49 protein-coding genes, 3 tRNA genes and 2 pseudogenes (1 of these 54 only partly in view) are annotated in these 57,671 nt (G+C 51.2%); 16 read left to right on the top strand and 38 right to left on the bottom strand.

Annotated elements, in window-relative coordinates; all coding sequences use genetic code 11:
• The 4 genes from KEM39_RS00915 to KEM39_RS00900 form a co-directional block, all read right to left on the bottom strand.
• A protein-coding gene (locus KEM39_RS00915; RefSeq protein ID WP_211709468.1) for an HI_0552 family protein crosses the window boundary here: on the bottom strand, window positions 1-522 show its 5' portion. The gene continues 99 nt to the left of window position 1, outside the view; 522 of the gene's 621 nt are visible here — the first part of the coding sequence; its start codon is at window positions 520-522; its stop codon lies beyond the left edge, outside the window.
• A gap of 33 nt (window positions 523-555) precedes the next feature.
• Window positions 556-1,065, bottom strand: coding sequence for a hemerythrin domain-containing protein (locus KEM39_RS00910; protein WP_002238144.1), 510 nt, complete (start codon window positions 1,063-1,065; stop codon window positions 556-558).
• 94 nt (window positions 1,066-1,159) lie between these two features.
• Entirely contained in the window at window positions 1,160-1,711 is a 552-nt protein-coding gene (gene azu, locus KEM39_RS00905; protein ID WP_002220564.1) for an azurin, read from the bottom strand.
• A gap of 280 nt (window positions 1,712-1,991) precedes the next feature.
• Window positions 1,992-2,414, bottom strand: coding sequence for a DciA family protein (locus tag KEM39_RS00900; RefSeq protein WP_211709467.1), 423 nt, complete (start codon window positions 2,412-2,414; stop codon window positions 1,992-1,994).
• Between the two features lie 131 nt (window positions 2,415-2,545).
• On the opposite strand from KEM39_RS00900, the gene secA reads away from it, so the two are divergent.
• From secA to rpoD, 3 genes are all read left to right on the top strand, one after another.
• Window positions 2,546-5,296, top strand: a complete 2,751-nt coding sequence (gene secA, locus KEM39_RS00895) for a preprotein translocase subunit SecA (RefSeq protein WP_118997283.1) — start codon at window positions 2,546-2,548, stop codon at window positions 5,294-5,296.
• 143 nt (window positions 5,297-5,439) lie between these two features.
• Window positions 5,440-7,212, top strand: coding sequence for a DNA primase (gene dnaG, locus KEM39_RS00890; protein WP_118997284.1), 1,773 nt, complete (start codon window positions 5,440-5,442; stop codon window positions 7,210-7,212).
• A 186-nt stretch (window positions 7,213-7,398) separates the two neighbouring features.
• A complete protein-coding gene (gene rpoD / locus KEM39_RS00885; protein WP_211709466.1) occupies window positions 7,399-9,327 on the top strand; it encodes an RNA polymerase sigma factor RpoD in 1,929 nt (642 codons plus the stop codon).
• A gap of 39 nt (window positions 9,328-9,366) precedes the next feature.
• Here the strand turns inward: rpoD and cas4 (KEM39_RS00880) are convergent, their stop codons facing one another.
• The 26 genes and pseudogenes from cas4 (KEM39_RS00880) to KEM39_RS00755 all read right to left on the bottom strand — a co-directional run bounded on the left by cas4 (KEM39_RS00880) (window position 9,367) and on the right by KEM39_RS00755 (window position 36,677).
• Complete coding sequence (gene cas4 / locus KEM39_RS00880; protein ID WP_211709465.1) at window positions 9,367-9,909, bottom strand: CRISPR-associated protein Cas4; 543 nt, start codon at window positions 9,907-9,909, stop codon at window positions 9,367-9,369.
• Window positions 9,825-10,181, bottom strand: a pseudogene (cas1, locus tag KEM39_RS00875) (CRISPR-associated endonuclease Cas1); the annotation flags it as partial. The gene cas4 (KEM39_RS00880) and the pseudogene cas1, both read right to left, overlap by 85 nt.
• A 107-nt stretch (window positions 10,182-10,288) precedes the next feature.
• Window positions 10,289-11,506 carry an HNH endonuclease gene (locus tag KEM39_RS00870; RefSeq protein ID WP_025457770.1) on the bottom strand — a complete coding sequence of 406 codons (1,218 nt, stop codon included), beginning with the start codon at window positions 11,504-11,506 and terminating at the stop codon, window positions 10,289-10,291.
• Window positions 11,507-11,528: 22 nt separating this feature from the next.
• The gene (gene cas4, locus KEM39_RS00865) at window positions 11,529-12,179 is read right to left on the bottom strand and encodes a CRISPR-associated protein Cas4 (RefSeq protein WP_118997287.1); all 651 of its coding nucleotides are present in this window, start codon (window positions 12,177-12,179) and stop codon (window positions 11,529-11,531) included.
• A gap of 16 nt (window positions 12,180-12,195) precedes the next feature.
• Window positions 12,196-13,062: a type I-C CRISPR-associated protein Cas7/Csd2 gene (gene cas7c, locus KEM39_RS00860; RefSeq protein ID WP_003777774.1), complete on the bottom strand. Its 867-nt coding sequence runs from the start codon at window positions 13,060-13,062 to the stop codon at window positions 12,196-12,198.
• Between the two features lie 11 nt (window positions 13,063-13,073).
• Window positions 13,074-14,861, bottom strand: coding sequence for a type I-C CRISPR-associated protein Cas8c/Csd1 (gene cas8c / locus KEM39_RS00855; protein WP_118997288.1), 1,788 nt, complete (start codon window positions 14,859-14,861; stop codon window positions 13,074-13,076).
• On the bottom strand, window positions 14,858-15,532 hold the full coding sequence (cas5c, locus tag KEM39_RS00850; RefSeq protein WP_118997289.1) for a type I-C CRISPR-associated protein Cas5c: 675 nt from the start codon (window positions 15,530-15,532) through the stop codon (window positions 14,858-14,860). The genes cas8c and cas5c overlap by 4 nt, the downstream gene beginning before the upstream one ends.
• A 66-nt stretch (window positions 15,533-15,598) precedes the next feature.
• Window positions 15,599-16,681, bottom strand: coding sequence for an ATP-binding protein (locus KEM39_RS00845; RefSeq protein ID WP_118997290.1), 1,083 nt, complete (start codon window positions 16,679-16,681; stop codon window positions 15,599-15,601).
• Entirely contained in the window at window positions 16,674-17,498 is an 825-nt protein-coding gene (locus KEM39_RS00840; protein ID WP_003680673.1) for a hypothetical protein, read from the bottom strand. Before KEM39_RS00840 ends, KEM39_RS00845 begins: the two co-directional genes overlap by 8 nt.
• Window positions 17,499-17,567: 69 nt before the next feature.
• The gene (gene cas3 / locus KEM39_RS00835; protein WP_118997291.1) at window positions 17,568-19,856 is read right to left on the bottom strand and encodes a CRISPR-associated helicase Cas3'; all 2,289 of its coding nucleotides are present in this window, start codon (window positions 19,854-19,856) and stop codon (window positions 17,568-17,570) included.
• Between the two features lie 303 nt (window positions 19,857-20,159).
• Window positions 20,160-21,794, bottom strand: coding sequence for a CTP synthase (locus tag KEM39_RS00830; RefSeq protein ID WP_118997292.1), 1,635 nt, complete (start codon window positions 21,792-21,794; stop codon window positions 20,160-20,162).
• Window positions 21,795-21,905: 111 nt separating this feature from the next.
• A complete protein-coding gene (locus KEM39_RS00825) occupies window positions 21,906-23,576 on the bottom strand; it encodes an AMP-binding protein (RefSeq protein WP_118997293.1) in 1,671 nt (556 codons plus the stop codon).
• A 70-nt stretch (window positions 23,577-23,646) separates the two neighbouring features.
• The gene (gene mnmA / locus KEM39_RS00820; RefSeq protein ID WP_118997324.1) at window positions 23,647-24,750 is read right to left on the bottom strand and encodes a tRNA 2-thiouridine(34) synthase MnmA; all 1,104 of its coding nucleotides are present in this window, start codon (window positions 24,748-24,750) and stop codon (window positions 23,647-23,649) included.
• Window positions 24,751-24,874: 124 nt separating this feature from the next.
• Window positions 24,875-25,348 (bottom strand): copper chaperone PCu(A)C, encoded by a 474-nt coding sequence (locus KEM39_RS00815; protein WP_003714216.1) that lies wholly within the window; start codon window positions 25,346-25,348, stop codon window positions 24,875-24,877.
• A 136-nt stretch (window positions 25,349-25,484) separates the two neighbouring features.
• Window positions 25,485-25,868 carry a diacylglycerol kinase gene (locus KEM39_RS00810; protein WP_096100352.1) on the bottom strand — a complete coding sequence of 128 codons (384 nt, stop codon included), beginning with the start codon at window positions 25,866-25,868 and terminating at the stop codon, window positions 25,485-25,487.
• Between the two features lie 158 nt (window positions 25,869-26,026).
• Entirely contained in the window at window positions 26,027-26,983 is a 957-nt protein-coding gene (gene gshB, locus KEM39_RS00805; RefSeq protein WP_192886305.1) for a glutathione synthase, read from the bottom strand.
• A 92-nt stretch (window positions 26,984-27,075) separates the two neighbouring features.
• Window positions 27,076-28,764, bottom strand: a complete 1,689-nt coding sequence (locus tag KEM39_RS00800; protein ID WP_192886306.1) for a glutamine--tRNA ligase/YqeY domain fusion protein — start codon at window positions 28,762-28,764, stop codon at window positions 27,076-27,078.
• A 111-nt stretch (window positions 28,765-28,875) separates the two neighbouring features.
• Window positions 28,876-29,649 carry a DeoR/GlpR family DNA-binding transcription regulator gene (locus KEM39_RS00795; RefSeq protein WP_211709464.1) on the bottom strand — a complete coding sequence of 258 codons (774 nt, stop codon included), beginning with the start codon at window positions 29,647-29,649 and terminating at the stop codon, window positions 28,876-28,878.
• Window positions 29,650-29,691: 42 nt separating this feature from the next.
• Complete coding sequence (locus KEM39_RS00790; protein WP_118997297.1) at window positions 29,692-30,594, bottom strand: lysine exporter LysO family protein; 903 nt, start codon at window positions 30,592-30,594, stop codon at window positions 29,692-29,694.
• A gap of 153 nt (window positions 30,595-30,747) precedes the next feature.
• Window positions 30,748-31,464: a GntR family transcriptional regulator gene (locus KEM39_RS00785; RefSeq protein ID WP_118997298.1), complete on the bottom strand. Its 717-nt coding sequence runs from the start codon at window positions 31,462-31,464 to the stop codon at window positions 30,748-30,750.
• 413 nt (window positions 31,465-31,877) lie between these two features.
• Window positions 31,878-32,300 (bottom strand): OsmC family protein, encoded by a 423-nt coding sequence (locus KEM39_RS00780; protein WP_025457757.1) that lies wholly within the window; start codon window positions 32,298-32,300, stop codon window positions 31,878-31,880.
• A gap of 117 nt (window positions 32,301-32,417) precedes the next feature.
• Window positions 32,418-33,089 (bottom strand): DUF3108 domain-containing protein, encoded by a 672-nt coding sequence (locus KEM39_RS00775; protein ID WP_042508492.1) that lies wholly within the window; start codon window positions 33,087-33,089, stop codon window positions 32,418-32,420.
• 15 nt (window positions 33,090-33,104) lie between these two features.
• Window positions 33,105-33,731, bottom strand: coding sequence for a phosphoribosylglycinamide formyltransferase (purN, locus tag KEM39_RS00770; RefSeq protein ID WP_025457755.1), 627 nt, complete (start codon window positions 33,729-33,731; stop codon window positions 33,105-33,107).
• 106 nt (window positions 33,732-33,837) lie between these two features.
• Window positions 33,838-34,660: pseudogene (locus KEM39_RS00765) on the bottom strand (FKBP-type peptidyl-prolyl cis-trans isomerase).
• Window positions 34,661-34,767: 107 nt separating this feature from the next.
• Window positions 34,768-35,208 carry a DNA polymerase III subunit chi gene (locus tag KEM39_RS00760; protein ID WP_025457754.1) on the bottom strand — a complete coding sequence of 147 codons (441 nt, stop codon included), beginning with the start codon at window positions 35,206-35,208 and terminating at the stop codon, window positions 34,768-34,770.
• Between the two features lie 62 nt (window positions 35,209-35,270).
• Window positions 35,271-36,677 (bottom strand): leucyl aminopeptidase, encoded by a 1,407-nt coding sequence (locus KEM39_RS00755; RefSeq protein ID WP_118997300.1) that lies wholly within the window; start codon window positions 36,675-36,677, stop codon window positions 35,271-35,273.
• A 169-nt stretch (window positions 36,678-36,846) separates the two neighbouring features.
• On the opposite strand from KEM39_RS00755, the gene lptF reads away from it, so the two are divergent.
• From lptF to argF, 4 genes are all read left to right on the top strand, one after another.
• Complete coding sequence (lptF, locus tag KEM39_RS00750) at window positions 36,847-37,962, top strand: LPS export ABC transporter permease LptF (RefSeq protein WP_118997301.1); 1,116 nt, start codon at window positions 36,847-36,849, stop codon at window positions 37,960-37,962.
• Entirely contained in the window at window positions 37,959-39,029 is a 1,071-nt protein-coding gene (gene lptG, locus KEM39_RS00745; protein ID WP_118997302.1) for an LPS export ABC transporter permease LptG, read from the top strand. The genes lptF and lptG overlap by 4 nt, the downstream gene beginning before the upstream one ends.
• Before the next feature lie 209 nt (window positions 39,030-39,238).
• A complete protein-coding gene (acnB, locus tag KEM39_RS00740) occupies window positions 39,239-41,824 on the top strand; it encodes a bifunctional aconitate hydratase 2/2-methylisocitrate dehydratase (RefSeq protein ID WP_118997303.1) in 2,586 nt (861 codons plus the stop codon).
• Between the two features lie 141 nt (window positions 41,825-41,965).
• A complete protein-coding gene (argF, locus tag KEM39_RS00735; protein WP_025457749.1) occupies window positions 41,966-42,961 on the top strand; it encodes an ornithine carbamoyltransferase in 996 nt (331 codons plus the stop codon).
• A 118-nt stretch (window positions 42,962-43,079) separates the two neighbouring features.
• Here argF and ilvC read toward each other — a convergent pair whose 3' ends face one another.
• The 5 genes from ilvC to KEM39_RS00710 all read right to left on the bottom strand — a co-directional run bounded on the left by ilvC (window position 43,080) and on the right by KEM39_RS00710 (window position 47,571).
• Window positions 43,080-44,093, bottom strand: coding sequence for a ketol-acid reductoisomerase (gene ilvC / locus KEM39_RS00730; protein ID WP_002226185.1), 1,014 nt, complete (start codon window positions 44,091-44,093; stop codon window positions 43,080-43,082).
• A gap of 79 nt (window positions 44,094-44,172) precedes the next feature.
• On the bottom strand, window positions 44,173-44,466 hold the full coding sequence (locus KEM39_RS00725) for a putative quinol monooxygenase (RefSeq protein WP_025457748.1): 294 nt from the start codon (window positions 44,464-44,466) through the stop codon (window positions 44,173-44,175).
• 66 nt (window positions 44,467-44,532) lie between these two features.
• Window positions 44,533-45,024, bottom strand: coding sequence for an acetolactate synthase small subunit (gene ilvN / locus KEM39_RS00720; RefSeq protein WP_002212817.1), 492 nt, complete (start codon window positions 45,022-45,024; stop codon window positions 44,533-44,535).
• A 10-nt stretch (window positions 45,025-45,034) separates the two neighbouring features.
• Window positions 45,035-46,762 carry a biosynthetic-type acetolactate synthase large subunit gene (ilvB, locus tag KEM39_RS00715; protein WP_118997304.1) on the bottom strand — a complete coding sequence of 576 codons (1,728 nt, stop codon included), beginning with the start codon at window positions 46,760-46,762 and terminating at the stop codon, window positions 45,035-45,037.
• A gap of 724 nt (window positions 46,763-47,486) precedes the next feature.
• Window positions 47,487-47,571: transfer RNA gene (locus KEM39_RS00710), tRNA-Leu, on the bottom strand.
• A 431-nt stretch (window positions 47,572-48,002) separates the two neighbouring features.
• On the opposite strand from KEM39_RS00710, the gene KEM39_RS00700 reads away from it, so the two are divergent.
• The 9 genes from KEM39_RS00700 to KEM39_RS00660 all read left to right on the top strand — a co-directional run bounded on the left by KEM39_RS00700 (window position 48,003) and on the right by KEM39_RS00660 (window position 56,120).
• Entirely contained in the window at window positions 48,003-48,665 is a 663-nt protein-coding gene (locus KEM39_RS00700) for an SCO family protein (RefSeq protein ID WP_118997305.1), read from the top strand.
• Window positions 48,666-48,743: 78 nt separating this feature from the next.
• Complete coding sequence (gene hisG / locus KEM39_RS00695; RefSeq protein ID WP_019742656.1) at window positions 48,744-49,397, top strand: ATP phosphoribosyltransferase; 654 nt, start codon at window positions 48,744-48,746, stop codon at window positions 49,395-49,397.
• A gap of 103 nt (window positions 49,398-49,500) precedes the next feature.
• Window positions 49,501-50,400 (top strand): LEM-3-like GIY-YIG domain-containing protein, encoded by a 900-nt coding sequence (locus tag KEM39_RS00690; RefSeq protein ID WP_118997306.1) that lies wholly within the window; start codon window positions 49,501-49,503, stop codon window positions 50,398-50,400.
• Window positions 50,397-51,686, top strand: coding sequence for a histidinol dehydrogenase (hisD, locus tag KEM39_RS00685; RefSeq protein ID WP_118997307.1), 1,290 nt, complete (start codon window positions 50,397-50,399; stop codon window positions 51,684-51,686). Before KEM39_RS00690 ends, hisD begins: the two co-directional genes overlap by 4 nt.
• A gap of 45 nt (window positions 51,687-51,731) precedes the next feature.
• Window positions 51,732-52,829, top strand: a complete 1,098-nt coding sequence (gene hisC, locus KEM39_RS00680) for a histidinol-phosphate transaminase (RefSeq protein WP_025457743.1) — start codon at window positions 51,732-51,734, stop codon at window positions 52,827-52,829.
• Entirely contained in the window at window positions 52,826-53,743 is a 918-nt protein-coding gene (gene hisB / locus KEM39_RS00675; RefSeq protein ID WP_170314408.1) for an imidazoleglycerol-phosphate dehydratase HisB, read from the top strand. Before hisC ends, hisB begins: the two co-directional genes overlap by 4 nt.
• A gap of 73 nt (window positions 53,744-53,816) precedes the next feature.
• The gene (locus tag KEM39_RS00670; RefSeq protein WP_025457741.1) at window positions 53,817-54,686 is read left to right on the top strand and encodes an NAD(P)-dependent oxidoreductase; all 870 of its coding nucleotides are present in this window, start codon (window positions 53,817-53,819) and stop codon (window positions 54,684-54,686) included.
• 154 nt (window positions 54,687-54,840) lie between these two features.
• A complete protein-coding gene (locus KEM39_RS00665) occupies window positions 54,841-55,242 on the top strand; it encodes a MarR family winged helix-turn-helix transcriptional regulator (RefSeq protein ID WP_240002730.1) in 402 nt (133 codons plus the stop codon).
• A gap of 11 nt (window positions 55,243-55,253) precedes the next feature.
• Complete coding sequence (locus KEM39_RS00660; protein WP_118997308.1) at window positions 55,254-56,120, top strand: ABC transporter six-transmembrane domain-containing protein; 867 nt, start codon at window positions 55,254-55,256, stop codon at window positions 56,118-56,120.
• A gap of 50 nt (window positions 56,121-56,170) precedes the next feature.
• Here the strand turns inward: KEM39_RS00660 and sohB are convergent, their stop codons facing one another.
• The 3 genes from sohB to KEM39_RS00645 all read right to left on the bottom strand — a co-directional run bounded on the left by sohB (window position 56,171) and on the right by KEM39_RS00645 (window position 57,592).
• Window positions 56,171-57,223: a protease SohB gene (sohB, locus tag KEM39_RS00655; protein WP_118997325.1), complete on the bottom strand. Its 1,053-nt coding sequence runs from the start codon at window positions 57,221-57,223 to the stop codon at window positions 56,171-56,173.
• Window positions 57,224-57,326: 103 nt separating this feature from the next.
• A tRNA-Leu gene (locus KEM39_RS00650) sits at window positions 57,327-57,416 on the bottom strand.
• 102 nt (window positions 57,417-57,518) lie between these two features.
• A tRNA-Cys gene (locus KEM39_RS00645) sits at window positions 57,519-57,592 on the bottom strand.
• Window positions 57,593-57,671: the final 79 nt, after the last annotated feature.

Raw genomic sequence — 57,671 nt, 5'->3', positions numbered from 1 at the left:
GTGTTTGCCGATGCAGAAAAAGTCTTCGTCGTTTTGCAACTTTCGGTCGAACTCGTTTTGTTGCGCGACGGTGCGGTAGTCGTCGTATTCGCTTTCCGCGCCGTGCCACATATCGAATGCGGCGTATTTTTCAGTGTCAAAATTATCCAGCCATCGGTTGTAATCGGGCAGAGTAATCGGCGACACGTCGGCTTTGTAGCAGTGCCAATCCAAGCTGACACTCAGACGGCGGCGGTTAAGTAGTATCGACAGGATGGCGGCAGAGTTTTTGTATTGGGCGTATTTGAAATAGGCAAAGAAATGGGCGCGAACCTGCCAGCCGTTACACCAGCGTTCGATGTGAGGCGGCGCAAACGGCGCACCCAATTCGGCGGCGACCTGCTGAATCAACTGCTGCCATATCTGCCAGTTTTCTTTATAGTCAGCCTTGATTTGCGGAATGCTTTCAGGCCGGTATTTTTTAAGCTGGGAAAATTGGAAAAACGGGATATTGAACAAATCGCAACTTTTCGGGGTCAGCATAATATATCCTTGAGACGATTGTTTCAGACGGCATTATCTGCGCCGGCGCGCCGCCATGATTTCGCCGATTTCGGTCAGTTTCTCTTTGGGGATGAACATCTTGCCCATGTCGAACAAGGGTTCTTCAATCGCCAAATGCACATCATATCCCGCCACAAAACGTTTGAACGCTTCCTCATCGGGGACATAAGCGTTGTCTGCTTCGAGTTTGGCAAATTCGGCGGAAACAGCCGCCCAGTTGTCGTGCAGCCCGATATGTTGGCGCAAAAGCTCGTCCACGCTTTCTTGGGCTTGCGGCGCATATTGCAGCAGCAGCGGGAAGAAGTTTTCTTCTTCGTCTTCATGGTGCAGCGGCGCGGCAACGTTGAAATACTGGGCGATTTGGCGGATGGTTTGCAAAACAATCTGATTGCAGCCGTTTTCGGCGATATAGTCCGACAGCATGGCGACTTGTCCGCAAAAACGGCGCACTTTGCCGTGGCAGGCATACAGCATTTCAATCGGTTCGGCAAAGGTAACGCTTTTGGTTTCAAACGGATTCATGTTTTCGTTCTCAACGGGCACTTTTCAAGCAGTCATTTTATAATAAAACAGCCTGCACAAAGCAGGCTGTTTGTCTTTTGAGACTTTAAGCGGATTAATCGACCAAAGTCACTTTACCGTTCATCAAAGCACCGTGACCCGGGAAGGTACAAGCGAATTTGTATTCGCCGTCAGCCAATTTGGCAGGATCTAGAGTCAGGGAAGACTCTTCGCCGCCGCCGATCAGTTTGGTGTGGGCAACAACGCGCGCATCGTCAGGTTTGACATAGTCGGTATCGGCAGCACCTACGCCGTCTTTAAATACGCCGTCCATGTCTTCAGCTTTGGCAATCACAAGGTTGTGACCCATGCTGGCTTTGGGTTGCGTACCGGTATGTTTCAGAGTGATGGTGAACTCTTTGCATGCTTTGCTGACTTGGATGTCTTTGGTGTTGAACTGCATATTGTCGTTGGATTCGACAGTTGCCGCACAGTTGCCGGCAGCAGGGGCTTCGGCAGCATCTGCAGGAGCAGCTTCGGCGGCAGGTGCTTCGGAAGCGGGTGCTTCAGCAGCAGGAGTTGCCTCGGCAGCAGGCGCGGCAGGTTCTTGAGAGCAGGCAGCCAAACCGATAACGGCAGCAGAAATCAGAGCCAGATAAGCTTTCATGGTAAATCTCCAATCGATAAAATAATATTCGGTTTTACGGAAATCAAAGTGCAACCGCCATTAACAAAACCTTGAAAAAGATTCCGCCGCGTTGCACAAACAGATGTTTCGGGGCGGCATTTTGCTACAAATTTCATTTAAAATCAAAGCCTGTTTGCAAGTTTACAATCGTTTACCCAAAAAAGGGCAATTTTACCCCGAACCTATTTCTTTAGTATTAGACTCATTATCCTTTACTTCTTAATATTAACGGATGTTTACACAAATTCCCGTATGTTTTTTATGCGCCATGCCTTCTGACCAAGTTTGCCAATGCCTCCGCCAATTCGGGATGCCGTTTTTCCAACTTTGCCGCCGCCGAATCGAAACTCTCCAGCGCAGCCTTACTCAAATGCAGGGTATTGGTTTTCGGCGGTTTTTCCGGTTTCGGGACCAGCCTGACCGAAACAGAGCGTATCGAAGCATCAAGCCCTGCCAGCTGCGGCAATACCGACGGTGCAATCATTTTCAAACGCGATGCCGCCATATTGTTTGCCGCCAAAAGAATCAGCCTGCCGTCTTCGATACATGCCGTCTGAAAGTGGGGATGCAGGTTGGCGGGCAGCAGCCCCTTTACCGCCGCATCCAACCGCCGCCACTGTCCCGCCTGTTTCAAAAGTCCGGAAAGCAGCGCGTCCCGCCTGCCCAACTGTTCCAAATTCATAAAACATACACCCAAAAAGATTGAAATACCGCAAACGCGCCTTTATTTCAGACGGCATTAGCACTTTGCACAAACGCTTGTGTTAAAATCGCGTTTTCGCCCCACTATTATATCAGGCGCAGGAATTATTCATGCTGACAAACATTGCCAAGAAAATCTTCGGCAGCCGCAACGACCGCTTGCTGAAACAATACCGTAAATCCGTTGCCAGAATCAACGCGCTCGAAGAACAGATGCAAGCCCTAAGCGATGCTGATCTGCAAGCCAAAACTGCCGAATTCAAACAACGCCTCGCCGACGGTCAGACTTTGGACGGCATTTTGCCCGAAGCCTTCGCCGTCTGCCGCGAAGCGTCTCGCCGCGTACTCGGTATGCGCCACTTCGACGTACAGCTTATCGGCGGTATGGTGCTGCACGACGGCAAAATCGCCGAAATGCGTACCGGCGAAGGCAAAACCCTGGTCGCCACCCTCGCCGTCTATCTCAACGCGCTGGCCGGCAAAGGCGTGCACGTCGTTACCGTCAACGACTACCTCGCCTCGCGCGACGCAGGCATTATGGAGCCGCTCTACAATTTCCTCGGCCTGACCGTCGGCGTGATTATTTCAGATATGCAGCCGTTCGACCGTCAAAACGCCTACGCTGCCGACATCACCTACGGTACGAACAACGAATTCGGCTTCGATTACCTGCGCGACAATATGGTAACCGACCAATACGACAAAGTGCAGCGCGAATTGAATTTTGCCGTTGTCGATGAAGTGGATTCCATCTTGATTGACGAAGCGCGCACTCCGCTGATTATCTCCGGTCAGGCAGACGACAACATCCAGTTGTACCAAATCATGAACACCGTCCCGCCCCACCTCGTCCGCCAAGAAACCGAAGAAGGCGAAGGCGACTACTGGGTAGATGAAAAGGCGCACCAGGTCATCCTGAGCGAAGCCGGCCACGAACACGCCGAGCAAATCCTGACCAAAATGGGATTGCTGGCAGAAAACGACTCGCTCTATTCCGCCGCCAACATCGCCCTGATGCACCACCTTATGGCGGCATTGCGCGCGCATTCCCTCTTCCACAAAGACCAACATTACGTCATCCAAGACGGCGAAATCGTCATCGTGGACGAATTTACAGGTCGTCTGATGTCCGGCCGCCGCTGGTCGGAGGGTCTGCATCAAGCCGTCGAAGCCAAAGAAGGCGTGGAAATCAAACGCGAAAACCAAACCCTCGCCTCCATCACCTTCCAAAACTATTTCCGCCTGTACACCAAGCTCTCCGGCATGACCGGCACAGCCGATACCGAAGCCTTCGAGTTCCAAAGCATCTACAACCTCGAAACCGTCATCATCCCGACCAACCGCCCCGTACAGCGCAAAGACTTCAACGACCAGATTTTCCGTTCCGCCGAAGAAAAATTCGAAGCCGTCGTCAAAGACATCGAGGAATGCCACAAACGCGGGCAGCCCGTTCTCGTCGGTACGACCAGCATCGAAAACTCCGAACTGGTCTCCCACCTTCTGCAAAAAGCCGGACTGCCGCACAACGTCCTCAACGCCAAAGAACACGAACGCGAGGCGCTGATTGTCGCCCAAGCCGGCAAAGTCGGCGCGATTACCGTTGCCACCAATATGGCGGGACGCGGTACGGACATCGTATTGGGCGGTAACCTGAAGCACCAAATCGAAGCCATCCGTGCCGACGAAACCTTGAGCGACGAAGAGAAACAGGCACAAATCGCCGCACTCGAAAACGGCTGGCAGGCAGAACACGACAAAGTGATGGAAGCAGGCGGTTTGCACATCATCGGCACAGAACGCCACGAAAGCCGCCGTATCGACAACCAGTTGCGCGGACGCTCCGGCCGTCAGGGCGACCCCGGCTCTAGCCGCTTCTACCTCTCGTTTGAAGACCCGCTGCTGCGCTTATTCGCGCTCGACCGTGCCGCCGCCATCCTCAACCGCCTTGCACCCGAACGCGGCGTCGCCATCGAACACAACCTGCTGACGCGCCAAATCGAAGGCGCGCAACGCAAAGTCGAAGGCAGAAACTTCGATATGCGCAAACAGGTTTTGGAATACGACGACGTTGCCAACGAACAGCGCAAAGTCATTTACAGCCAGCGCAACGAAATTCTGACCAGCAAAGACATCAGCGACCTGATGCAGGAAATCCGTTCTGATGTCGTCAGCAACCTCGTGGATACCTATATGCCGCCCGACAGCATGGAAGAACAATGGGACATCCCGACTTTAGAGAACCGCCTGGCTGCCGAATTCAGGCTTCAGGAAGACATCCAATCCTGGCTGAAGGCGGACAATGCGATTGACGGTCAAGACATCAAAGAACGCCTGATCGAACGCATCGAAAACGAATATGCCGCCAAAACCGAACTGGTCGGCAAGCAGGCAATGGCCGATTTCGAGCGCAACGTGATGTTGCAGGTCATCGACAACCAATGGCGCGAACATCTTGCCGCCATGGACTACCTGCGACAAGGCATACACCTGCGCAGCTATGCTCAAAAAAATCCGAAGCAGGAATATAAACGTGAAGCCTTTACCATGTTCCAAGACCTGTGGAACGGCATCAAATTCCATATCACCTCCCTGCTTACCTCGGTTCAAATCGAACAAAACCCTGTCGCGGCTGTTGAAGAGCAACCTGTCGGCAACATCCAGTCCATCCATTCCGAATCGCCCGATATGGAAGAACTTTTGGGTCAATCGCAAACCGATCTGGTTACCGAAGCCTTTAATCCCGATGGGACGGATTTCAGCCCCGAAGCCTTGGAAGCGCGGGGGCAAATCGTCCACCGCAACGACCCCTGCCCCTGCGGCAGCGGTTTGAAATACAAACAATGCCACGGCAAATTGGCTTAAGCGTTTGAACGCAAATGCCGTCTGAACATCCGGTTTCCAGCTTCAGACGGCATTTTGCCTGAATCGCCGTATCTGACCGACAATCCGAAAACTCCCGATTTGATACCATCCGAACTAAAAACAGGCATCCGCCCCGCCGAACTATGATTCCATCCGACTTCATTGACGAACTTCTAGCCAAAACCGATATTGTCGACATCATCGACGAACAGGTCCCGCTAAAAAAAGGCGGGGCGAACTATATGGCGTGTTGCCCGTTCCACAAGGAAAAAACACCGTCGTTTTCGGTCAGTCCGACCAAGCAGTTTTACCATTGTTTCAGTTGCGGGGCGCATGGTTCGGCGATTGGTTTTGTGATGGAACATCAGGGGCTGTCGTTTCCGGAGGCGGTACAGTTTCTTGCCGACCGCGTGGGCATGGTTGTGCCTAAAGTGCGTGGGCAGAACGATAATCCCGAAGTCCGTGCCGAGCGCAAGAAAAAACAGCAGACGCTGGAAGAAACGACGGCGGCGGCAGCGGATTTTTACGCGCAACAGCTAAAATTCAATCCGGCGGCGAAGGCTTATTTGGACAGGCGCGGCTTGAGCGCGGAAGTCATCGCGCATTATGGTTTGGGCTACGCGCCCGACGGCTGGCAGCCTTTGGCGCAAGTGTTCCAACCGTACCCGAATACCGCGTTGGTGGATACGGGTATGGTGATTGACAATGAGGGACGGCATTACGACCGCTTCCGCCATCGGATTATGTTCCCCATCCGCAATCCGCGCGGGCAGGTTATCGGTTTCGGCGGCAGGGTGCTGGACGACTCGAAGCCGAAATATTTAAATTCTCCCGATACGCCTTTGTTCGATAAGGGGAAAAACCTTTACGGACTGTATGAGGGGCGTGCCGCTGTCAAGGAAGCGGGGCGGATTCTGGTGGTCGAAGGCTATATGGACGTGGTCGCGCTGGCACAGTTCGGCGTGGGCTACGGTGTGGCGGCCTTGGGCACGGCAACAACAGCTGAACACGTCAAAATCCTAATGCGTCAGGCAGACAGTATTTATTTCTGTTTCGACGGCGACAGCGCGGGGCGAAAAGCGGCTTGGCGCGCGCTGGAAAATGCGTTGCCGCAGTTGAAAGACGACAAATCGCTGCATTTTTTGTTCCTGCCCGAGGAACACGACCCCGACAGTTACATCCGTGCCTACGGCAAAGCGCAATTTGAAGATGCGCTGTTGAATCAAAGCAAGCCTTTGTCGGAGTATTTCTGGGAACATCTTTCAGACGGCATTAATCTCAATACACAGGAAGGCAAGGCGGAATTGGTGAAAACCAGTTCGCCACTTTTAGCGCAGATTACCGCTCCGGCATTGGCTTATTTGTTAAAACAACGGCTTAGCGAGCTGGTCGGCATCGACCCCGACAATCTCGCCCGACTGCTGGGACAGGAAGCGCCGAAGCGGCACGTCAAACAAAAAAACTACAAACTGCCTCCGATTTCCGTCAAACAGCCCGTCATGCTGACGCTGGTACAGCGGCAAATCCGCAGCCTCTTGATAAATCCGGATTGGGCTGCATATATAGACCTGCCCGATTATCTGGCGTTGGACGGTGATTTCGCCTGCCTTGCCAATCTTGCCGAATCGATTAAAAACCATGCCGCCGTACCCGAAACCGCTCAGGTTTTAGAGTATATGCGCGGCTCGCCTTACGAAGAAACGATAACCCGAATCTTCCATTCAACGCACCAATCGGAAGAAATGAACAGCAGCAGTGAAGAAGATTGCGAGAATTTCCAAATCGGCATGAAAAAACTGCTCAATGAGTTAAAATACAGCCAAATCGAAGCATTGAAACAAAAAAGCCTGCAATCCGGCTTAAATGAAAGCGAGAAAAAACTTTTGCTGTCGCTGCTGACCGCAAAACAAAATTGACCGGCAGATTCCGCCATCCGTAAACCGTTATGCCGTCTGAAAAGCATTTACCCCGGCTGCAACAACGACACCTGCAGAACACCCATCCCAACAAGCCTTCAGACGGCATCAGAGTACCCTACTCTGCCACGCCTTCAGGTGCGTCCAAACGCAAACCGTCGGCATCTTGCCAACAGAAAGCAAACAATGTCCAAAAACCAAAATCACGAAGAATACCAAGACGATACCCGCCCCCTGACGATTGAGGAACAACGCGCGCGCCTGCGCCAACTCATCATTATGGGCAAAGAACGCGGCTACATCACCTACTCCGAAATCAACGACGCACTGCCCGACGATATGTCCGATGCCGATCAAATCGACAACATCGTCAGTATGATTTCCGGTTTGGGCATCCAAGTTACCGAACACGCCCCCGATGCGGAAGACATATTGTTAAGCGACAATGCCGCCGTTACCGACGATGATGCCGTCGAAGAAGCCGAGGCCGCCCTTTCCAGCGCCGACTCCGAGTTCGGCAGAACCACCGACCCCGTCCGCATGTATATGCGCGAAATGGGACAGGTCGACCTGCTGACCCGCGAAGACGAAATCATCATCGCCAAAAAAATCGAAAACGCCCTAAAAAATATGGTTCAGGCCATCTCCGCCTGCCCGGGATCCATTGCGGAAATCTTAGAACTCATCGAAAAAATCCGCAAAGACGAAATCCGCGTCGACGAAGTCGTAGAAGCCATTATCGACCCGAATGAAGTATTGCTCAACGAATTGGGCTTGGGGCACTTGGAAACCACAGCACCCGAGAAACCTTCCAACGACAATTCGGATGAAAACGAAGATGACGAAGAGTCGGAAGAAGATGCGGATGAAATCTCGGCAGCCAATCTCGCCGAATTGAAACAAAAAGTCATCGGTCACTTTGCCCAAATCGAAAAAGACTACAAAAAAATGATCGGCCGTTTGGAAAAACACCACAGCCGGCACAAAGACTATCTCGCCTACCGCGATGCCATCGCCAACAAACTTTTGGAAGTCCGCTTCGCCACCCGCCAAATCGACAGCCTCAGCAGCAGCCTGCGCGGAAAAGTAGAAAACATCCGCAAACTCGAACGCGAAATCCGCGATATCTGCCTTGACCGCGTCCATATGGAACGCGACTACTTCATCCAAAACTTCCTGCCCGAAATCACCAATCTGCAATGGATTGAAGAAGAAATCGCCAAAGGCAGGGTCTGGAGCGACGCACTCGACCGCTTCCGCCACGCCATCCTCGAAAAACAAACCGAGTTGGCAGATATGGAAAAAGAAACCCGCATTTCCATCGAAGAGTTGAAAGAAATCAACAAAAATATGGTGTCAAGCGAAAAAGAAACCGCAGCCGCCAAACAGGAAATGATTCAGGCAAACTTGCGCCTCGTCATTTCCATTGCCAAAAAATACACTAACCGGGGCTTGCAGTTCCTTGATTTGATTCAAGAAGGCAACATCGGCCTGATGAAGGCGGTCGACAAGTTCGAATACCGCCGGGGCTATAAGTTCTCCACCTACGCAACCTGGTGGATCCGTCAGGCAATCACCCGCTCGATTGCCGATCAGGCGCGTACCATCCGCATTCCGGTTCATATGATTGAAACCATCAACAAGATGAACCGCATCTCGCGCCAGCACCTTCAAGAAACCGGTGAAGAACCCGATTCCGCCAAACTTGCCGAACTGATGCAGATGCCCGAAGACAAAATCCGCAAAATCATGAAAATCGCCAAAGAGCCGATTTCGATGGAAACCCCCATCGGCGACGACGACGATTCGCACTTGGGCGACTTCATCGAAGATGCCAACAATGTTGCGCCGGCCGATGCGGCAATGTACACCAGCCTGCACGAAGTAACCAAAGAAATACTCGAAAGCCTGACACCTCGTGAGGCAAAAGTCTTACGTATGCGTTTCGGCATCGATATGAACACCGACCACACGCTGGAAGAAGTAGGCAGACAGTTTGACGTAACGCGCGAACGCATCCGACAAATCGAGGCAAAAGCACTCCGCAAGCTGCGGCATCCGACAAGAAGCGACCGTTTGAGAAGTTTCTTGGACAGCGAAGACAGCAAGCTGTAAACCAAAAAACCGCAGGTTTCAAATACCTGCGGTTTTTTCTTACACAATAAACAACGCTTCCACATATCCCACACTCCCATCCCGTTTCGCCAACAACTCCGGCTGACAGATTTCCACCAGAGAGCAGGATTTGCAGCGTTTGCCGTAGTCGGGCGGCGGGGTTTGTCCGCTGTTTAAAAGTTCACGGACGGCGGCTATAGTTGCGAGGGTTTGGGCGCGCAGGCCGTCTGAAAACACGACAGGGACACGGCGGCGGGTTTGCATATACCACAGTGCGCCCTCAGAGACGGTTTGCCCCGTCATTTCTTCCAAACACAAGCCTTGGGCGCAAAGCTGGATTTCGTCCATTGGGTCGGGTTTGGGCTTGCCGCGTTTGTATTCCACAGGTTTCAGGCGACCAGTTTTCGTGTCCACTTCCACCAAATCCAACACGCCGATGATGCCCGGTTTTTCCGCCGAAACGTGTACCGTCCGCTCAAAGCGCACGCCCTTGCGCGTTTCCGGCTCGCCCGAATCTTTGCCGCAATGATATTGCGCGCAATCGGCATGGGACTTTGCTCCGACACCCGATACTGCGCCCATCGCAACAGCACATTGCCGCTCTGCCGCCCCTGAAGCCGCCCCAAGAAACGCCCATTTTCGGTAAAAAACGCCAAATTCACATTATTCTCGCCGCAAAACCCCAACAAAAACGGCGACACCAACACATTGCCAAAACAGAAAATATGCCCGATGGAATGCACCGGCAGCTGCGCCACCTTCTTACGCTCCTGCTCCACCACCAGCGTCTCCCGCTCCTTATGCAGATAACTGCCTTGGGTGTTGATGTAGAGTGTGTTTTGCAGTTTGCGCATGGGGAGCTCCTTGGGGATTGACCGCAATTTTGGGGGCGATGGTTAGGCTACCTGAAAATCATTGACAGGTTGAGTTAGGCGGAACGCTATAACCTAATTTAATGATTTTACATATATTTCAATAAGTTGATTATTTCTAATTTTTGTTCTTCGGGCATAGTTGGAAATGTTCTTTCAAAATAATTATTTAAAAATAAATTGTTAGCATCATATTCTATATATTTATCGCTATTTGGCTCTAAAATAAGCACTATACCCTCTGGAACTTTACAAAAATCAGAGTTGATGTTTAAAACCCTTTTTTCTTCTTTATGCAATTCTTGCTGCTTACATATTTTGAAACCATATACATTCTTTCTTATCCCTAGCAGACCCAAAATATCATCCCCTATTTGAAATATAGAGATAGTAATAGCATTTTCTTTCGATAAATAAATGTCACTACCCTTTATGTGAAAGGGATGTTTAAATCTATTTATAATTTCTTTAGATAGCACTTCTCTGGACGAATATGTTTTCAATATATCAACTAACTGTTCTCCAACAGGTGATTTAGTAAATTCATTTCCCAAATACCCACACAAAATACCTAAAAATAATTTAGACAAAAATCTAATATCATCATTTAAATTAAATAACATACTTGATTTAAATTTTTTACCATCAGGTCTTAATCTATCTTTAATTTTTAACTCTTTCTCAGCAAACTCCCAATAGAATTTCAAACCATCAACATAAAATTCCTCTTTAATTCTACTACGAAATAAATTTAGTTCATCTTCAGTCATATTTTGATTATTAGAAAAATCTAAACATAATAAAATATCTAATTTCTTGTATTTTTTAAACTTATTCCTAACTCTGTGCAATAGCTGTTTTAGTTCAATTTCACTAATATCCCCTTTAGTTATAAATAAGAATAATTGAGAATTTTTGCTTTTACTTAACGGAGGATGCCCTCCTACCAGACCAAGAAATTCTGGTGTATTTTCTTTAATCCAAAACGCAACAGCCTTATCATTACTCATCATTTCTACATAGCTATTTTCAGATATTAAATTAAGAATTTCATCATTGTTCTCAAACTCTATAGATGTAAATTTTCCAAAGAAAACATCATTATTAAAATCGGTCAATTCTATTGAATTCATGAAAGAACGAGCAAATCTTGCATCAACGTGGGTACCTAATTGGCTATTACACGACTTACATAAATTTAACTTTTTAAACTTATCATCACTTTTCTTCCCACCTAAAAACTGAGGAATAGAATGTTCTAAGGACATTTCAACATCAGTCTGTCCGCACAAAAAACAATTTTTCATTTATTCTCCAAATAATTAAATTTCACTCCCCAAACAACCCCTCCACATACCCCACACTCCGATCCCGTTTCCCCAGCAACTCCGGCTGGCAAATCTCCACCAGCGAGCAGGCTTTGCAGCGTTTGCCGTAGTCGGGCGACGGGGTTTGTCCGCTGTTTAAAAGTTCACGGACGGCGGCTATAGTTGCGAGGGTTTGGGCGCGCAGGTCGTCTGAAAACATGATGGGGACACGGTGGCGGGTTTGCATATACCACAGTGCGCCCTCAGAGACGGTTTGCCCGGTCATTTCTTCCAAGCACAAGCCTTGGGCGCAAAGCTGGATTTCGTCCATTGGGTCGGGTTTGGGCTTGCCGCGTTTGTATTCCACAGGTTTCAGGCGACCAGTTTTCGTGTCCACTTCCACCAAATCCAACACACCGATGATGCCCGGTTTTTCCGCCGAAACGTGTACCGTCCGCTCAAAGCGCACGCCTTTGCGCGTTTCCGGTTCGCCCGAATCCACCCGCTCATGCAGCGCCTTGCCTTGCGCGGTCAGATAGTTCTCCGCCCACGCCTGCTCGTTATGAATCAAGGCGCATTGGCGCGGACAGAAGGCGTAGTGTTGCAGGGCGGAAAGGGGAATCAGGCGCGTGTCCTGACTTCTCCCTTGGCTTTCGGTTAAAAGTGCGGTCATTTTTTCAAACGTTTTTTTACAGCAACTCTTCCACACTCACGCCATTGAGGCCGTCTGAAACTACGCTGATGTTGTAATCACCAAAACCGCTTGCAGGCGTACCTGATTCGCCGTTTACGCGTTCGACTTTCACGGCATCAAACAATTTATGTGCAGGCTGGCTGCCGAGCGCACTGTCGTGTTTGAAAACGATCAGTTTGCGTGCCGCCATTTCGCCACGGGCGGCGGAGCGGTCGTGCTCAAACATCAGCGTCAGGGCTTGCCAGAGTTTGGCTAAGTCGTCGTCTGAAAAGCCGGTTTTGGCGGCAAGGTTGGCGGAGATAAAACCGTGCACGCGGTAGAGCGCATAAGGGACAATGTATTTACGCCCCATGGTGCGTTCTTTTTCCAAGTCTTTTTCGTTGGTGACTGCCATGCGGGTGATAGAAACTTCCAGCGGCACAATCGGGTCGATGGATTGGGCGAACGCCAGTTGCACCGGGCCGCGCACTTGTCCGCTGTTGACTTCGGTGGTCATCACAGCGCCGAAGGTGCGGATATCGAAGAAGTTTTTACACATCCAAGCGGTAATGTCGCGGGCTTTGGCTTCATCTTTTGGCAATTTTTTGGCTTCAGATTCAATGCCAAGTGCTTCATAAGCGCGTTTGTTTTGCAGGTTTAACACGCTTTTTTCTTTGACGTAAATTTCGTAACCGGCTTCGTTTTCGCTGCTGATTTCTACAAAATTACGGATTTTGCGCTTCAGGCAGACATCGGTTACCAAGCCTTTGCTGGATTCGGGGTCAAGACGCGGCATATTGCCCGCATCGGGATCGCCGTTGGGGTTGCCGTTGGTGACGTCAAAAAAGTAAACAAATTCATAGCGGTTTTGAATGGCAGACATTTTCTGGCTCCTTAGTTTTCAATAGTTTCAGCGGTTTCTTTTTTAGCAAAATAGCTTTGTTTTTGGTGGTAATAGCCGATGGCGAAGCGGCCTTGCTCGTCAATGCTCAAATGGCGTGGAAAGGTTTCGGGCAGTTTGGCAATGATTTCGCCCAAATCTTTATCCAAATTCACTGCCATGCCGGCTTTGTCTTTACGCAAGCGCGATAAATGGTGTTTTGCACCCGACAAAAGGCGCGGAAAAACCGAAAACGGCACGGCGGATGCAGAGCCGTAATAGCGATCGGCAATGCCGGCATTTAATTCGCCCAACGCCTGATATTGAATGCGCTCCAACACGGCAAACAGCCGCCCTAAAAGATAGGCGCGATTCGGGCTTTCATTGTTCAAACTCATAGGAACTCCTTCTTCGATAAAACCTTTTCTAAAACGCCGCTGTAATACGGCTTTCATCATTGCCACGCGCAGACCGTTCACGTCGCCGTCGGCGCGGATTCGGGTAATCAGTTGCGACAGTAAACTCAAGGGATACGGCGTGCCGCAAATCACGGCGCGGGTCATTTCGCCTGCCAATACGGGCGAGATGTTTTCGCTTTTGCCCAACACGGCAGTTTGCAATAAGAGTCGCCAAATAGACGGCGGCGTTTTCCATGCGCAAGGCTCAAGGGCTAAATCTTGCCAATGCTGCGCCAAATTTTCCGCCAACTGCCCAAACGTGGTGTCCAGCCAAAACCGAACTGAAATCCGCGCAGCATTGGGAGCAAGCCCTAAGATATAAAAACGGGTATTGGGAGAGAGTTCGGGCGCAATTTCTTGCAGCGGGCGACCTTTACCGATTTGTTCCAATACGTTGAAAATTTTGGCACTTTCTTGTTCGTCATCCGGCGGCGTGAACACTTGCGCGAAGAAGCCTTCGGCAGCCTGCGCCGTCGCGCTATCGTCCGCTTCCGCCCAAAAGACCGTGCTCGCGTCGCCGATGGTCAAGCAGTGATTGTTTTCGCGGCGCAACAGATAGTTCAGCGCGGTGGTGTAGGCAAAGGCGGCTTGTTCAGAAACAGGCGCATTTGCGCCTTGCTCCTTGCCGAACGAGGCAAAGGCTGGATTGCTTTTGTTAAATGACACAATAGAGCCGCCGGAACTTTGCCCACCAAACACGCCTTTAATCGCCGGATGCAACCGTGCAATCGGGGCGTTATCGCCGCTAATCAGGCATAAGCCTTCAAGCGCTTCGTCGCTTTTCAGGCAGCCTGCCCACAAAGTTTGCGCGGCTTCGCGTTTATGGATAAGTGCGGTCGGTTTTTCAAGAGAAAATGCGATATTGGCATCTAGCATTTCGGCAGGCAGATTTTCGGCAGCAAAATGTGCAGGCTGCCAGTTTTGCAGAAAATGACACAAGGCTTGCAAGCCTTCATCGTCGCTGTTTTGCAGTAAATTGAGATGGTATTGCTTAAAGGCGTCAAAGGTTTTTTCAGACGACGTAAACGGTTTTTCTTTGGCTTCGGCTTTGTTTTTATTGGCTTCCACGCCAAGCGCATAAGAAGTTTTATCCCACAGAAAAAATGGCTTGGGTGTAGTACCTGGGCGTTTGAAGGATTGAGGCACGCTCATCAGCTTCGGCTGCGGCTTTTTATCGGCGGTCAGATTCGGCACCACGGTTTTCAGACGGCCTTCTTTATCCAACACCAAAATCCAGCCGATTTTTTCCTCGCTAAAACCATAAGGCGGCACTTTCGGGTTGCCCATGTCATCATTTTCCGCTGCCAAACGGCGGTAATAGCAGGCAAGGGACGCAAGAATCATGCTTTTACCTCCTCGGCATAAAACGGCGGTACATCAATCACGCCGTCTTTCATTTGCGCGCGGAAAAAATGCGGCGTGTTGCCGTGGTCAAAATCAATATCGTGCAGCATCCAGCCCAAATCGCGGCTTGACTCGCTTTCCGATAACGCCGACAGCGGCAGCGGCTCGTCTTCGTCAATCAACGCAAAATCGGCAGGGAATTCACGCACGCCCAAACAAGGCTGCTGAAAGCATTGCCCCTTTTTCGCACGGCGTTTGAACATCTCAATATGCTTGGTAACAGTCTCATCCGCCCCCGCTTTTGCCGTCAGCACCGCATGAGCTTCAATCACATAAGCCACGTCTTTAAGCACCGTCGCCGCGCGCTGCTGGCGGTCGTCTTCAATCAGCGTATATAAATCGGCAACGCTCTTACGCTTCATCGCGCCGCTGACCTTGCCCGCCGAAATCTTGCCGCCCAACTCATTGCGCCGCACCGACTCAAACCGAATCGGCTTCAACACATAAATCCGGTCAATTACCCACCGAATCGCCGGTTTCCAATGCACCGCCGCCAAAATTCCGCGCGCCGCCGACGGCGTGATGACATCATAAGACACCCGCTCCACCTTCATCTCCGGACGGGTAAAACAGGCATAATCGCCCCAAATGTGTAGGCGGATTTGGTTCATTTGGTTCTCCTTTTTGTACACACGCCCCTTCATACAGAAGGGGCGGATTAGCTGACTAATCTTCTTTTACTTTATGTTCATGGTTAATGTGAACGTATTCATAGCAATTAGAATTCCTTCTCTTTCATACTGGAGAGGTTCACTAATAACGCTAATAGTTGAATTATGCTTTTTAGCCACGATACTTGCTACATATAAACCAATCCCTAACCCATCATGATGTAATTTTGATGCATGTTTTCCTCTAAAATTTTTATCGAATATCTTATTTTTTTCACTATCATCAATATGAGGCCCTTCAGAAATAACTTTAATAATTAATTTATCACCTGGAATTTCCTGAAATTTAATTATTATTTTTGCATTGCCAAAAGTATATTTTAGAGCATTATGCAACAAGCTCAGAGGAATTGTAGTAAATGATTGATATGTAGGTATTTTAACGTATGACTCTCCTTCCAATTTAAAAGATTTGTTATTTGCTTTTCCTTCTGAGTTAAATAATATAGCCTGAAATTTATCAAATAATTGATAAATTTGAGTATCACGTTTCGGTCCGTAATCTACATTCCTTGGATTAATAAATATTTCATATGCTTGTAATGCATCATTTAACAATGTAGAACATTTGTATATTGATTTTAGATCTGAAGAAGAATTTCTAAATTTCTCAGCAATTGAATCTCCCTCACTTTTTCTTAAAAGGTTCTCAGCATTAATAGACATCTGTCTAGCCCATTTGCTAGCATCATGAAATGAATTGAGAACTTCTGTCCTAGTGCTAGTTTCAAAAGCTTCACATGATGAAATTAAAGGTTTCAATTGATCATTTATAATTTTCTCAAATTGATTATATTTCATCTTACTAGAAGATTTATATGCATAATGACCCTGTTTTAGTTTAGACAAATCACCTAAATGACCAAATGTGCTAATCTCAAGATCATGTAGTTTAACATGATAAGATGATATTTTATCGTCGCAAACAAACTCTCCTGTCGTATTTTGTTTAACACAAGATTTTTCCATACATTTTAAACAGACAGGATTTCTTAAAACTTCACCATTAATAATTTTTCTATTAACAGCCAAGGGAACTTGTTTTAACTGCAAATTATTTTTTAAATACAACCTTACTATTTCAATCATGATTTATTTGCTCACCAAGAGATTTAATGCCATCCATAAATTCTCTCTTTTGTTTTTCTTGAAAAACACTCTCTAATTTTTTAGATAAAAAATTATAATCACCCTTATTATCCAAATATAAAATAGATTCATTCATAATAGTATCTCTTAGGGGTATATTTTGGACAAGCCCTATAGTATGATCTAATTTTTTAGCAAGCTCTAGTACATTAAATTTCAATTTCATAGCTTGCTCAAGAACCTCTTCCATTTCTATCCCCTCAATAGGCGTTTTAATTTTCACATCAGCCATTTCATAAAAATCAGCAACGCTTAAATCAAATCTTTTAGACGAAGCTGCAATTATCGCTTGACCTAAAGGTTTTTCCTTTCTGAGCCTTTTTAATAGTTCAAATCCTCCTTTATGCTTATCCTCTTTAACAATCCCCGTAATATCTAAAATAATTAAATCAAAATCTAAAATTTCATCTATATTTGAGAGTGATATTTCTCCTCTATGGTTAATTTTATATTTGCAATTTCTAAGATATTCAATTGGATAATTTTGTGGCTCATCATCAAGTATTAATATATTTAGTTCTTTAGTGCTAATATACGACTTATTTTCTAAACCTTGTCTCTGAATAAACTCAAATATAGTGTGATATTGCATGGATAGTTTAGCTTTTCTAAATTTTTTTAATATCCATTTGTTTGGCTTCTTCAGTAAAAGTAAAATTATTCCATATGTTGGAATGCCTATAGTAATTATATTAGCTAGCCATCCCAACGAATTGAACCACTTGAACCAATCAATAATATCTTTTATTATTTCCATTTTAATCCTCTTAGGTATATTAAGTTTTTCATAAAGGTAAGCTCCTTCAAATCTTATAAAGGGGTAACATTATAATACCAAACTCTCCCCCTTCAAAAATTCCATATCCTCCCAACTCAACCCCGCCACTTCATCATACAAATCCAATCCAATCAGAGTATAAAACTGTTTGCCGAAGTTTTTCTCGTTAATCGGTTCGATACGCCCTGCTTTATACAAAGCGGCGAGGGCTTTTTCGGGGATTTGGACGGTGTAGGGTTGCAGTTTGCGTAAGAGTCCACCAATGTGGTCGGCGTGGTGCAGGCTGCTAATGAGGTTTTCAGCCTCAACATCTAACGGAATAATCAGCGGCTGCAAATGGCTTTCGATCATGCGAAACTTATCGGCAATGGTTTGGAATGGGAAATCGAGGCTTTGTCCAGCGTTGCGGTGCATTTGCAGGATTTGTTTGTTATCCAGTTCTTTGCCTTTTAAGTCGTAAAGGTCTTTGAAATAGGCGGCGACGGCTTGGGTGGATAAAAGGTCGTCTGAAAAGCTGTCGGCGGTCAGGCGCATAACGGCAGCTTGGGCGGCAAGTTCAGGCGGGGCTTTCCATTTATCTTCAGGCGCGAATATCCAGACAAAGCTGTTTTCAGACGGCCTTTTGCCTTCGCGGTTGCAGCGTCCGGCAGCTTGCGCAACGCTGTCTAAACCTGCTTCAGCGCGCATCACCAGCGGGAAATCCACATCAACGCCGGCTTCAATTAAGGAGGTGGCGATAACGCGGCAAGGTTCACCCTTTTTCAGACGGCCTCGAATCTCATCGAGCTTTTGGCTGCGGTGTTTGGCGCACATTAAGGTGGTCAGGTGGAACGTACCGTCAAGGTGTTTGGCTTGGTCGTACAGGCTGCGGGCGTGGCGGCGGTTATTGACGATGACGAGCATTTGCGGGTGTTCGGCAAGTTTGGCGAGCAGGTCGGCGTCGGTTTGTGTGCCGATGTGTTGCACGGTGGTGCGGCACAGTTTGTCGAAAAGTGCGGTCGGTTTTGGAGCTATTTCGCGCACGTTTTCAAATCCGCGATAGAAACCGTTTTCGGCTTGCACGGCCGGTTGGGTGGCGGTGCACATGACGACAGAGCAATGATAGTTTTGCGCCAATTCTTTGATGACTTGCATGATAGGCAGCAACAGATTAAGCGGCAGCATTTGCGCTTCGTCGAGAATGATGACGGAGCCTGCGATGTTGTGCAGCTTGCGGCAGCGAGAGGAGCGGTCGGCAAAGAGGGATTCGAAGAATTGCACGGCGGTGGTTACGACAATCGGCGCGTCCCAGTTCTCCGAGGCAAGGCGCAACTTGTCTTTGGTGGCCTCATTTTGCAGTTTGCCGTCGTCGAAGGTGCTGTGGTGTTCCAGCACAGCTTGTTCGCCCAATTCGCCGAAGGCTTTGCGAAATTCGGCGGCATTTTGTTCGATGATGCCGGTGAAGGGGATGACGTAAATCACGCGCCGCATTCCGTGCCGTTTGGCGTGTTCCAGCGCGAACGCCATGGAAGTGAAAGTTTTTCCGCCGCCGGTCGGCACGGTGAACGTGAACAGCCCTTGCGGTTGTGCCGCTTGTTTTACGGCATGATCGAGAATTTCACTGCGCAGACGGTTTAAGGCGGCATTACGTTGTTCGGCTTCGGTTTGCGCTGGAGCTTGGGCGATACGTCGTCTGAAAGCGTTGATGAATTGATTGAAATGCTGTTGCAAGGCGTTTAAATCGGGATAACCGCCGCGTTCGGCAATTTTGTTTTCTAAATTCAAGTAAAAGGCTTCGGTGTCGAGATAATCGGCATCCACCTGGCAGGAATAGAGCATTCGGGTGAAGAAGGCGTAGGAGAAATAAGGATGATGCACGTCGGCTTTGAGCGGCGGCACAGGCAAAGTTTTGGGTAGCTTGATTTCTTGCAGCCATACGCTATCGAGTTCCGGAATATCTTTACCGAATTGCAACGCCAAACGTTGTTTCAAGGTGTTGCGGTTATCACCCTCGCCCGCACCGTTCGCCAAACCGGCATGGTGCCCCGCAATGCAAAACGCCATGAGCTTGCCGATAGCAATGCTGCCCCAACACTCAAAAGCGATTTTTGCCCCGGCAGTAGAATGGTCGACAGGCCTACTCCCACCATTTAATCTAGCCTGAAATTCAAGCGAGTATTTTCCTAAATCGTGTAGTTGCCCGGTGTAATAAGCAATGTCTTGCGCGCCGAAAACTTGGGCAAAATTTGCAGCCGAATTGCCGACATTTTGGGCGTGGGATTGAAGGGTTTGCCAGCGTTCGTAAGGCAAAAGGTTGCAGAATTGGCCTTGGGCGGAATGAGCATAATAAACCTTCATCTGAACTCCTTATTTTTACAATTAAATTTTGATATTCTAAATATATCAACTCAAAACCATCATCCCCATCAAACTAAGCAAAACTGATTTTTAAAGCTATTTCCTGTCAAAACCGGACTTGCACGACTATAAAAACAATAATCTTGAGTTTCGCGCCCCGCTTAACAATATTCAGTTGGTAAATATTAGATAAAACCATAAAAATTAAATTGATGGCTTTTATAAGCTACGATTTGCGAAAATGCCGTCTGAAAGTCTTTGTCAGGCTTTCAGACGGCATTTTGATCATCAAATAACGCTTTATCAGGCTTTTTTATTGTTCAACGCGGCTTTGACAAACGCGGTGAACAAGGGATGCCCTTTGCGCGGGTTGGAAGTGAATTCAGGATGGAACTGGCAGGCGAAGAACCAAGGGTGGTTCGGCAGCTCGATGGTTTCGACCAAGCGTTCGCGTCCGGCAGATACGCCGCCGATGACCAAGCCTGCTTTTTCCAGCGTAGGAACGTAGTTGTTGTTGACTTCGTAGCGGTGGCGGTGGCGTTCGCGGATGTGTTCGCTGCCGTAGATTTTGGCGGCGAGGCTGCCTGCTTTCAATTCGACTTCTTGCGCGCCCAAACGCATCGTGCCGCCCAAATCGGCGGATTCATCGCGGGTTTCGACGCTGCCGTCGGCAGTTTGCCATTCGTCAATCAGGGCAACGACGGGGGCGGCGCATTTGAGGTCAAACTCGGTGGAGTTCGCGCCTTTCAAGCCTGCCACGTCGCGGGCGTATTCGATCAGCGCAATCTGCATACCGAGGCAGATGCCCAAATATGGCACGTTGTTTTCGCGGGCGTAGCGCACGGCGGCGATTTTGCCTTCCACTCCGCGCGAACCGAAACCGCCGGGAACGAGGATGGCATCCATATCTTTGAGCATAGAAACGTCGCCGTTGTTTTTCTCGATGCTTTCGCTGTCGACAAAGGTAATTTGTACGTCGGTTTCGGTGTGAATGCCCGCGTGTTTCAAGGCTTCAATCAATGATTTGTAGGACTCGGTCAAATCAACGTATTTGCCGACCATCGCGATTTTGACGGTGTGTTTCGGGTTTTTGACGGCGTGGACGATTTTTTTCCACGCGGTCAAATCCGCCTGTTGCACGTTAAGCTGCAACTGCTCGGTAATGATGTTGTCGATGCCTTGGTCGTGCAGCATTTCGGGGCATTCGTAGATGCTGTCCACATCGTAGCTGCCGACAATCGCGCGTTCTTCCACGTTGCAGAACAAGGCGATTTTGCGGCGTTCGTCCGCAGGCATTTTCCTGTCCATGCGGCAAATCAGGATGTCGGGTTGCAAACCGATGCTCAACATTTCTTTAACGGTGTGCTGGGTCGGCTTGGTTTTGATTTCGCCTGCGGCGGCGATGTAGGGGACGTAGCTCAAGTGGGCGAACAGGGTGTTGCTGCGTCCCAACTGGCTGCGCATCTGGCGGATGGCTTCCAAAAACGGCAGCGATTCGATGTCGCCGACCGTGCCGCCGATTTCGACAATCGCCACATCGTAACCTGCCGCGCCTTCATGGATGCGGCGTTTGATTTCGTCGGTAATGTGCGGGATGACTTGAACCGTACCGCCGAGATAGTCGCCCCGTCGTTCTTTGGCGATGACGTTTTCGTACACCTGCCCCGTGCTGAAGCTGTTGCGGCGGGTCATCGTGGAATCGATGAAACGTTCGTAGTGTCCCAAGTCGAGGTCGGTTTCCGCGCCGTCGTCGGTTACGAACACTTCGCCGTGTTGGAACGGGCTCATCGTGCCGGGATCGACGTTGATATAAGGATCAAGCTTGAGCATGGTAACGTTCAAGCCGCGCGATTCGAGGATGGCGGCAATAGAAGCGGCGGCGATACCTTTACCCAGTGAGGAGACAACGCCGCCGGTTACAAAAATGAATTTGGTCATGATGGAACACCCATATTGGAATGTGCGATTTTAACTTGAAGCGCGCGGTTCTGGCAAACGGACGGATGCCGTCTGAACGGTGGACGGCTGTTTTCAGACGGCATCTTTTCTTTATTTCCCGGTACTTTGGCGCAACTCGCGGCGCAGGATTTTGCCGACGTTGGACTTGGGCAACTCGTCGCGGAATTCGATATTTTTCGGTACTTTATATGCGGTTAATTCGGTGCGGCAAAAGGCGATAAGTTCTTCTTTGGTCAATGACGGGTCTTTTTTGACGACGAATACTTTGAGTGCCTCGCCGGTTTTTTCGTCGGGAACGCCGATACAGGCGACTTCCATCACTTTGCCGTGATGCGCGATGACTTCCTCGATTTCGTTCGGATAAACATTGAATCCGGAAACAACAATGAGGTCTTTTTTGCGATCGACCAGCTTCAACCAGCCTTTTTCGTCCATGACGGCAATATCGCCGGTTTCCAAAAAGCCGCGCGCGTCTATGGCTTTAGCGGTTTCTTCGGGACGGTTCCAGTAGCCTTGCATCACTTGAGGGCCTTTTACCCACAATTCGCCCGGCTGCCCAACGGGGACTTCTTTGCCGTTTGCGTCGCGCAGTTCGACTTCGGTGGACGAGACGGGCAAACCGATGCTGCCGCTGTATGATTCGATGTTTAAGGGGTTGCAGCACACGCCTGGGCTGGCTTCGGTCAGACCGTAGGCTTCGACAATAGGCGTACCGGTAATTTTTTTCCATTTTTCGGCAACGGCTTTTTGGGTCGCCATACCGCCGCCCAAAGTCAGCCGCAATTCTGAAAAATCGACTTCGGCAAAATCGGGCCGGTTGACCATCGCGTTAAACAGCGTGTTTACGCCGATAAATACGTTAACCCGCTGTTTTTTCAGTTCGCCGATAAAGCCTTTCATATCGCGCGGGTTGGTAATCAGGACAATTTTCGAGCCGGCATTGGCAAAAATCATCAGATTCACGGTTAAGGCAAAAATATGGTACAGCGGCAAGGCGGCGATAACGGTTTCTTTGCCCTCGCGCAACTGGTTTTTAATCCATTCTTTTGCCTGAAGCATGTTGGCGCAGATGTTGCCGTGGCTCAGCACCGCCCCTTTGGCAACACCTGTCGTGCCGCCCGTGTATTGCAACAGCGCGGTATCTTCGCGGTTTAATGCGACAGGTTGGAAAACGTGCTTCGCCCCCTCTTTCAATGCCGTCTGAAAGGAAATGGTTTCCCGAATACGGTATTCGGGAACCATTTTCTTGATTTTTCGGATGATGAAATTGATCAGCGAACCTTTAAGCAGCCCGAACATTTCGCCGACGGAGGCGACGATGACATGTTTGATCTGCGTGCGCGGCAGCACCAGCTCCAGCGTGTTGGCGAAATTTTCCAAAACGATGATGGCGGTCGCGCCGCTGTCTTTCAGCTGATGCTCCAGCTCGCGCGGCGTATAGAGCGGATTGGTGTTCACCGCCACCAAACCTGCCTGCAAAATGCCGAAAAGGGCTATCGGGTATTGCAATACGTTCGGCATCATAATGGCAACACGTTCGCCGCGCGGCAGCTTGAGGACGTTTTGCAGATAAGAGGCGAAATCAGTCGCTAGTTTGCCGGTTTCGGCATAAGTCAGCGTTTTGCCCATATTTTGAAAAGCGGGCAGCCTGGCAAATTTTTCCACGCTTTGGCGGAATACATCGCTGATGGAATTGTATTGCGTGATATCGATTTCGGCACTGACGCCCTTCTCGTAGCTGTCTAACCAAATTTTTTTCATAGGTATCGGTCTTTAAAGTGGAATTGAGCGGAACAATGCCGTCTGAAAACCGTTTCAGACGGCATTACCTTTATCGTGTGATGATGACGGGCTTGTCGGTCGATTGGATGATGCCGCCACCCAAACAGATGTCGCCGTCGTACAGCACGGCAGACTGACCCGGCGTAACCGCCCATTGCGGTTCGTCAAACACCAGCTCGGCGGTTTCATCATCCAAATAGCGCAATTCGCAAGGCGCGTCCGCCATACGGTAACGCGTTTTGCAGGTGTAGTGCCCTTCTTTCGGACGCTCGGGCAGCGTGAAACTCAAATCGTTCATCACAAGGCTGCGGGTATAGAGCAGCGGATGGTCATGGCCTTGTACGACGATGAGTTCGTTTTTCGTCAAATCTTTAGCCGCAACAAACCACGGCTCGCCCGCGCCGCCGATGCCCAAACCTTTGCGCTGTCCGAGCGTGTAGAACATCAGCCCAACGTGTTCGCCGGCGGTTTTCCCTTCGGGCGTAACCATTTTGCCGTTGTTGGTCGGCAGGTATTTTTGCAGAAACTCGCGAAACGGGCGTTCGCCGATGAAGCAGATGCCCGTGCTGTCTTTTTTGGCGGCGGTCGGCAGTTTGAACTCGGCGGCAAGGCGGCGGACTTCGGGTTTTTCCAAACCGCCCAACGGAAAAATCGCGCGTTCGAGTTGGAAAGGCTTGAGACGGTAGAGGAAATAGCTTTGGTCTTTGTTTCGATCCAAACCTTTGAGCAGGTAATGCACGCCGTTGCGGACTTCTTTGCGCGCATAGTGGCCGGTGGCGATGGTATCCGCGCCCTGCCCTACGGCGTAGTCCAAAAAGCATTTGAATTTGATTTCGGCGTTGCACAACACATCCGGATTCGGCGTGCGCCCCGCACTGTATTCCTGAAGAAAATAAGCAAAGACTTTGTCTTTATATTGCGCGGCGAAATTAACGATGTCGATGTCAATGCCGACAATATCGGCAACGGCGATGGCATCAAACGAATCCTGTTTGATGCTGCAATATTCGTCGTTGTCGTCGTCCTCCCAGTTTTGCATGAACACACCGCGCACTTGATAACCCTGCTGCTTGAGCAGGGCGGCGGTTACGGAAGAATCGACACCGCCGGAGAGCCCGACGATGATATTGGATGGGTTTGATGTCGTATTCATACGCAGGATGGCTTGGAAACGGCGGTTTTTAAAGGCAGATTTTAACACATTTTAAAGGCAGGCATAAAAATGCCATCTGAAAGCCCGGGCTTTTTCAGACGGCATTTCAAATATTTTCAGCAGATTAGTGCTGATGCGCTTCGCCGTGGTGATGACCGTGGTCCATTGCCGGCATCGGCGCGGTTTTGACTTCCAGTTGGACGGTTTGCGCTTTGGCGTTTTTAAATTTCAGGGTAACGGGAATCTTGTCGCCCTCTTTCAATTGTTTTTTCAAACCCATAAACATGACATGATAGCTGCCGGGTTTGAGTTCGGTAACGGATTTCGCCTCCAAAGGCACGCCGCCTTCGACTTCGCGCATACGCATCACGCCGTTGTCGTTGATATGGGTATGCACTTCGACGCGGTCGGCAACGGGGCTGCTTCCGCCGAGCAAAAAGTCTTGTTTGGCTTCGTCGTTGTGGATTTTCATGAACGCGCCGCCCATTTTCATACCTTCGACGGTGGTGCGCGCCCAGCCGTCCTCAACGTGGATTCCGGCGGCGGAAACCGCGCCTGCCAAACCTGCCATCATCACGGCTGCCAATAGTTTTTTCATCTTTCTACTCCTTAAATGTCAAACGAGGATGCGCTCATCTTACAAACAAATACCGTTCGGAAATTTGATATAGATTAAGCGAATAATAAATACTACATACTAATCCTAAAGGATTACAAATCCTGCTGCAAGCGTTTTACCCGAACAGGGCGGACAGCCAAACCGCCGCCAACATCAGCATCGCGAACAATTGTGCGGCAGAACCTGCATCTTTGGCGCGTTTGGCCAGCTCGTGTTTTTCGGTCGAAGTATGATCGACGGCGGCTTCGACGGCGGTGTTGAACAGTTCGACAATGACCGATACAAAAGACGCGATAATCAACGGCAGGCGGACGGCGGTTTCGGAAACCCAAAAAAATGCCGCGCACACCAACAGCGCGTTCAGCCACAAAACCTGACGGAATGCCGCTTCGTAACGGTAGGCGGCGGCAATGCCGTCTATCGAATAGCCGAACGCGTTGATGATGCGCCTGATGCCGCCTTTGCCTTTTTTTTCTGCCGCGTAAGAAGAAGGTTCCATCGGTATCCTTTCAAAATGTCCTCAATATATGCCGTCTGAAAACGGGGCGGCGGGGTGTCCGTACGGCATTAAGCGCATCCCTGCCGGCTGAGGGAAAACCCTGCCTGCCCGATCAAACCAGGCGGTTGTGAAGCAAAAGCCTTTCAGACGGCATCGGTTTAACGTACCGACCACGCGGCAACGGCATTGGCAAACATTGCCGCCACATCGAAACCTTTTTGTTTCATAATTTCTTGGAATCCGGTCGGGCTGGTCACGTTGACTTCGGTCAGGTTGCTGCCGATAACGTCCAAACCGGCCAACAGGATGCCTCGCCGTTTGAGTTCGGGGGCGAGCGTTTCGGCGATTTCGCGGTCGCGTCCGCCCAATTCCTGCGCCACGCCGCGCCCGCCTGCCGCCAGATTGCCGCGTGTTTCGCCGTTTTGAGGAATACGCGCCAAAGCATAGGGGACGACTTCTCCACCGATAATCAGGATGCGTTTGTCGCCGTGTACGATTTCGGGAATGTAGCGTTGCGCCATAATGGTGCGGGAATCAAGCCGCATCAGGGTTTCGAGGATGCTGCCAATGTTAGGGTCTTTTTCGGTCAGGCGGAAGATGCCCATACCGCCCATACCGTCGAGCGGTTTGACGATGATGTCGCCGTGTTCTTTCAAAAATGCGCGGACATCGGCGGAACGGGTCGTTACCAGCGTGGGCGCGGTAAACCGGCTGAAATTCAAAATCGCCAGTTTTTCATTGAAGTCGCGCATCGCCTGTCCGCTGTTGAACACTTTCGCGCCCTGCTGCTCCGCCAGCGTCAGTAATTGGGTGGCGTAGAGGTATTGCATATCGAACGGCGGATCGGTACGCATAATCACGGCATCAAATGCTTTCAATGCCGTCTGAACTTTGTCTGCGGATTTGAACCACGCATGATCATCATCGTTTTTTGCACCCGAAAATTCAAATGCCGATGCCTGCGCCGTTACCAAACCGCCGTTTACAGACAATTCCCCGCTCAATGTATGAAACAGCCGCCAGCCGCGTTTTGCCATTTCGCGCATCATCGCGTAGGTGGTGTCTTTATAGGTTTTGAAACTTGCCATCGGGTCGGCGATAAAGAGGACTTTCATCATATTTCCTTTCCGGTGTGCCGAATGTGCCGCGTTTCGCGGATAAAGGAGAAATGCCGTCCGAACAATATTCAGACGGCAAGGATGAGGTTTTACTTAGGCTGCCAAGAATCTTTCAGCGTTACCGTGCGGTTAAACACCGGCGTGTCTTTGCTGTGGTCTTTGCGGTCGGTAACAAAATAGCCGATGCGCTCGAACTGCCAGCGGCTTTCGGCAGGCAAATCTTTTGCGGCAGGTTCGGCGTAGGCAGTGATTTCCTTGATGGATTCAGGATTAAGGAAATCGGTAAACGGCAGGTATTCGCCGTCTTCGCCGCGCACGGCATCGGGACGCTCGACGGTAAAGAGGCGGTCGTACAGGCGGACTTTGATTTCGGCGGCATGTTCGGCGGAAACCCAGTGAATCACGCCTTTGACTTTTCTGCCTTCAGGATTTTTGCCCAAGGTGTCGTGGTCGATGCTGCATTTGAGTTCAACCACATTGCCTGCTTCGTCTTTGACGACTTCATCGCACTTGATGACATAGCCGTGGCGCAAGCGTACTTCGCCGCCGGGAATCAGGCGTTTGAAGCCTTTGGGCGGATTTTCGGCAAAGTCGTCGGCTTCGATGTAGATGGTTTGGGACACGGGAATTTCGCGATCGCCCATTTCCTCGTGGTTCGGATGGAACGCGGCATGGCGGCTTTGGGTTTTACCGGCTTCAAAGTTAGTCAGGGTTACTTTGAGCGGGTTCAAAACCGCCATCAGGCGCGGGGCGGAGTTTTCTAACTCTTCACGAATCGCGCCTTCCAACACGCTCATGTCGACGATGTTTTCAGATTTGGAAATACCGGCGCGTTTGGCAAACAGGCGCAGGCCTTCGGGCGTGTAGCCGCGGCGGCGCATACCGGAAATGGTCGGCATACGCGGATCATCCCAGCCGGTAACGTGGCCGTCTGAAACCAGTTGGTTCAGCTTGCGTTTGGATGTGATGGAATACAAAAGCTCCAAACGGGAAAATTCGTATTGGCGTGGACGGGTGGCGTGCGGCGCGGGAATGTTGTCCAACACCCAGTCGTACAACGGACGGTGTGCTTCAAATTCGAGCGTACACAAGGAATGCGTGATGCCTTCGATGGCATCGGAAATGCAATGCGTGTAGTCGTACATCGGATAGATGCACCATTTGTCGCCGGTGTTGTGGTGATGGGCGCGGCGGATACGGTAGATGACCGGATCGCGCATATTGATGTTGCCCGAAGCCATGTCGATTTTCAGGCGCAGGGTTTTGCTGCCGTCGGGGAACTCTCCGTTTTTCATGCGTGTGAACAGGTCGAGGTTTTCTTCGATACTGCGGTCGCGGTAAGGGCTGTTTTTGCCCGCTTCGGTCAGCGTACCGCGGTATTCGCGCATTTCTTCAGGGGTCAAATCATCGACATACGCCTTGCCGTCTTTAATCAAACCGACGGCGTAGTCGTAAAGCTGGTCGAAATAGTTGGAAGCGAAACGAGGCTCGCCCGCCCAATGGAAACCGAGCCATTCAACGTCTTCTTTGATGGCGTTGACGTATTCGTCGTTTTCTTTTTCAGGGTTGGTGTCGTCGAAACGCAGATTGCACAAGCCGTCGTAAATATACGCCAAACCAAAGTTCAGGCAGATGGATTTGGCGTGTCCGATGTGCAGGTAGCCGTTGGGTTCGGGCGGGAAACGGGTTTGGACGGCTGTATGTTTGCCGCTTTTGAGGTCTTCTTCGATGATGGTGCGGATGAAATGGTTGTCCGCGAATTGGTCTTTATTGAGCATAGTTTTCTTTGAACGGATGGCTTCAGACGGCATTGGAATGATTCCGTATGCCGTCTGAAGCGGTTTGAGAATGTGTTTATTGTACCCGACTTGCGCGCTTTGACATAGCGTTCAGACGGCATCGGCAATCAGGCATTCCACCCCCGCCTCTTTCAGCATCTTCTGCATCGCGGTATAGGGCAGCCGGTCGGTAAATACTTTGTCAAATGCCGTAATGTCGCCGAGCCTGACCAGCGCGTTGCTGCGGAATTTGCTGTGATCCACGCCGAGGAAGCGGACGCGCGCGTTGGCTATCATCGCCTGCATGACGCTGACTTCCTTGTAATCGTAATCCAAAAGCGAACCGTCGCTCTCCACGCCGTGCGTACTCATCACGGCATAATCGACTTTGAACTGGTTGATAAAATCGACGGTTGCCACGCCGGTAATGCCGCCGTCCAAAGGGCGGACGACTCCGGAAGTGATGATGACCGTGTAATCCGTCCGCGCCGAAACGATGGAGGCGACGTGGATATTGTTGGTAATAATCCGCAGGCTGCCGCGCCGTCTCACCAGCTCCGATGCCACGGCTTCCATCGTCGTGCCGATACTGACAAACAGCGATGACTCGTCGGGAATATGTTCCGCAATCAGCCGGGCAATGGCGTTTTTTTCGTTTTGACATTGAATTTGGCGGCTGGCAGGCAGCCCCTCCGGCAAGTTTCCGCCCGAGGATGCGCCGCCGTGGTGGCGTTTCAGGCTGCCGGCATCCTCCAATTCGCGGATGTCGCGGCGTATCGTCTGCGGGGTAACGTCCAATGCGGCGGCAAGCTCGTCCACCGACATAAACTGATGCCGGCGGACAAGGCTTAAAATCTCTCCGTGCCTTTGGATTTTCGGTTTCATCGTTTTCTGCCTCCTTGCATCGGGATGCCGATTTTACCGCGTTCAGCCCAAAGCGGAAAACACCACCATCAGAAACGGAGCGGCGATATTGACCACCACGCCGAAGCTGACCGCTACCGGTACGGCTTCCAAGCCGCCCGCACCCCGAATCACGGGCAATGTGAAATCCATACTGGTCGCGCCGCCGACCCCCACTGCCGCATCGGGAAAACGCTTCATCAGCAGCGGAATAAATGCCAGCGCGAACAGTTCTCGTGCCAAATCGTTCAAAAGCGCGATACTGCCCCATACCGCGCCGTAAGCCTCGGTCATCACCAAACCCGAGAGGGAATACCAACCGAAGCCGGAAGCCATCGCCAAACCTTTCACCCACGACACACCGTCTGCCGATGCGGCAAACAGCAGCCCGCCTGAAAGAGATGAAAGCATAAACCAGACCGACAACCGAATACCCCTGCGGTTGACCAAAACCTGCCGCAACGATACGCCGCTGCTTTTGAGCTGTACGCCGATGAGGAACACCAGCAGCATCAGACAGTACATACCCGCGTTTTCAGACGGCATCCAAATATCGCGCATCAGTTTGCCGAATGAGAATCCGAGCAGCACGCATCCGAGCTGCCCCACACTGCCCGACACGCCGACCGAAACGCCCTTCCCTTTCCCCTTTATCCGCCACGGGAATAACTTTCCTAAAACTGCCAAGACAAGCAGGTTCGCCCCGACCGTACAAACAAACAGCCACAGAACCGTCAACGCCATATCGTCCAACCGCGAACCCAAATCCTCCACGCGCGACAACGATACGCCGATCAGCAGCAGCACAGCATACACCAAGACCGATAGCACCTTATCCAAAGCGGGCAGGTAAGGCTTGGGAACACGGATAAAAAATCCGGCAAACATCGGTATCAAAACCGAAATCAATGTCATCAGGCTGTTCATCCCCTGTCCTCCTTTATTGCCGCATAATATGTGCGGCTTGAAAATGCCGTCTGAAAATTGCAGATACCCGCATCCATATTTCAGACGGCATCGGGCCGCCGTGAAAAAACCGCCTGAACATCTGATTCAGACGGTTTTCTCACCATCAGGCATTCAATCTTCCAAAGTCTTTTCCAAGCGTTCCATACAGTTGCCCAAATGGCGGCGCAGGATTTTAACCACGCGGTTGCGCCTGCCTGCCAGCAGCAGGTCGAGGATTTCCCGATGTTCGGAATGCGTGTGCGTATTGATGGCGTGCTTTTCCTCACGATGCACGCCCGCCACGGCGACAATCAGGGAAGATCGCGCGCACAGCGTGTTCATAATGTCGAACAGCACATCGTTGCCCACCAGGCGCGCCAGTTCGACGTGGAAGGCATTGGACAGGCGGTTCCAGCCGACGCGGTCGCCCCTGCCGGAAGCCTCTTCTTCGCGCCTTATCATCGCATAAAGCGGCTCGAGGCGCGTTTCCAAGTCCGGCAGGCAGGCGAGGATGTTTAAAATCATCGTCTCCATTTCGATGCGCGCATTGAACACATCCTGCATTTCTTTCAAATCGGGAACGTGGACGAACGCGCCCCTGTTGGGTTGCAAATCGACAATCTTGTCGTGCGCCAAAAGCGACAGCGCGCCGCGGACGGTGTTGCGCGAACACACCATCTGACGGCAAAGTTCGGATTCGGTCAGCTTTTTGCCGGGCAGCAGCACCTGATCGGTAATGCCGTCCAAAATCAGGGCGTAAACACGGAACAGCTCCGAATCGTGCCGCTCTTCGAGAATCAGGGAAGACGTGGTCGGCGCATGGATAATGTCGTCGTTTTCAAAGTTCATGATGTTTTCCGTATTTTTACGCTTTCAAATTTTTTAAGATGTTTTAAGACGGCTGTGTTTCAAATCGTGTCGGGGAAATCAAAGTATTACACAAATTTATTTTAATTCAATAAATTAATATATGGCTTAAAATAACAGGATGCCCGCCTTCCGCCCGCCTGCAGAAGCGGACGGGCATCATTTTAAAGCGCGGCATTTAAAATTTGACCGAAAATTGTTGACAATCCGGAATCAAGCCTGCACAATACCCCGACAAGTCCAAGTATTATAAAGGCTGAATAAAGAGGAAACAGCAGGCAGATATATTCGGGAGGTGCAGTCCGAATATATCTGCTTTTTTATGCGCCTCCGGCTTGCCCGCACCTTTCCCCTTCAGACGGCATCAGCCGTTTCTCCATAATGCCGCCCGATGCCTATTTATCTGCCCCGGCAATTTCAAAACTGTGGGTAATCTTTGCCGCTTTGCCCAACATAATCGAAGCCGAACAGTATTTTTCGGCAGACATCTGAACGGCGCGCTCAATGGCCGATTCTTTCAAATCGTGCCCGAATACTTTGAAATGGATGTGGATTTCGGTAAACACGCGCGGCGCATCGTCCGCCCGTTTCGCCGTAACCGTCGCACGGCAGTCAGTCACTTTCTGACGCTGTTTTTCGGCAATCATCACCACATCGATGCTCGAACAGCCCGCCACGCCCAACAGCAGCATTTCCATCGGGCTGGGCCCGCGCTTGACCGCGCCTTCCGCCGCCGAACCTTCCATAACGACGCTGTGCCCGCCTTCCGCCGTGCCGACAAAGCACATCCCGTCTATCCATTTTGATGTAACCTGCATAGTGTCATTCCTGAAAATAGCGTTAAAACCGCTTTGCATATGGCGTTATTGTAAACAATTTCAAGCGGCTTATACAGAAATATGGACAAAACGGCAAAAAACCGCCTGAAAACCGATTTACGGTTTGGCGGCCTGGCCGTTGATCTGCACCGATTTGAGTTTCAGCGTATAGGTTTTGCCGTCGTCGTTGTACCCGATTTGTGCCGGAATATTGTTCAGGGACGGTGCGAAGAAATACGTTACCGTATCGTCGCCGCGCCGCACCCGATATTTGACGACTTCGGTTTCCACGCCGCCTATGCTGTATTTTCCCGTACCCGCCTTATTCAAACCGCCGACGGAATAAAGTTTTTTGCCGTTGGTGATTTTCAGCCCCGGGGGGAGTTTCGCGTCATTTGCCGCCAACTGCCAGGCAAGCGTGAACAAATCCATAGCCTTGGGGCTTTGCTCGGTTTTGCTCTCGCCCGCTTTGCCGTAGGTTACGCTGCCGTCGGCGAATTTGGCTTCCGCATACAGTTTGCCCCTGCGTATGTCTTTATAGTAGGTAGGGTGCAGGGTATTGCCGACAACCGTACCGCCGGACTCGAAACGGATATTGTATAGCGGCACTTTAATCGTCGAAACGATTTTGTAAGCATTGCCGCTGCGTTCAAATGTCATCGTGGCGGGAATGCCGTAGCTGCCGGAATAGTGCAGCACGGCGGATTGGGGTAGCCCTGCCGCATACGCGCACGGCAGGGCGGCGGACAAAATGGCGGCGGAAAATATATTTTTAAAAGTCTTCATCATTTGCTCCCGCCCGGTTTACGCCGTCAGGAAACGGGCGGCATCGGCGTTTTCCGAATTTCTGACTCGGTTTCCCTCAATAATCAGGCGGCCGGTGGCAAAATCGGCAACGGCTTTCGGATAGAGTTTGTGTTCGACAGCCAAAACCCGGGCGGCAACATCGTCTGCCGTATCGCCGTCGAGTATCGGCACAACCCCTTGCGATACAATCGGGCCGCAATCCAGCTCGGCCGTAACGAAATGAATCGTACAGCCGGCAACGCGGCAACCTGCCTCCAAAGCGCGTTCGTGCGTATGAAGTCCGGTAAACGAGGGAAGGATGGACGGGTGAATGTTCATCAGCCTGCCTTCGTAATGGGCGCAAAACTCGGGGGTCAGAATCCGCATAAAACCTGCCAAAACCACCAAGTCGGGTTGATATGCGTCGATTTTTTCCATCATGGCCGTATCGAAGGCAAGTCGTGATTCAAAGTTTTTATGATTCAGGCTGTCGGTCGGAATACCGCGTTCGACCGCCCATTTCAGTCCTTCCGCCGTTTCGCTGTTGCTTAACACGGCAGCAATACGGACGTTGGGAATAGCAGCATTGACGATTGCCTGCATGTTGCTGCCGCGTCCGGAAATCAGGATAACGATGTTTTTCATAATGGTGCGCTTTTGAAAGGGATGCCGTCTGAACCGCTGTTTGGTGGTTTCAGACGGCATTTGCCGTAAAAATGCCCGAAAACCTGTTTCGGGCAAGGGTTCGGACTTAATTTACTTTTTTGATGTCGACTTGAGCCGGCTGTTGGGCAGACGCATTTTCGGGTGCACCAACCTTAACCAGTTTCACATCAAATACCAAAGTGGAGTTCGGACCGATTTTTTCGCCCGCACCCTGTTCGCGGTAGGCAAGGTTGGACGGGATGTAGAACGTGGCTTCTCCGCCTTCTTTCAGAAGCTGTACGCCTTCGGTCCAACCCGGAATCACTTGGCTTAATGGGAAGGTTGCCGGACCGCCGTTGGCTTTGCTGCTGTCGAATACGGTACCGTCAATCAGACGGCCTTCGTATTCCACGGTAACGATGTCGTCTTTGGTCGGCTGTTTGCCTTCACCCTGTTTGGTGATTTTGTACTGCAGACCGGAAGCAGTGGTCTTCACGCCGTCTTTGGCGGCATTTTCCTTCAGGAAGGCTTCGCCTTTTTCTTTGTTGGCCTTCGCATCCGCCTTGTGTTTTTCTACGGCTTTAGCCTGCTGCTCCTGCAGGAATTTCATCATGACTTCCTGAGCCTGCTCTTCGGTCATTTTGATTTCTTTGCCGTCATACACTGCCTGCATGGCTTCGGTAAAGACTTTCAAATCGATTTCCGCACCCTGCTCCTTCATCTGCTTCAGGGAGCGTCCGATGTCCACACCCATAGCATAGCTTGCCTGCTGCATGGTGTTGCCGATTGAAGAAGTATCGCCCTGTGCGGCAGAAGCTGCGGCAGGCTCGGATGCGGATGATGCGGGTACGTTTTCTTTTTTGCCGCAGGCAGAAAGTGCCAAAGTGGCGGCAAGGGTTTAATGCGCTGATTTTGAAAATTTTGTTCATAATAGCTCTTCGCTGTTAATAAGGTCGGAAAAATGGGATTATAGCCGAGTTTGAATCAAATAGAATCAAAGCTGTTTAAATTTTGTAAGCATGGCGGCAAGACAGCATTAACCCCTCCCGCCCATGCCGTGGTGTTCGATGTGGAAACCGCTTTTACGGTAGGCGGCAAAACGCCCACGTGCCTCGGCAAGTTCCTCAAGGCTGCTGCCGACGATTTCCAAGATACGTTCCGGCAATACGGGCGCAGCATTCCAAAAATCATCCGATAAATTAAGAACCGTCATATTTTCCGCAATTTCGGGAATCCTATCGCCAGCCGCCAACAAAACCGGCGTATCCGTCGGCATCGGATACTCTGTTGTCCAGACTTCATGAGGAACAAAGCTTTCCGCTTCATATTGCCAGAGTGCTTTATCCAATTCTTGAACCTGCCCGAACGAGTCTGACCACACCAGCACCCTACCCCCGTCTCGGATAGCGCGCGCAATCAACCGACAGGTAAAAAGGGGGATTTGGTCAACATGGGTATAAAAGGTAACTTTCGGCATATTGTTTGAGCATTTGACAGGATGATGCCGTCTGAAAGGCTTCAGACGGCATTGTGGCAAAATTAAAGATTCCGCAGATAGTTCAGCAGCAAGGGAACGGGGCGGCCGGTTGCACCTTTTTCGCTGCCGGATTTCCACGCCGTACCCGCGATGTCAAGGTGCGCCCACGGGTAGCCTTCGGTGAAGTAAGACAGGAATGTTGCGGCGGTAATCGTGCCCGCGCCGGGCGTGCCGATGTTGGGGATGTCGGCAAAATTGGACTTGAGCTGGTCTTTGTAGGTCTCGAAAAGCGGCAGTTGCCACGCTTTGTCGTCCACGTTACGGGAGGCGGCGAGCAGGCTGTCGATCAAATCCTGATTGTTGCCCATCACGCCGCTGACATCGTGCCCCAAGGCAACGATGCATGCACCGGTCAGGGTGGCAACGTCGATAACGGCTTTGGGTTTGAATTGTTCGGCGTAAGTGAGCGCGTCGCACAAAATCAGACGGCCTTCGGCATCGGTGTTCAACACTTCGATGGTCAAGCCTTTCATGCTTTTCACGACGTCGCCCGGTTTATTGGCCGCACCGGAAGGCATGTTTTCACAAGTGGCAACGATGGCAATCAGGTTAATCGGCAGTTGCAGTTTGACGGCGGCGCAGAAGGTGCTGATGACGGTTGCCGCGCCGCACATGTCAAACTTCATTTCGTCCATGTTCAGACCGGGTTTGAGGGAAATGCCGCCGGTGTCGAAGGTAATGCCTTTGCCGACCAAGACGACGGGGGCGGCTTCTTTGTCGGCTGCACCGAAGTAGCTCAGTTCGACCAAATAGGGATCTTCGACACTGCCTTTGGCGACCGACCAAAACGAACCCATGTTTTCTTTGATGTAGTCTTTTTCGATGATTTTGGCGTGCGCGCCCAGTTTTTCGGCTTCGGCTTTGGCGGTGCGCGCTAAAAATTCGGGCGTGCATTCGTTGGGCGCGGCATTGCCCAAATCGCGGCAGAGGTTTTGTCCGTAAACCTGCGCTTCGGCGACGCGCAGGGCTTCTTTGACGGCAGCTTCGTGTGCGCTGTGGAACACGGCTTGTGCGAATTTGGCGGGCTTGGCTTCTTTTTTGTAGCGGTCGAAACGGTAGGCAGCATTGCCGAACGTAATCGCAAACGCTTCGGCAACGGCTGCTGCCTGCGCCTCATCAAAGGCGTGAACGTCCACATTGACCGTTTCTTGATTTTGCGCCCATTTGGCGGCTTCGGCTGCGGCTTTGTTCAATGCGGCGCGGTCGGTGCTTTTCAGACGGCATACGGCAACAGCCTGCAAACCGTTATCCGTCGGGATTTTGGTGTCGACAAAAGTTTGACCTTCTTCAAGCGAAGACAAAAGGGCAAGGGCGGTCGGGTGGTTTAATTGCGCCTCTTCGGCGCAGACAAATAATTGCGCACCTGCCTGTTGAGCCTGCAAAGTTTCGGCTTTTGTGCTAAATTCCACGTTTATTCTCCTGATTGAGACGGTTGTCGGTAGTTTTCGGACGGCCTTTCGCTCAAAAGACCGTCTGAAGACGGCTGGCACGATTGTACCCCATTTGAAGCACCGTCTGAAACCTTGCGCGGACAATCCGCCTGCGCCGAACCGCTTACCGCCCCCTGACCGCGATTCTATGATTTATCAAAGAAACCTCATCAAAGAACTCTCTTTTACCGCCGTCGGCATTTTCGTCGTCCTTTTAGCGGTATTGGTCTCCACGCAGGCAATCAACCTGCTCGGCCGCGCAGCCGACGGGCGCGTCGCCATCGATGCCGTGCTGGCATTGGTTGGCTTCTGGGTCATCGGTATGACGCCGCTTTTGCTGGTTTTGACCGCGTTCATCAGCACGCTGACCGTGTTGACCCGCTACTGGCGCGACAGCGAGATGTCGGTTTGGCTTTCCTGCGGATTGGCATTGAAACAATGGATACGCCCGGTCATGCAGTTTGCCGTGCCGTTTGCCATCCTGATTGCCGTCATGCAGCTTTGGGTGATGCCGTGGGCGGAACTGCGCAGCCGCGAATACGCCGAAATCCTGAAGCAGAAGCAGGAATTGTCTTTGGTGGAGACAGGCGAGTTCAACAGTTTGGGCAAACGCAACGGCAGAGTTTACTTCGTCGAAACCTTCGATACCGAATCCGGTATCATGAAAAACCTGTTCCTACGCGAACAGGACAAAAACGGCAACGACAACATTATCTTCGCCAAAGAAGGCAATTTCTCGCTGAACGACAACAAGCGCACACTCGACCTGCGCAACGGCTACCGATACAGCGGCACGCCCGGCAAAGCCGACTACAACCGCATCTCCTTCCAAAACCTCAGTCTGATTATCAGCACCACGCCCAAACTCATCGACCCCGTTTCCCACCGCCGCACCATCCCGACATCCCAGCTTATCGGCAGCAGCAATCCCCAACACCAGGCGGAATTGATGTGGCGCATCTCGCTGACCGTCAGCGTTTTGTTGCTGTGCCTGCTTGCCGTGCCGCTTTCCTATTTCAACCCGCGCAGCGGCCATACCTACAATATCCTAATTGCCATTGGTTTGTTTTTGGTTTACCAAAACGGGCTGACCTTCCTGCGCAATGCCGTGGAAGACGGCAAAATTCATTTCTGGCTCGGACTACTGCCTATGCACATCATCATGTTTGTGATTGCCGTCGTTCTGCTGCGTGTCCGCAGTATGCCTAGCCAACCCTTCTGGCAGGCGGTTGGCAAAAGTCTGACATTGAAAGGCGGAAAATGAACCTGATTTCACGTTACATCATCCGTCAAATGGCGGTTATGGCGGTTTACGCCCTCCTTGCCTTCCTTGCCCTGTACAGCTTTTTCGAGATCATCAACGAAGTCGGCGATTTGGGCAAAGGCAGCTATAACGGCACAACCATGGCGCAATACGTCCTTATGCAGATGCCCGCGCGCGCCTACGAACTCATGCCCCTCGCCGTCCTTATCGGCGGACTGGTTTCCCTCAGCCAGCTTGCCGCAGGAAGCGAACTGACCGTCATCAAAGCAAGCGGCATGAGTACCAAAAAAATATTACTGATTCTGTCGCAGTTCGGACTGATTTTCGCTATCGCCACCGCCGCACTCGGTGAATGGATTGCACCCGTCCTCAGCCAAAAAGCTGAAAACATCAAATCCGCCGCCATCAACGGCAAAATCAGCACCGGCAATACCGGCCTTTGGCTCAAAGAAAAAAACAGCATCATCAACGTGCGCGAAATGCTGCCCGACCATACCCTGCTGGGCATTAAAATCTGGGCGCGCAACGACAAAAACGAGCTGACGCAGGCGACGGAAGCCGAATCCGCCGTTTTAAACAACGACGGCAGTTGGCAGTTGAAAAACATCCGCCGCAGCACGCTTGGCGAAGACAAAGTCGAAGTCTCCACCGCCGCCGAAGAAAACTGGCCGGTCGCCGTCAAACGCAACCTGATGGACGTATTGCTCGTCAAACCCGACCAAATGTCCGTCGGCGAACTGACCACATACATCCGCCACCTCCAAAACAACAGCCAAAACACCCAAATCTACGCCATCGCATGGTGGCGCAAACTCGTTTATCCCGTCGCCGCATGGGTCATGGCGCTCGTTGCCTTCGCCTTTACGCCGCAAACCACGCGCCACGGCAATATGGGCTTGAAACTCTTCGGCGGTATCTGCCTCGGTTTGCTGTTCCACTTTGCTGGCAGGCTCTTCGGGTTTACCAGCCAACTCTACGGCGTCCCACCCTTCCTCGCCGGCGCACTGCCTACCATAGCCTTCGCCTTGCTCGCTGTTTGGCTGATACGCAAACAGGAAAAACGTTGAACAAATGCCGTCTGAACCTCTCTTCAGACGGCATTTGTTTTCATTGACACATTCCCACAGACAGATAGCCATTCCCTATTACATTACCTGTCATAACAGTTCCATTTTTGTTAAAACTAGTCTATGATAGCGGTGCAAATATTGTTTACAATATTTAACGCAAATCATTTGCAACCCGACAAAAGAAAAACAGAAAAAGGAACAAAGAGATGTTAGAAGCCTATCGTAAAGCCGCCGCCGAGCGCGCTGCCCTTGGTATTCCCGCCCTTCCTCTGACTGCTCAGCAAACCGCCGATTTGGTTGAGCTGCTGAAAAGCCCGCCCGCAGGCGAAGGCGAGTTCTTGGTCGAACTGCTTGCCCACCGCGTACCGCCCGGCGTGGACGATGCCGCCAAAGTTAAAGCCTCATTCCTGGCTGCCGTTGCCGAAGGCAGCGCATCCAGCCCGTTGGTTTCCCCCGAATATGCGACCGAACTCTTAGGTACGATGCTCGGCGGTTACAATATTCACGCCTTAATCGAACTCTTGGACGACGACAAACTCGCGTCCATTGCTGCCAAAGGCTTGAAACATACGCTTCTGATGTTCGATTCCTTCCACGACGTTCAAGAAAAAGCCGAAAAAGGCAACAAATACGCGCAAGAAGTTTTGCAATCTTGGGCAGATGCCGAATGGTTCACCTCCCGTGCCAAAGTTCCCGAAAAAATCACCGTTACCGTCTTCAAAGTTGACGGCGAAACCAATACAGACGACCTCTCTCCCGCGCCCGACGCATGGAGTCGTCCCGATATTCCGTTGCACGCGCTGGCAATGCTGAAAAACCCGCGCGACGGCATCAATCCCGACAAACCGGGCGAAGTCGGCCCGATTAAATTGTTGGAAGAACTCAAAGCCAAAGGCCATCCGGTTGCTTACGTTGGCGACGTGGTCGGTACCGGTTCTTCACGCAAATCCGCGACCAACTCTGTCATTTGGCATACCGGCGAAGACATTCCGTTCGTGCCGAACAAACGCTTCGGCGGCGTGTGCTTGGGCGGCAAAATCGCGCCGATTTTCTTCAACACTCAAGAAGACTCCGGCGCGCTGCCGATTGAAGTCGATGTTTCCGCGCTGAAAATGGGCGATGTCGTCGATATCCTGCCTTATGAAGGCAAAATCGTGAAAAACGGCGAAACCGTTGCCGAATTCAACCTGAAATCACAAGTATTACTGGACGAAGTGCAAGCTGGCGGCCGTATTAACCTGATTATCGGTCGCGGTCTGACCGCCAAAGCGCGCGAAGCCCTGAAACTGCCTGCTTCCACCGAATTCCGCCTGCCTCAAGCGCCTGCCGAAAGCAAAGCCGGTTTCACGTTGGCGCAAAAAATGGTCGGTCGCGCCTGCGGTCTGCCTGAAGGACAAGGCGTGCGCCCGGGTACTTACTGCGAACCGCGCATGACGACGGTCGGCTCGCAAGACACTACCGGCCCGATGACCCGCGACGAGCTGAAAGACTTGGCTTGTTTGGGCTTCTCCGCCGATATGGTAATGCAGTCTTTCTGTCACACCGCTGCTTATCCGAAACCCGTCGATGTAAAAACCCATAAAGAACTGCCCGCCTTTATTTCCACCCGTGGCGGCGTGTCCCTGCGTCCGGGCGACGGTGTCATCCACTCGTGGCTCAACCGCCTGCTGCTGCCCGATACCGTCGGCACCGGCGGCGACAGCCACACCCGTTTCCCCATCGGTATTTCCTTCCCCGCAGGTTCAGGCTTGGTCGCTTTTGCCGCCGCAACGGGCGTAATGCCGCTCGATATGCCCGAGTCCGTACTGGTACGCTTCAGCGGCAAACTGCAACCGGGTGTAACCCTGCGCGATTTGGTGAACGCCATTCCGCTGTACGCAATCAAACAAGGTTTGCTGACCGTTGCCAAAGCCGGTAAGAAAAACATCTTCTCCGGCCGCATCCTCGAAATCGAAGGCCTGCCTGATTTGAAAGTGGAACAAGCCTTTGAATTGACCGACGCATCCGCCGAACGCTCCGCCGCCGGCTGTACCGTGAAGCTCAACAAAGAGCCGATTATCGAGTACATGAAATCCAACGTCGTGTTGATGAAAAACATGATTGCCGACGGCTATCAAGACTCGCGCACTTTGGAACGCCGTATCAAAGCCATGGAAAAATGGCTGGCAAATCCCGAGTTGCTCGAAGCGGATAAAGATGCCGAATACGCCGCCGTGATTGAAATCAATATGGACGACATCAAAGAGCCGATTATTGCTTGTCCGAACGACCCTGACGACGTGTGCTTCATGTCTGAACGTTCCGGCACCAAAATCGACGAAGTGTTCATCGGTTCGTGCATGACCAACATCGGCCACTTCCGCGCTGCTTCCAAACTCTTGGAAGGCAAGAGCGACATCCCCGTCCGCTTGTGGGTAGCACCGCCGACCAAAATGGACGCGAAAGAATTGTCCGACGAAGGCCACTACGGTGTGCTCGGCCGTGCAGGCGCGCGTATGGAAATGCCGGGTTGCTCATTGTGTATGGGTAACCAAGCCCAAGTACACGAAGGCGCAACCGTCATGTCCACTTCGACCCGCAACTTCCCGAACCGCTTGGGCAAAAACACCTTTGTTTACCTCGGTTCGGCGGAATTGGCGGCAATCTGCTCCAAACTGGGTAAAATCCCGACCGTTGAAGAATATCAAGCCAATATCGGCATCATCAACGAACAGGGCGATAAAATCTACCGCTATATGAACTTCAACGAAATCGACAGCTACAACGAAGTAGCCGAAACCGTGAATGTTTGATTCCCGTCATCCGTATGGAGTAAGGGATTGACCGCAATGCCGTCTGAACAACCTTCAGACGGCATTGCAACATTCCGCTAACCCTTCTTTCCGCAAACGCTGCAAATACGGCGTTCACGCCCCCACATAAAGGAAACGACAGTGAACCTGAAAAACCGCCATTTTCTGAAACTTTTAGACTTCACGCCGGAAGAAATCACCGCCTACCTCGACCTTGCCGCCGAATTGAAAGCCGCCAAAAAGGCAGGGTGCGAAGTGCAGCGGATGAAAGGGAAAAACATCGCCCTGATTTTTGAAAAAACATCCACACGCACACGCTGCGCGTTTGAAGTCGCCGCACGCGATCAAGGCGCGGGTGCAACCTATCTGGAACCGTCTGCCAGCCAAATCGGGCACAAAGAAAGCATCAAAGACACGGCGCGCGTCTTGGGTAGGATGTACGATGCCATCGAATATCGCGGCTTCGGTCAGGAAATTATTGAAGAATTGGCAAAATATGCGGGCGTACCCGTGTTCAACGGGCTGACCAACAAGTTCCATCCCACACAAATGCTTGCCGACGCACTGACTATGCGCGAACATAGCAGCAAACTTTTGAACCAAACCGCGTTTGCCTACGTCGGAGACGCGCGTTACAACATGGGCAATTCCCTGCTGATTTTAGGGGCAAAATTGGGGATGGACGTGCGTATCGGCGCACCTCAAAGCCTGTGGCCGTCTGAAGGCATTATCGCCGCCGCACACGCCGTCGCCAAAGAAACCGGTGCAAAAATTACCCTGACCGAAAACGCGCATGAAGCCGTGAAGAATGTTGATTTTATTCATACCGATGTGTGGGTCAGCATGGGCGAGCCGAAAGAAGTCTGGCAGGAACGCATCGATTTGCTGAAAGATTACCGCGTTACGCCCGAACTGATGGCGGCATCGGGCAATCCGCAAGTCAAATTCATGCACTGCCTGCCCGCCTTCCACAACCGCGAAACCAAAGTCGGCGAATGGATTTACGAAACCTTCGGACTGAACGGTGTGGAAGTTACAGAAGAAGTATTCGAAAGCCCCGCCAGCATCGTGTTCGATCAAGCGGAAAACCGTATGCACACAATTAAAGCGGTAATGGTCGCGGCTCTGGGCGACTGACAAAACTGTACCTGTTTAAATTCATCCGCAACACAGATGCCGTCTGAACACGATGTTCAGACGGCATCCATATAACAAACTGCCTACACGATGTGTAGGCAGTCCCGTTTGAAAACAATCAGTTTTTGTCTTGGTCAACCAATTTGTTGGCAGTAATCCAAGGCATCATGGCACGCAGTTGTGCACCGACTTTTTCAACTTGGTGGTCGGCATTCAGACGGCGGCGGGCAGTCATAGACGCATAGTTGACATTACCCTCTTGGATAAACATTTTTGCGTATTCGCCGGTTTGAATGCGTTTCAGGGCATTGCGCATGGCTTCTTTGCTGGAAGCATTGACCACTTCAGGGCCGGTAACGTATTCGCCGTACTCCGCATTGTTGGAAATGGAGTAGTTCATGTTGGCAATACCGCCTTCGAAAATCAGGTCAACGATCAGTTTCATTTCGTGCAGACATTCGAAGTAAGCCATTTCAGGCGCGTAACCGGCTTCGGTCAGGGTTTCAAAACCTGCTTTGATCAACTCGACCACGCCGCCGCACAATACGGCTTGCTCGCCGAACAGATCGGTTTCGGTTTCTTCGCGGAAAGTGGTTTCAATCACACCGCCTTTGGTGCCGCCGTTGGCAGCCGCATAAGACAGGGCAATATCTTTGGCCTTGCCGGAATTGTCTTGGTAAACGGCAATCAGAGAAGGCACGCCGCCGCCGCGTTTGTATTCACTGCGTACGGTATGACCCGGACCTTTGGGGGCAACCATAATCACGTCCAAGTCGGCACGCGGAACGATTTGGTTGTAGTGCACGTTGAAGCCGTGTGCAAATGCCAGCGTTGCGCCTTCTTTCAGATTGGCTGCAACTTCGGCGTGATAGACGGCAGGCATGGTTTCGTCAGGCAGCAGCAGCATAACGACATCGGCTTCTTTGGTCGCTTCAGCAACGGTTTTGACGACATGGCCGGCTGCTTCGGCTTTTTTCCAAGAAGAGCCTTGGCGCAGACCGATCACCACGTTTACACCCGAATCTTTCAGGTTGGCGGCATGGGCATGACCTTGCGAACCGTAACCGATGATGGCAACGGTTTTGCCTTTGATCAGGGACAGATCGGCATCTTTATCGTAATAGACTTGCATTTGATTTCCTTTAAGGTAAATGGTTGTCGAAGCCTTAAAATGTTGAGCGGCTTCGGACGGGTTAAACAGAGTGTGCCGCTTAAACGGCAACTTCATTCATCAATACGATTTCCAACGCTTCGGTTTTGCCGTCGACGGACTGGACGAAGGCTTGGAAATGCGCGCTGGCATTATGTTCGTCAATAGCTGCTTGGGATTTCCAATTTTCCACGAAAACAAAACGGTTCGGTTTGCTGATTTCCTGATGGAGATCGTAGCTGATGTTGCCCTCTTCTGCACGGCTGGCTTTGACCAGTTCTTTAAACTGTGCTGCCAGTGTTTCCGTGTATTCCGGTTTGACGGTAACCAGTGCGACAATTTTAATGTTCGACATAAATCTCTCCTGCCGTTCGTTTTTCAGACGACATTCAAATACCGTGCCGTCTGAAAGGTTACGGCGTTAAATTTTCAAAATACGCTCACCGCGACCGATGCCGGCCGCGCCTGTGCGTACGGTTTCCAAAATTTGGGCGCGTCCGACCGTTTCCAAAAAGGAATCCAGCTTGTCTGTCGAGCCGGTAATTTCAATCGTATAGCTGCGGTCGGTTACGTCGATGATGCTGCCCCGGTAGATTTCGGTCAAGCGTAAAAATTCGTCGCGGTCTTTGCCGGCGGCACGGACTTTTACCAACATCAGTTCGCGTTCGACAAAACGGCTTTCGTTCAAATCGACCACTTTAATCACTTCAATCAATTTATTGAGTTGCTTGGTGATTTGTTCGATAACCTGCTCGTCGCCGTGTGTAACGATGGTCATACGGGACAGGGTTTTGTCTTCGGTCGGCGCAACCGCCAAAGAATCGATATTGTAATCGCGTGCAGAGAACAAACCGACCACGCGGCTCATCGCACCTGATTCGTTTTCGATCAGAACAGATAAGATATGTCGCATTTGTCTCTCCTTACGCCTTTCCGTCCGCACGCATATGCGGCGGAAGTACCATTTCGTCCAAACCTTTGCCGTTGCCGACCATAGGCATCACATTCTGTTTCCGGTCAGTCAGGAAGTCGATAAACACCAGCCTGTCTTTTTGGTTCAATGCTTCCAACAAGGCACCCTCCACATCAGACTTCTTGTCCACGCGGATACCGATATGGCCGTATGCCTCGGCAAGTTTGACGAAATCGGGCAAAGAATCGAAATAGGTTTCCGACTCTCGACCGCCGTAATATATTTCCTGCCACTGGCGTACCATACCAAGATAACCGTTGTTCAGCGTAATGACGTTAACCGGAATCCGATATTGGAAACAGGTGGACAGCTCTTGGATGTTCATCTGGATCGAGCCGTCGCCGGTAATACAGAATACGTCTTGATCCGGGGCGGCAAGTTTTGCACCAATCGCATAAGGCAGACCCACGCCCATCGTACCCAAACCGCCGGAATTGAGCCATTGGCGCGGACGTTCGAAGGGATAATATTGAGCCGCAAACATTTGATGCTGCCCTACATCCGATGTGATGATTGCCGAATTGCCGGTAATCTCGGCAAGCTTCTGAATCACATATTGGGGCTTGATAATTTCGCTGCCGTTGTCAAACCACAAGCAATCGCGGGAACGCCATTCCTCTATGGTTTTCCACCATTTGCCCAAAGCATCTTCAGACGGCACGGACTCTTGTTTTTGCCACAGCGCAACCATCTCGGACAAAACGTTTTTCACGTCGCCGACAATCGGAATGTCCACCTTCACGCGTTTGGCGATGCTGGAAGGATCGACATCGATATGGATAACCTTCTTCGCCTTCTCGAAAAATTTGGACGGTACGGAAACCACACGATCGTCAAAACGCGCACCTACGGCAAGAACGACATCCGCATTCTGCATGGCAAGGTTTGCCTCGTAAGTACCGTGCATACCGAGCATACCGAGGAATTGGCGGTCGCTGGAAGGATAAGCACCCAAGCCCATCAGCGTACCCGTGCACGGAGCACCCGTCATTCGGACAAATCGGGTCAGCTCTTCAGAGGCATTGCCCAGCACCACGCCGCCGCCGAAATAGACGACCGGACGTTTGGCAGATGCCAGCATCTGCACGGCTTTTTTAATCTGCCCGATATGGCCTTGAACAACCGGCTGGTACGAACGGATAAAAATATCTTCCTGAGGATAGCTGAATTTCGCCATCGCCTGCGTAACATCTTTCGGGACATCAACCACCACGGGACCCGGTCGGCCGCTTGCGGCAATTTGGAACGCCTTTTTAATGGTTTCCGCCAACTCATTGATATCCGTAACTAGGAAATTGTGTTTGACACACGGACGGGTAATGCCCACCGTATCAACTTCTTGGAACGCATCCGTACCAATCAGGGAATTACCCACCTGTCCGCTGATGACCACCAACGGAATCGAATCCGTATAGGCAGTAGCTATACCCGTCAGTGCATTGGTAACGCCCGGGCCGGATGTAACCAATGCCACGCCCACCTTACCGCTGACGCGCGCATACGCATCTGCCGCGTGTACTGCCGCCTGCTCGTGACGGGTCAGAATGTGCTTGAATTTATTGAGTTGGAACAGGGCATCGTAGATTTCGATAACCGCGCCGCCGGGATAACCGAAAACGTACTCGACGCCTTCGGCTTTGAGACTTTGCACTATGATTTGTGCGCCTGATAACTGCATAACGACCTCTTTTATACGGTTTCAAACCAATAGGGACAAACCGCTTTGCCACAGCACCTGTAATGCAATTCCACCAAGCAGCGATTTAGGGTACGCGCATTGGAAGAACACGGCAACAGACGGATTATCCAATCAATTGGAAAGGAACACAGAGTTTGTGAAAAAGAATGGAAAAGATAACGCAAACCGCCCCTTCAATCAAGATAAAATCTTTCATCTTTTATTATTTGAAACAAGAAAATGGTTTGAAGGTTGATTTTAAAGAAATAAAAAACAGCTTTATCAGGCTTGATACGGATGGATTGTTGACAGTTTGAGCAAGTGCAAGGTTTTATGCAAATAGGAATGGCAAAACCCCTTGACCGAATCAGGTTTTTTAAATTTGACAGGATCTCTCTCGAAATAAATACATATCAGGATGATTTAAATATGTTTTATTTTTAGGAAAGTCGATAATACCGTAAAAATACCGTAAATCTCAGGTTAATTTAATTGGAACGGATAGACGGGATTAGATGGCACACAGACACTATAGTGAATTAAATTTAAACCAGTACAGCGTTGGCTCGCCTTGCCGTACTATTTGTACTGTCTGCGGCTCGCCGCCTTGTCCTGATTTAAATTTAATCCACTATAAAAGCAGCGGAAAGCCTTGTCTTTTTTGGCTTTGGTTTACAGCGTCAGACTGCGGCAGACAAAAAAATAACCGCTCTAAAAGCGATTGTGGTGCCCAGGGTCGGACTCGAACCGACACACCTTGCGGCGGGGGATTTTGAGTCCCCTGCGTCTACCAATTTCGCCACCTGGGCTGGTGAAGAAGTCGACATTATAATGGCTTTTAAAACCTTGTAAACCCTTTTTTGATTTTTCTTACCATTTTTTTATTTACCTATTGATTTTAAATTTAATTTAATCACACCGCGCCACAACCGGTCCGGCGGGAGGGAAATATAGTGGATTAAATTTAAATCAGGACAAGGCGACGAAGCCGCAGACAGTACAAATAGTACGGAACCGATTCACTTGGTGCTTCAGCACCTTAGAGAATCGTTCTCTTTGAGCTAAGGCGAGGCAACGCCGTACTGGTTTAAATTTAATCCACTATAATGCCGCGTCAATCCGGAAGCGCTGCCGCACTCCTTGCTTAAAAAAATATTACATTTAATCTGTCAAACGCGTTAAGATAAAACCATTCAAACTTTACTCAATATCAATCTTTTTATTTGTTTTGGAGACTGTTATGCGTTCCGTACCGCGTTCCTTTTTACTGGGCATTGTCGCACTTGCCGCGCTTGCCGCCTGCAAACCTCAAGAAAACAATGCGGTACAGGCTGCCGCATCCTCTGCATCCGCCGCCCCTGCATCTCCTGCCGAAAACCCGTCAAAACCGCAAACGCGCGGCACGGATATGCGTAAAGAGGACATCGGCGGCGACTTCACTTTGACCGACGGCGACGGCAAACCGTTCAGCCTGAGCGATTTGAAAGGCAAAGTGGTGATTTTGTCTTTCGGTTATACGCACTGTCCGGATGTCTGCCCCACCGAGCTGCTGACTTACAGCGACACGTTAAAACAACTTGGCGATCAGGCTAAAGATGTGAAAGTGGTGTTCGTCAGCATCGACCCTGAGCGCGATACGCCTGAAATCGTCGGCAAATACGCCAAACAATTCAATCCCGACTTTATCGGACTGACTGCCGCCGGCGATCAAAGCCTGCCGGTCATCAAGCAGCAATACCGCGTGGTTTCTGCCAAAGTCAATCAAAAAGAAGACGGCGAAAACTATTTGGTCGACCACTCTTCCGGTGCGTATCTCATCGACAAAAACGGTGAGGTTGCCATTTTCTCGCCTTACGGAAGCGAGCCGGAAACGATTGCCGCCGATGTGAGAACCCTGCTCTGATAAAACCGTATGCCGTCTGAACCGCCGATGCCTGTTCAGACGGCATTATTGTTTCAACCGACAAAGGACATCCACACCATGCAGGATAATGCTTTGACCATCGCCTTATCCAAAGGGCGCATTTTTGAGGAGACGCTGCCGCTGCTTGCCGCTGCCGGCATTGTTCCGACTGAAGAGCCCGAAAAATCGCGCAAGCTGATTATCGGGACGAACCATGAAAACATCCGCCTTGTCATTGTCCGCGCAACCGATGTTCCGACTTATGTCCGCTACGGTGCGGCGGACTTCGGCATTGCGGGCAAAGACGTGCTGATCGAACACGGCGGCACGGGGCTTTACCGGCCTTTGGATTTGGAGATTGCCAAGTGCCGTATGATGGTTGCTGTGCGTAAAGGGTTTGATTACGAAGCCGCTTCGCAACCCGGATGCCGTCTGAAGATTGCCACGAAGTATCCTGAAATCGCGGCATCTCATTTTGCCGGCAAGGGTGTCCATGTGGACATTATCAAACTGTACGGCTCGATGGAACTTGCGCCGCTGGTCGGCTTGAGCGATGCGATTGTGGACTTGGTTTCGACGGGCAACACCTTGAAGGCAAACGGCTTGGAGGCAGTCGAACACATCGTCGACATTTCCAGCTACCTGGTGGTCAACAAGGCTGCTTTGAAAACGAAATACGCGCTGCTGGAGCCGATTATTCAGGCGTTCGGCGGCGCAGTGAAGGCGAAGTGAGCATTCATTTGAATAAAGATGCGTTTTCAGACGACCCTATCCGTTCCCGCCGACAGGTCGTCTGAAAATATCATCGGCAGTAAACTGTATAGGAGAAGTTAAAATGGTTGCAAAAATAAAAAAATTCTCAGATTCAACCCTTTCCATTTTGAATAACGGCGAGCGTCGATTTTATGTCTATTGTCTGACCGACCTGAAAAAAGACAAAATCCTCTACATCGGCAAAGGCTGCGGTAATCGTATCTTCGAGCATGAATGGGTTGCTAGTCGTTCACAAGACCCAGTCTCGGGCGAAATTATCGATCGGAAACTCAAAGCCATTGCCAAATGCAAGAAACTCGGTCGCTATATCATCAGCTATCATCTGACTGAGGTCGAAGCGCTCGCCGCCGAATCTGCCTTAATTCATTTTGTTAAATCTGTCTTGGGTAAAAAACTCAAAAATAAAATTGCCGGGCATGGTCCGGGTGGTATTAGCGTAGAAGAACTAGATCGCCGCTTTGGATTCTCTTCTCTCCCACTTGATGAGATCAACTCCAACGAGCTAATTCTCGCCATCAAAATCCACAATGCTTTCGATTTAGATACTGACGAAGAATTAGACTACCTTTTCGACAACCAAGACGATGCCAACCTCAAATCGCGTACGTTGGGCAACTGGGTTATCGGTAAAGATGTTGCTTCAAAAGTGAAATACGTTATCGGCGTTCACACCGGTCTGCAAAACGCTGTTGTCAGTGCGTACGAAGTGGACGGTTTTGAAACAATGACTGAGGAAACCAAAAACGGCAGAAAACAAACCCGTTACCGTTTCCGTACTACCTCTCGTAGCGAAGAGGTATTAGCCAAACTCGGTCTGCAACAAAAATGCCTGCCCGAATTGAAGTTTGGTAGCGGGGGAGAAAAAGCGTATATCAGACCCAAAACAGTGACAGAAACTGAACAAGAGAATATTCAGACGACCCCCAATCCAAAAATAAAAAAGGAAAAAACCAAATCATGAAAAAACTCAACACCCAATCGCCCGATTTCCAAACCGGACTCAAAGCACTGCTGGCTTTTGAAACCGCGCAAAACCCTGAAACCGAACGCATCGTTGCCGACATTTGCGCCGACGTGCAAAAGCGCGGCGATGCGGCTTTGATTGAATACACCAACAAATTCGACCGGGCAAACGCTCAAAGCATCGATGATTTAATACTCACGCAAGCCGATTTGAAAGCCGCGTTCGAGCGCATTCCGAATGACGTTCAGACGGCATTGCGGATTGCCGCCCGCCGTGTCGAAAGCTACCACCAACGCCAAAAAATGGAATCGTGGAGCTACACCGACGAAGACGGCACGCTGTTGGGGCAACAGATTACCCCGCTTGACCGCGTCGGTATTTACGTCCCCGGCGGCAAGGCGGCATATCCGAGTTCCGTCATCATGAACGCGATGCCCGCCCACGTCGCAGGCGTGAAAGAAATCATTATGGTCGTACCGACACCGAAAGGCGAACGCAACGACATCGTGCTTGCCGCCGCATACATCGCCGGCGTAACCAAAGTCTTCACCGTCGGCGGCGCGCAAGCCATCGCCGCCCTCGCCTACGGCACGGAAACCATCCCCCAAGTCGATAAAATCACCGGTCCGGGCAACGCCTTCGTCGCCGCCGCCAAACGCCGCGTGTTCGGCGTGGTCGGCATCGACATGGTGGCGGGGCCGTCTGAAATCCTGGTCATCGCCGACGGCACGACACCTGCCGATTGGGTGGCGATGGATTTGTTCAGCCAGGCCGAACACGACGAAATTGCCCAAGCCATCCTCATCGGCACGTCGCAAACGTATCTCGACGAAGTAGAAGCCGCTATGGACAGGCTCATCGAAACTATGCCGCGCCGCGACATCATCGAAGCCTCGCTCGGCAACAGGGGCGCGATGATACTCGCCAAAGACTTGGACGAAGCCTGCGAAATCGCCAACTACATTTCCCCCGAACACTTGGAACTGTCAGTCGAAAACCCGCAGGAATGGGCGAAAAAAATCCGCCACGCCGGTGCGATTTTCATGGGACGCTACACCGGCGAAAGCCTCGGCGACTACTGCGCCGGCCCAAACCATGTGTTGCCCACCAGCCGAACCGCCCGCTTTTCCTCGCCTTTGGGGACATATGATTTCCAAAAACGCTCCAGCCTGATTCAGGTTTCGGAACAGGGCGCGCAAAAATTAGGCGAAACCGCCAGCGTGCTGGCACACGGCGAAAGCCTGACCGCCCACGCCCGCGCGGCAGAGTTCCGTATGAAATAATGCCGGAACGGCGTACAGGCATATTCCAACCATTAAGGAAACACGATGAAATCCGTCCGCTCCTTCATCCGCGACGACATCCTCGCCATGTCCGCATACAAAATCACCGATGTCCCGTCGGATTTTGCCAAACTCGATTCGATGGAAAGTCCCGTCCACCCTTTTGCCGGACATGAAACGCTGTTGCAGGAATGGCAGGCACGGCTTGCCGCCGCGCCCATCCATCTTTACCCCAATCCCTCCGGCAGCGGTTTACAGGAAGCATTGCGTTCGGCGTTCGACATTCCCGAGTCCGCCGACATCGCGCTGGGCAACGGCTCGGACGAGCTGATACAGTTCATCACGATGCTGACCGCCAAACCGGGCGCGGCAATGTTGGCAGCCGAACCCAGTTTCGTCATGTATCGCCACAACGCCGCGCTGTACGGCATGGATTATGTCGGCGTTCCACTGAACGGAGATTTCACCCTCAACCTGCCCACCGTCCTCGAAGCCGTCAGGAAGCACCGCCCTGCCCTGACCTTTATCGCCTACCCCAACAACCCCACCGGCGTATGTTTCACGCGTGCCGAAATCGAAGCCGTCATCGAAGCTTCAGACGGCATCGTCGTCATCGACGAAGCCTACGGCGCATTCAACGGCGACAGCTTCCTGCCGCAGGCAGGCAGCATTCCCAACCTCATCGTCATGCGTACCGTCAGCAAAATCGGTTTTGCCGGACTGCGTATCGGCTATGCGGCAGGCTGTCCCGAAGTCATCGGCGAACTGCAAAAAATCCTGCCGCCCTACAATATGAACCAACTGAGCCTGACCACCGCCAAACTCGCCCTGCAACACTACGGCATCATCTCTGCCAACATCGACAGCCTGAAAAACGAACGCGAACGGATGTTCGCCGAATTGGGCAAAATATGCCGTCTGAACGCCTTTCCAAGTCAGGCAAACTTCATTACCATACGCGTACCCGATGCCGATTTGTTGTTTGACACATTCAAACAAAACCGCATCCTCGTCAAAAAACTGCACGGCTCGCACCCGCTTTTGGAACACTGCCTGCGTATTACCGTAGGCAGCCCCGCACAAAACGATGCCGTTCTCAACGTCATCCGCCAACTTTACTGCCAACCAACGGATTTCCTATGAATTTGACTAAAACACAACGCCAACTGCACAACTTCCTGACCCTCGCCCAAGAAGCAGGTTCGCTGTCCAAGCTCGCCAAACTCTGCGGCTACCGCACCCCCGTCTCACTTTACAAACTCAAACAACGCCTTGAAAAGCAGGCAGAAGACCCCGACGCACGCGGCATCCGTCCCAGCCTGATGGCAAAACTCGAAAAACACACTGGCAAACCCAAAGGCTGGCTCGACAGAAAACACAGCGAACGCACTGTTCCCGAAACCGCCGTAGAAAGCACCGGAACTGCCGAAATCCAAATTGCCGAAACCGCATCTGCTGCCGGCTGCCGCGCCGTTACCGTCAACCGCAATACCTGCGAAACCCAAATTACCGTCTCCATCAACCTCGACGGCAGCGGCAAAAGCAGGCTGGATACCGGCGTACCCTTCCTCGAACACATGATCGACCAAATCGCCCGCCACGGCATGATCGACATCGACATCAGCTGCAAAGGCGACCTGCACATCGACGACCACCACACCGTCGAAGACATCGGCATCACACTCGGACAGGCACTCCGGCAGGCACTCGGCGACAAAAAAGGCATCCGCCGTTACGGACATTCCTACGTCCCGCTCGACGAAGCCCTCAGCCGCGTCGTCATCGACCTATCCGGCCGCCCCGGACTCGTGTACAACATCGAATTTACCCGCGCCCTGATTGGAAAATTCGATGTCGATTTGTTTGAAGAATTTTTCCACGGCATCGTCAACCACAGTATGATGACCCTGCACATCGACAACCTCAGCGGCAAAAACGCCCACCATCAGGCGGAAACCGTATTCAAAGCCTTCGGGCGCGCCCTGCGTATGGCAGTCGAACACGACCCGAGGATGGCGGGGCAAACCCCGTCCACCAAAGGCACGCTGACCGCATAATCCCCAAACAGGCCGTCTGAAGCGCAGGAAGCCTTCAGACGGCATCACAACACCCCAACAAAGGAGAAACACTATGTCCGCAGAAACATACGCACAAATCGGCTGGATAGGCTTGGGGCAAATGGGGCTACCTATGGTAACGCGGCTCTTGAACGGCGGCATCGAAGTCGGCGTATACAACCGCTCGCCCGACAAAACTGCCCCCATCTCCGCCAAAGGCGCAAAAATTTACGGCAGCACCGCCGAACTCGTCCGCGACTATCCCGTCATTTTCCTGATGGTTTCCGACTATGCCGCCGTGTGCGACATCCTGAACGGAGTCCGCGACGGATTGGCCGGCAAAATCATCGTCAACATGAGCACCATCTCACCAACCGAAAACCTTGCCGTCAAAGAACTTGTCGAATCTGCCGGCGGACAGTTTGCCGAAGCACCCGTTTCCGGATCGGTCGGACCCGCCACCAACGGCACGCTGCTGATCCTGTTCGGCGGCAGCGAAGCCGTTTTAAACCCGCTGCAGAAAGTGTTTTCCCTTGTCGGCAAAAAAACCTTCCACTTCGGCGAAGTGGGCAAAGGCTCGGGCGCGAAACTCGTTTTGAACTCGCTCTTAGGCATTTTCGGCGAAGCGTACAGCGAAGCGATGCTGATGGCGCGGCAGTTCGGCATCGATACCGACACCATCGTCGAAGCCATCGGCGGCTCGGCAATGGACTCGCCCATGTTCCAAACCAAAAAATCACTATGGGCAAACCGCGAGTTTCCTCCCGCCTTCGCCCTCAAACACGCCTCCAAAGACCTCAACCTCGCCGTCAAAGAGCTTGAACAGGCAGGCAACACCCTGCCCGCCGTCGAAACCGTTGCTGCCAGCTACCGCAAAGCAGTCGGAGCCGGCTACGGTGAACAGGACGTTTCCGGCGTTTACCTGAAACTGGCAGAACACTGACTTCCCTTTCCAAACAATATGCCGTCTGAAATATTTTCAGACGGCATTTTTATCGCCCCACGCTTGAGATTAGTCCCGATTATGACCATAATCCGCGCAAATTTAGTCAATATCGAGACCAATTATGAACCAACTCGACTAACTTGGAACCCGTATCAACCTGATTTGCAATGTCTTCGACAAATGGATCGGGCAGCAGGATCTGAATTACAACCTCTTTGCCGTACTTTATACCTTGGCAACCGAAGGCAGCCGCACGCAAAAGCATATCGGCGAAGAGTGGAGTCTGCCCAAACAGACCGTTTCAGGCGTATGCAAAACCCTTGCCGGACAAGGGTTGATTGAATGGCAGGAAGGCGAACAGGACCGGCGCGAACGGTTGCTGTCGCTGACCGAAAAAGGCAAAGCCCATGCCGCACCTTTAACAGAAAACGCGCAGGAATTCAGCAACAAAGTATTTGCCACATTCGGCGACAAGCGCACAACCCGGCTGTTTGCCGATTTAGATGCACTGGCGGAAGTGATGGAAAAAACAATCTCGGAAAATAAAAAATAGGGGGAACAAATATGTGGAAAATGTTGAAACACATAGCCCAAACCCACCTCAAGCGTCTGCTCGGCACGTTTTCTCTGGTCGGACTGGAAAACCTTTTGATGCTGGTGTATCCGGTGTTTGGCGGCCGGGAGATTAATGCCGTGATTGCGGGGAAGGTGTGGCAGGCGTTGCTGTACGCTTTGGTTGTATTTTTAATGTGGCTGGTCGGTGCGGCGCGGCGGATTGCCGATACGCGCACGTTTACGCGGATTTATACCGAAATCGCCGTGCCAGTTGTGTTGGAACAGCGGCAGCGGCAAGTCCCGCATTCAGCGGTAACTGCGCGGGTTGCCCTGTCGCGTGAGTTTGTCAGCTTTTTTGAAGAACACCTGCCGATTGCCGCGACATCCGTCGTATCCATATTCGGCGCGTGCATCATGCTGCTGATGCTGGAATTTTGGGTCGGCGTGTCAGCAGTGGGCATACTTGCGTTGTTTTTATGGCTTTTGCCACGTTTTGCCGCCATTAGCGAAAACCTGTATTTCCGCCTGAACAACAGCTTGGAACGCGACAACCACTTTATCCGAAAAGGCGACCAGCGGCAGCTGTACCGCTATTATGGACTGGTTGCGCGCCTGCGTGTGCTGATTTCCAACCGCGAAGCCTTCGGCTATCTCTGCGTCGGCGCAGCGATGGGTATTTTATTCGGCTTTGCTTTTGTGATGATGACACTCAAAGGCTACGGCAGCGCGGGGCATGTCTATTCGGTCAGCACTTATCTGTGGATGTTTGCCATGAGTTTGGACGACATGCCGCGATTGGTCGAACAATATTCCAATTTGAAAGACATCGGACAACGGATAGAGTGGTCGGAACGGAACATCAAAGCCGGAACTTGAAAAATGCCGTCTGAACACGCTTCAGACGGCATTTTCATCCGTTCGGCAAACTACATCACATCCGCCCGCCGGTTGACAAGTTTGGCAAACAAATTTTCAACAGAAGCTTCCGCCTGCAAACCAATGCGCTGGATCAGGCTTTGCTTCTCCTGATATTTCACTTCGATAACCTGTTTGTTTTCAAACGCTTTCAACAACAAATCATCACTAGTTGAAATCTCGTCAATCAAGTTCAACGCCAACGCCTGCCGACCGAACCAATGCTCGCCCGTCGCTATTTTTTCAATATCCAACCCGGGGCGGTTTTCACTGACAAACTGCTTGAACAACTGATGCGTTTCCTCCAGTTCCTGCCGGAATTTCTGTTTGCCCTTTTCCGTATTTTCACCCATAAAGGTAACCGTACGCTTAAATTCGCCCGCCGTCATCACATCCACATCGATATCATGTTTTTTCAACAGGCGGTGGATATTCGGCACTTCCGCCACCACGCCCACCGAACCGACAATCGCAAACGGAGCGGAAACAATTTTATCCGCCACACACGCCATCATATAGCCGCCGCTTGCCGCCACCTTATCGACAGCAACAGTCAACGGAATATTACGTTCGCGCAAACGCCTAAGCTGCGAAGCCGCCAAACCGTAACCGTGAACCACGCCGCCCGGACTTTCCAATCTGAGCAGAACTTCATCTTCAGGCTTAGCAATCAAAAGCACCGCCGTAATCTCATGACGCAAGGATTCTACGGCGTGTGCATACAAATCGCCGTCAAAATCCAACACAAAAAGGCGGGATTTTTGCGTTTCGGCAGATTTCTCCCCACCCTCCTTCAAACGCTTTTTCTCTGCTTTGGCTTCCGCCTTTTCCTTTTTCTTTTCTTCTTTTTCCTGATGTTTTGCCTCTTCCCCGCTTAAAAAGAATGCTTCAAACGATTGCCGCTGTTTTTTATAATTTTCCGAAAAATCCGTCAGTACGACACTGCCGTTTTCCGACTGTTTCTTACTCTGTACGATAGCCAACACAATCAGCGCAATTGCGCCGAACACGGTAAGCAGTTCGAGCAGGAAAATACCGTAATTCAGTAAAATTTCTTTCCACATTGATTGGATTTCCTCTTGTTCAGGCATGAACATGTCAATATTGTCCATCCCCGTCCGACAGATAAAAAAATAACCGCTTGGAGCGGTATTGTCATTTTCAGCTTGGTGCCCGGAGCCGGAATCGAACCGGCAAGGGATGTTTAGTCCCGACGGATTTTAAGTCCGTTGTGTCTACCTATTTCACCACCCGGGCATTTGTGAAAGGTGGAGGCGGGGGCGCGGATTTTAACCGGCCTATATGAAGATTGCACTCCTCATAGCATAAACACTCTGCCACCCCGCCGTAGTACGATAATGGAGGCGAGAGTCGGAATCGAACCGGCGTAGACGGATTTGCAATCCGCTGCATAACCACTTTGCTATCTCGCCCTAAAACTGGCTTATCTAAAAAACTTGGAGCGGGAAACGAGTCTCGAACTCGCGACCTCAACCTTGGCAAGGTTGCGCT

It is taken from the genome of Neisseria sp. Marseille-Q1983, from assembly GCF_018224585.1.
GTDB classification, from domain to species: Bacteria; Pseudomonadota; Gammaproteobacteria; order Burkholderiales; family Neisseriaceae; genus Neisseria; species Neisseria polysaccharea.
The sequence above is the reverse complement of the archived record's forward strand: the minus strand, read 5'-3'. Positions and strand labels throughout refer to the sequence as shown.

Excerpts from the sequence above, each read along its gene's own strand:
- KEM39_RS00910 (WP_002238144.1), bottom strand. The coding sequence starts at position 1,065 with ATGAATCCGTTTGAAACCAAAAGCGTTACCTTTGCCGAACCGATTGAA.
- azu (WP_002220564.1), bottom strand. The coding sequence starts at position 1,711 with ATGAAAGCTTATCTGGCTCTGATTTCTGCTGCCGTTATCGGTTTGGCT.
- KEM39_RS00900 (WP_211709467.1), bottom strand. The coding sequence starts at position 2,414 with ATGAATTTGGAACAGTTGGGCAGGCGGGACGCGCTGCTTTCCGGACTT.
- secA (WP_118997283.1), top strand. The coding sequence starts at position 2,546 with ATGCTGACAAACATTGCCAAGAAAATCTTCGGCAGCCGCAACGACCGC.
- dnaG (WP_118997284.1), top strand. The coding sequence starts at position 5,440 with ATGATTCCATCCGACTTCATTGACGAACTTCTAGCCAAAACCGATATT.
- rpoD (WP_211709466.1), top strand. The coding sequence starts at position 7,399 with ATGTCCAAAAACCAAAATCACGAAGAATACCAAGACGATACCCGCCCC.
- cas4 (WP_211709465.1), bottom strand. The coding sequence starts at position 9,909 with ATGGGCGCAGTATCGGGTGTCGGAGCAAAGTCCCATGCCGATTGCGCG.
- KEM39_RS00870 (WP_025457770.1), bottom strand. The coding sequence starts at position 11,506 with ATGAAAAATTGTTTTTTGTGCGGACAGACTGATGTTGAAATGTCCTTA.
- cas4 (WP_118997287.1), bottom strand. The coding sequence starts at position 12,179 with ATGACCGCACTTTTAACCGAAAGCCAAGGGAGAAGTCAGGACACGCGC.
- cas7c (WP_003777774.1), bottom strand. The coding sequence starts at position 13,062 with ATGTCTGCCATTCAAAACCGCTATGAATTTGTTTACTTTTTTGACGTC.
- cas8c (WP_118997288.1), bottom strand. The coding sequence starts at position 14,861 with ATGATTCTTGCGTCCCTTGCCTGCTATTACCGCCGTTTGGCAGCGGAA.
- cas5c (WP_118997289.1), bottom strand. The coding sequence starts at position 15,532 with ATGAACCAAATCCGCCTACACATTTGGGGCGATTATGCCTGTTTTACC.
- KEM39_RS00845 (WP_118997290.1), bottom strand. The coding sequence starts at position 16,681 with ATGATTGAAATAGTAAGGTTGTATTTAAAAAATAATTTGCAGTTAAAA.
- KEM39_RS00840 (WP_003680673.1), bottom strand. The coding sequence starts at position 17,498 with ATGGAAATAATAAAAGATATTATTGATTGGTTCAAGTGGTTCAATTCG.
- cas3 (WP_118997291.1), bottom strand. The coding sequence starts at position 19,856 with ATGAAGGTTTATTATGCTCATTCCGCCCAAGGCCAATTCTGCAACCTT.
- KEM39_RS00830 (WP_118997292.1), bottom strand. The coding sequence starts at position 21,794 with ATGACCAAATTCATTTTTGTAACCGGCGGCGTTGTCTCCTCACTGGGT.
- KEM39_RS00825 (WP_118997293.1), bottom strand. The coding sequence starts at position 23,576 with ATGAAAAAAATTTGGTTAGACAGCTACGAGAAGGGCGTCAGTGCCGAA.
- mnmA (WP_118997324.1), bottom strand. The coding sequence starts at position 24,750 with ATGAATACGACATCAAACCCATCCAATATCATCGTCGGGCTCTCCGGC.
- KEM39_RS00815 (WP_003714216.1), bottom strand. The coding sequence starts at position 25,348 with ATGAAAAAACTATTGGCAGCCGTGATGATGGCAGGTTTGGCAGGCGCG.
- KEM39_RS00810 (WP_096100352.1), bottom strand. The coding sequence starts at position 25,868 with ATGGAACCTTCTTCTTACGCGGCAGAAAAAAAAGGCAAAGGCGGCATC.
- gshB (WP_192886305.1), bottom strand. The coding sequence starts at position 26,983 with ATGAAAGTCCTCTTTATCGCCGACCCGATGGCAAGTTTCAAAACCTAT.
- KEM39_RS00800 (WP_192886306.1), bottom strand. The coding sequence starts at position 28,764 with ATGCTCAATAAAGACCAATTCGCGGACAACCATTTCATCCGCACCATC.
- KEM39_RS00795 (WP_211709464.1), bottom strand. The coding sequence starts at position 29,649 with ATGAAACCGAAAATCCAAAGGCACGGAGAGATTTTAAGCCTTGTCCGC.
- KEM39_RS00790 (WP_118997297.1), bottom strand. The coding sequence starts at position 30,594 with ATGAACAGCCTGATGACATTGATTTCGGTTTTGATACCGATGTTTGCC.
- KEM39_RS00785 (WP_118997298.1), bottom strand. The coding sequence starts at position 31,464 with ATGAACTTTGAAAACGACGACATTATCCATGCGCCGACCACGTCTTCC.
- KEM39_RS00780 (WP_025457757.1), bottom strand. The coding sequence starts at position 32,300 with ATGCAGGTTACATCAAAATGGATAGACGGGATGTGCTTTGTCGGCACG.
- KEM39_RS00775 (WP_042508492.1), bottom strand. The coding sequence starts at position 33,089 with ATGATGAAGACTTTTAAAAATATATTTTCCGCCGCCATTTTGTCCGCC.
- purN (WP_025457755.1), bottom strand. The coding sequence starts at position 33,731 with ATGAAAAACATCGTTATCCTGATTTCCGGACGCGGCAGCAACATGCAG.
- KEM39_RS00760 (WP_025457754.1), bottom strand. The coding sequence starts at position 35,208 with ATGCCGAAAGTTACCTTTTATACCCATGTTGACCAAATCCCCCTTTTT.
- lptF (WP_118997301.1), top strand. The coding sequence starts at position 36,847 with ATGATTTATCAAAGAAACCTCATCAAAGAACTCTCTTTTACCGCCGTC.
- lptG (WP_118997302.1), top strand. The coding sequence starts at position 37,959 with ATGAACCTGATTTCACGTTACATCATCCGTCAAATGGCGGTTATGGCG.
- acnB (WP_118997303.1), top strand. The coding sequence starts at position 39,239 with ATGTTAGAAGCCTATCGTAAAGCCGCCGCCGAGCGCGCTGCCCTTGGT.
- ilvC (WP_002226185.1), bottom strand. The coding sequence starts at position 44,093 with ATGCAAGTCTATTACGATAAAGATGCCGATCTGTCCCTGATCAAAGGC.
- KEM39_RS00725 (WP_025457748.1), bottom strand. The coding sequence starts at position 44,466 with ATGTCGAACATTAAAATTGTCGCACTGGTTACCGTCAAACCGGAATAC.
- ilvN (WP_002212817.1), bottom strand. The coding sequence starts at position 45,024 with ATGCGACATATCTTATCTGTTCTGATCGAAAACGAATCAGGTGCGATG.
- ilvB (WP_118997304.1), bottom strand. The coding sequence starts at position 46,762 with ATGCAGTTATCAGGCGCACAAATCATAGTGCAAAGTCTCAAAGCCGAA.
- KEM39_RS00700 (WP_118997305.1), top strand. The coding sequence starts at position 48,003 with ATGCGTTCCGTACCGCGTTCCTTTTTACTGGGCATTGTCGCACTTGCC.
- hisG (WP_019742656.1), top strand. The coding sequence starts at position 48,744 with ATGCAGGATAATGCTTTGACCATCGCCTTATCCAAAGGGCGCATTTTT.
- KEM39_RS00690 (WP_118997306.1), top strand. The coding sequence starts at position 49,501 with ATGGTTGCAAAAATAAAAAAATTCTCAGATTCAACCCTTTCCATTTTG.
- hisD (WP_118997307.1), top strand. The coding sequence starts at position 50,397 with ATGAAAAAACTCAACACCCAATCGCCCGATTTCCAAACCGGACTCAAA.
- hisC (WP_025457743.1), top strand. The coding sequence starts at position 51,732 with ATGAAATCCGTCCGCTCCTTCATCCGCGACGACATCCTCGCCATGTCC.
- hisB (WP_170314408.1), top strand. The coding sequence starts at position 52,826 with ATGAATTTGACTAAAACACAACGCCAACTGCACAACTTCCTGACCCTC.
- KEM39_RS00670 (WP_025457741.1), top strand. The coding sequence starts at position 53,817 with ATGTCCGCAGAAACATACGCACAAATCGGCTGGATAGGCTTGGGGCAA.
- KEM39_RS00660 (WP_118997308.1), top strand. The coding sequence starts at position 55,254 with ATGTGGAAAATGTTGAAACACATAGCCCAAACCCACCTCAAGCGTCTG.
- sohB (WP_118997325.1), bottom strand. The coding sequence starts at position 57,223 with ATGTGGAAAGAAATTTTACTGAATTACGGTATTTTCCTGCTCGAACTG.